Consider the following 56,913-nt stretch of genomic DNA (forward strand, 5'->3'; position numbering starts at 1 on the left):
GAGTAAGAAAGAGGAGGGAGACCGCAACGGTTATCCCTCCTCTTTTTTTTGCCTGCTTAACGCCAGAGAGGGTTGAATATTAATCCGGAGAGAATTTTCGGATAAAAGTAGGTGGTCTTGTGAGGCATCTTGGTTCCGTCGAGAACCACTTTGAATATGTCCTCCGATTTTAACTTGGGAAGAAGAAATCCGGCCTCAAATTCCCCGTTGTGCACGCTCTCGAATACTTCTTCTGGGAACTTGGAGTATCGTACACCCGCCTTGTCTTCTTCTATCAGTGCTCCGAACAATTGGCTGTGAAGAATTATCACGGCGAGGTTCTCATAGTCTTTTTCGCGCGCCGTCTTGGGAGTAAGCCTGAAGGTTCTCTCGGGATTCTTGGTTACAACGGATATCTGATCCGGGCCAAGATCAAGCGAGCGCTCAAGCGCAATTCTCTCGACTTCGAAATCTTCCCGCAGATTGTCAATCAGGTTGTCTTCGACTTTTCTTGCTATCCTGTGAGTGGGGTTAATTATAAGTCCCTGGCCTTCTCCGCGCGAGAGATAGGTCATTACGTAGTCCCAGGGCATCTGTCCTGAATCCCCCCCCGTTTCTCTTCTCTTCAGGTCTCTGAAGTTTATCGACGTTTCGTAACGGTGGTGACCGTCTGCGATCAGGATGGATTTGTCCGCGAGGCGGCTTTTTACGCGTTCTATGATTTTCGGGTCGGATATCTTCCAGAGAGTATTTCTTATTCCTTCTTCAAAGATGACGTCCACAAGCGGTTCTCCGATATTTTTATCTACATCTTCCTCGACCTCTCCCGAGGCGTCGGGATAGACGCAGAATATCTGGCTCAGGTTGGAGTTGCATGCGACTGTGAGCGCCAGCCGGTCTTCCTTGTGTTTCCTGAAAGTCTGTTCATGCGGCAGAACGATTCTCTTGTCGAAATCCTCAACTTTTAGGTTCGCTATGAACCCTTTTCTTGTGTAGCGTTGCCCTTCGAACTCGAAATCCTGGTAGTAAGGGTAGATTGAAGGCTCGTCATCCCTTATGAGCACCTTGTCGCGAAGCCACTTCGAATAGATTTCATTCGCATTTTGATAACGCTGCTTGCCTTCTCCTTCGGGCAGTTCAATCCTGACGGCGTTAAAAGGACTTTTGGCGAAGAGTTCCTCGCGTTGCTGCGGGCTTATTACGTCATAGGGAGGAGCAATGACTTTCGAGAAGTCCTCGACCGCTTCCTTGCTGTATCTTATACCTCTGAAAGGTTCTATTTCAGCCATGAAGAATCTTCTCTATTTCAGCTACGGAAAGATCGCCCTCTCTGATAATCTCGGGTGACGCGGTCGTCAGGTTCACTATCGCTGAACCCATTGAGGGTGGAAGGTTACCAGAATCAACGATAACATCAATCCCGCTCGGAAAATCCCTGCGGATATCAGCAAGCCGGTTTGAGTTGCCCCTGCCGCTTATGTTCGCGCTCGTAGAGGTTATGGGTTCTCCCACGCGACGAAGGATCTCTTTTGCGAAAGGGGAAGTGGAGATTCTTGCCGCGACCGAGTCTCTTCCTCCCGACACCTCTTGCGGGAAAACGGATTTCGGATGCAGTATGAGCGTTAGGGGTTTTTGGCTCCGGGAGTATCTTTCGAGCAGGTCGCCGGGAACATGGAAGTGACGATCAAGCATCTCCTCGTCACTTACGAGGACTATAAGGCCCTTGCCTCCGGATCTTTGTTTTATCCTTACTATTCTCCGGCAGGCCTCCCGATCAAACGCAAGACAGCCGATCCCGTAGAGAGTTTCGGTCGGGTATACGATCACCCCTCCCCCCGTAAGGCATTCGGACAGCTTGTCAAATACGAGCGGATCGTTTTCTTTGATGGTTTCAGTCAATTTTTCGCGTTCCCCGGGTTCCGATATACTATAAGTTTAACGATGGACTCGCAAGCTGTAAAAAGAAACGACAGATGGAAATCCCGTATCGCCTCGGAACTTGCGGGAATCTTGGGCGCCGGGGCGGTTATATCAGCCGAGGATGAGCTGATCGCTTATGAAAGCGACGGGCTTACGGGATACAGGGTAAAGCCTCTTTTCGTGGTTTTGCCTTCGAGCACAGAGGAAGTCTCCCGTGTGGTGAAGCTCTGTCATCGCGAGAGGATCCCTTTTGTTCCGAGAGGGGCGGGAACCGGCCTCTCGGGCGGCGCTCTTCCCAGTCGCGAGGGAATAGTGATATCGCTTTCGCGAATGAACAGGATTCTTCATGTGGATATCCCGAACCGCGTTGTTGTGGTCGAGCCCGGAGTGGTAAATATTTCCGTAACCGATGCCGTGAGTGCCGAGGGATTTTACTACGCCCCCGATCCTTCGAGCCAGATCGTGTGCACAATAGGGGGCAATGTCGCGGAGAATTCTGGTGGAGTTCATTGTCTTAAGTATGGGGTCACGACCAACCATGTGCTCGGAGTGGAGATGGTTCTGCCCGACGGAGCGGTGGTCACGCTCGGAGGTCCTACCCCGGAGAGTCTCGGATATGATCTTCTTTCGCTTGTGGTCGGAAGCGAGGGGCTTTTGGGCATAGTGACCAAGGTCTTTTTGAGAATAATAAAAAAACCTCAGATGGTTAAAACTCTTTTTGCTTCGTTTGAGAGAATCGAGGATGCCGGGGCGTCGGTCTCCGCGATCATTTCTTCCGGGGTTATTCCCGCGGGAATGGAAATCATGGACAATCTCAGCATAAACGCCGTGGAAACCACGGTAGGCGCCGGATACCCCAGGGACGCGGGAGCCATTCTTCTCGTGGAGCTTGACGGACCTGGGGCAGAGGTTAGCGCACAGGTTCCTGCCGTGACCGGGATACTTCGGGAAAACGGTGCGATTGAAATAAAGCTGGCGGCGGATGAAAGCGAGAGACAGCTTTTCTGGAAGGGGCGTAAAAGCGCCTTTGCCGCCATGGGGAAAATAAGTCCCGGATACTATGTCCAGGACGGCGTAATTCCCAGGAGCAGCTTGGCTAGGGTGCTTGGAGAGATAGGGGAGCTCGGCAGACGGTACGGCCTTCGGGTTGCCAATGTCTTTCACGCGGGAGACGGAAATCTTCATCCGCTGGTGCTTTATGATCCCGAAGTTGAGGGGGAATCCGAGAAAGCCGAGGAACTTTCCGGCGAAATTCTCAGGGTATGCGTTGATGTCGGCGGCAGCATTACGGGAGAACACGGTGTGGGTTTTGATAAGAAGAGGTTTCTTCCGCTTATGTTCAGTGAACAGGAAATAGATACGATGAATCTTGTGCGATGCGCTTTTGACGATGAAGGGCTCTGCAATCCCGGCAAGGTGTTCCCGACTCCTAGAACGTGCGTTGAGCCCGGGATGCAAAAACGGGGTTCCGAAACTGCTCCCGCGAAGGAAATGGGGGAACTTTTCTAGTAGAGCGGGGCCCGTGTTCAAGGTTTAACGGTCCGTTGGTTTGAAAAAAGGATGTCTCACGTAACAGAACTCTCCAAGATGGTTTCAGCTTCCCGTGTTCCCGTTTCCGGGGATACGGGTTCAGACGTTCCCGAATTCGGCTTCTCTCCCGAAGTAATTCTCTATCCCGAAAACATCGAGGAGATATCCCGGGTCCTCGGGTTTGCTTCGCAGAAGGGCATTCGTGTTTTTCCTTTTGCGGGGGGCACCAAGCTTTTTCTCGGCAACCCGGTTGGCGCGGTCGGCGCGGCGCTTTCACTCAAGCGTCTTGGCAGGGTTCTGTTTCATGAGCCTTCTGACATGGTTTCCACGGTCGAATGCGGGATGGAGGTGAGGGAGTTTCAGAATGCCGTCGGGAGCGAAAACCAGCTTTTTCCCGTGGATCCGCCCGGTCTTGACTCCGGAGCCACTGTGGGGGGGCTTTTGTCGACGAATCTTTGCGGTCCAATGAGCACCAGATACGGCACGTGCAGAGAGCTTATCCTAGGAGTCAGGGCCGTGAGGGCTGACGGTGAGATCATAAACTTGGGAGGGAAGGTAGTTAAAAACGTAGCGGGTTATGATATTCCCAAGCTTATGGCAGGTTCGCTTGGCACCCTGTGTGTATTGGTGGAAGCGACTTTCAGGTTATACCCCGACCAGCCCTTCTCAAGAACCCTGGTTCTGGGTTTTGACAGCCATGTTTCCTGTTCCCGGGCAGCCAGAGCGATACTTGCTGCGGATGTTGTTCCCACATGCTTTGAAATACTTGACGAGAGACTCTCTTTGGAATTTGCGGCGGCACCGGGGGCCAAAAGAAGTGTTCTGCTTAAATTCGACAGCTTCGAAGAGGCAGTGATCGAGCAGATAAAACAGGTGAGAGAGATAACCTCTGGTGATTTTGCCTCCTTAATCGAGATGGACGATCAGGATTCACGGGAGTTATGGGATTCGGCAAGGGAATTTCCGTTTTCATCCGGGGCAAGTTTTTCCTCGAAGCTCACCCTCCCCGTAACTGCCTCAATCGAGATTCTCTCCGATATCGAGAGCAATCCGGCACTCTCGGGGGTCACAGTGCGCTGCCTTTCGAGACCCGCCAGAGGGGTTGCGCTTGTTTCGGTAAGCGGTGGGGGTGAAGAGGCGGTCAGAGCGGCACATTCTCTTGAGAATCTTGCCGATTCGCTTGGGGGCCGTATCATGTTCTCGGGGGTCCGCCGCGAACTCAGGGAGAGGATAAAAGCGTGGGGAGATTTCGGAGAGGCGCTTTTTCTTATGAAGAACATAAAACGGCGTTTTGATCCGGGAAACATTCTGCCCGGCGAAAAAATATTCGATGCAGACTGAGGATAGGGATTATGATAAGAAGGGAATCCGATGAGGGGTGGACGCTCATAACGCAGCCGAGCCACGCTTTTCTTTCTTCAAGAATAATGGATTTCTGGGGCAATGAGGATTTCGAGACTATCGTTCCCAGAGACGAAGTGATGCTTGCGATAAGGGAACATGACTGCGGGTGGGAGGAAACGGATTCCGTGGCTGATCTTAACCCGAAAAACGGCTATCCGAGAAGTTTCATGGAAATGCGGCCCGAGAGTCAGCTTGAGATATGGTCTGAGTGTTTCGAAAAACATGCCGGCGAGCATCCATACGCCTGCGCGCTCATAGCGCTTCACTTCTCCGAACTTAACGAAAGGACCATATCCAGAAACCCAAACAACAAGGCGGCCGTTTCGCTTAGAGAGAAAATCAGGGAATTTCTGCGGCGAAGCCTCGAGATCAGGGTCGGGGATGAGATTCTGAACGGATACCTGCCTGCCGATATCCAGACCAATCTCAGGTTTCTTCAGGTGGGTGACATAATATCGCTTGGCCTCTGCCACGGATCAAGATCAGTCACTGTTCCGGGCGTTCCGATTAATTACCTCGGAGACACGGTGGAAATAGCGCTGTCATCAGAGGACGGGCTTAACTATATGATCTGCCCAAATCCTTTTTCCCAAGACTCTCTTCACTTTGATATATCCGGCAGAAAACTTGGGGAAAAATCGTTTGGCACCCAAGAGGAACTCAAAGAGGTTTTCCATAGCGCGGGTCTCGAGACTTTCGGTTTTTCGATTTCTTCGGGAGCGGAGGGACGCAATGTCGCTTGAGACTGCTTTTGACCATACAGATCGCCCGAGCAAGAAGATAATACAGGACTGCGTTCACTGCGGGTTCTGTCTTTCATCTTGTCCCACCTATCTTGAGACCGGAAACGAACTCGATTCTCCCAGGGGAAGAATACATCTGATAAAGGCCGCGGAGGAGGGAAGAATTCCGATGGGCGAGTCACTTGTAAAACACCTTGATCTGTGTCTGGGATGTCTTGCCTGTGAGACTGCGTGTCCGTCTGGAGTTAAGTATGGAAGTCTGATAGAGATGTCGAGGGGACAGATTGAAAGGAGGTTCAAAAGGGGCCTGAGGGAGAGAATTCTCAAGGCTTTTATCTTCAAAATCTTTCCCTATCCCCAAAGGTTGAAGGTTCTTCTGCCGTTTGTTTACCTGGTAAAAACCCTTGGCCTGAAGAGGGTTTTCCCGCCGTGGCTTCTTGACAGAATAAGTCTCTCGGCTTCCTCCATGTTTCATATGCTTCCCGAGGTCAGCTCCGCTTTCGGGGAAACTCTTTCGGCCTTTTACCCGGCAATTGGAGAGAGAAAAAAGAAAGTTGCCCTTCTGAGCGGGTGCGTTCAGGGGGTCTTCTTCCCGGAAATAAACAGGGCAACGATCGAAGTGCTTCGCGCAAGTGGCTGCGAAGTTTTTGTTCCCAAGAATCAGGGATGTTGCGGGGCCCTTTCTGTTCATTCGGGAAGGCTTGAGGAAGGAAGGGAGTTCGCAAGAAAACTGGTGGCGCTTTTCGCCACCTTAAATGTAGATGCCGTAGTCGTTAATTCCGCCGGATGCGGTTCCACTATGAAGGAATACGCCGAGATCCTGCATGGGGATCCGGTCTACTCCGAAGCCGCAGCGCAGCTCTCGGCGAAAACCGTGGATGTCATGGAATTTCTTTCAGATGTGGAAATAGGGGCGTCGCTGCGCCCTCTTGATATAAGGATTACTTATCAGGACGCATGCCATATTGTTCACGGACAAGGGATACGGTCTGCTCCAAGAGAACTTCTAAGAAGCATCCCGGGACTGGAGCTTGTCGAAATGCAACGGTCGGATCACTGTTGCGGAAGCGCCGGGATATATAATATCGTGCAACCGGAGATGTCCGCTAGGCTTCTCTCAGGGAAAATAAGAGAGATAGAAAAAACCGGTGCTGACTATCTGGCCGTCGGGAATCCCGGGTGCATGATACAGATCCGCAAGGGACTGCTCGGTCTAGATTCCAAGACCAAGATTGTGCATCCAGTAGAAATTCTCAACTGGTCGCTGAGAGGCAGCATCAGCTAGGTAAAGCGCGGAGACAGTTTTAACCTAGCACGGAATCCTTGCAGGCTTTCGCCACGCGGAACTTCAGGACCTTTCTTGCAGGTATGCTGATTACTTCACCGGTGGCGGGATTTCTCCCCATTCTGGCACTACGATTGCTGATAACCAGTTTGCCGATTCCAGGAATCGTGAATTCTCCTTTTCCCTTTACCTCTTCACATGCAATTGACGCCATAGCATCAATAACGGTTTTGGCTGTCGCCTTGGTTATTCCCGCCTTCTCTGCCAAGCTGTTTGAAAGCTGGGATTTTGTTAAAGGTTTTCCGTTCACTAACATCCTCCTTAAAATCTCTTGATAATTATCGGTGTATTTGGGCCAAAAGTCAATCTGTTTTACCGGTTATTCCTAATTTTGCCGGTTGTTGCTAAATCGCCGGATTCTCAATATTGTTATGAATGTCCTTTTTTATTGAAGCTTTTGTGGGTGGAAAAATAGATGAGATCTTGGTTCAGGGAAAGAAAAATGAAGAACTGGTTGACTCTGGTTTTAATATCTCTTGGTTTCCTCCTGGTTCTTTCTCTCCTGTACGCGAGGTTTCTTCAAGAAAGGGAATCGAGCGCGCAGGGTCATTCTGAAGATAACGTCCACAGGCCCATAAAAGTGATGACGCCTGTTGCGTCCCCGGGTTCAGTTTACACCGAAGTTCTCGGAAGAGTCCGCGGCAAGCAGACCGTTCTGGTCCGAACGACCGTCTCGGGATGGGTAAAGCGGATAGATTCCGGTCGAGGTCAGGAAATCGAGAAGGATGGAATTATCCTCGAACTCTACGATTACCGCGTGGAAACACGGCTTGACGAGGCCAAGTACAATCTTGAGTCCGCCAAGGGGAAGCTTGCCGAGGCTGAAAGGGTATACCGCAGGAACGCGGCTCTTTTTGAGAAGGGAATAGTCTCTGAGGACGAGACCGAGGCGTCACAAAACCTGCTTGAAACCGCCTCGGCCGGCGTGAAGGCCCTTGAAGCTTCTTACAAAAGGGCCAAGTGGAATTACGAAAACCTAAAGATCCGCTCCCCTATCCAAGGCCAGGTTGTCGAAATCGTTCCCGACATCGGGCAGGAGACAAGAAACGGGGATGTGGTAGCCAAGGTCGTTAATCTAAGCGGCAGGAAAGTCATAGCCGGTGTGGACGTGTCAGTTGCCAGAAGCGTCAGCAGGGGAGATGTTCTCGAGGTATCGCTTACAAGAGACGGCACGGTGGAAACCGTCGCGGGCGAGGTTGACGGCGTGAGTCCGGGTTCTGATGATTTCTCGGGCACCTACGATATCGAGATTGCCATATCCGATCCCTCGGTAAAATGGTGGCCCGGGGAAATGGTTTCCGTAAAAATACCGGTGCAGACGCTTGATAATGTCGTCAGAATTCCCAAGACGGCTGTCTTGTCCGACGACAAAGAAAATTCCTCTTTCGTGCTGGTTGAAAAAAACGGAGAAGTTCTCAAGGCTAAGGTGGCGCCCACGTGGATAGACGACAACTCGGCCTACATATCCTTTGATTCCCTTCCCCCGGATTCCAGAATCATAACCGAGGGGAACTTCGGCCTTCTTCCCGGTCAGCCGGTAAGGATTGTCGACTAATTTTCCGTTTCCCCGGGGTGCCCGGGTTCAGCAGGGCTGACTGCTGAGAAATTCGCACTTTTCCCGGATTATCTCTGCCGCTCTTTCTATCTCCTCAAAGGTGTTTTCCGGGCAGAAGCTGAATCTTATGCTTGAATACGCATGCTGTTCATCCAGCCCCATGGCAGCCAGAACGTAGGATGGCGTAATGTCGAAATTCGTGCACGCGGAACTCTGCGAACACCTTATTCCCGCCTCGTCAAGAAGGGAAACCAACCTTCTTCCGTCAGTTCCGCCGAAATGGATATTGGTGGTGTTGCATATTCTTTCCCCGCCGCCCCCGTTAACCGAGGTGTCCGGGATGGACTCGATTATTATTTTCTCGAACCGGTCGCGAAGATCTTTCATCTTTCCTATGGCCTGCTCAAGCCTTTTGTGCCTTATCTCGCAGGCGGCCCCAAAGCCTGTTATGCCCGGAAGGTTCTCAGTCCCGGGACGAAACCCTTCCTCTTGGAATCCTCCGAAAAGAAAAGGATTCACAAGCAGCCTGTCTTTTGCGTAGAGAACCGCGGCGCCCTGGGGACCGCTGATTTTATGAGCGGTGAAAGAGAGAAAATCCACGTGAAGCTTTGCAAGGTCAACCTCGAACTTGCCTACAGCCTGGGCCGCGTCGGTGTGGAGAAGCACTCCGTTTTTCCTGCAGACCTCGGAAATGCTCGCGATATCCTGTATAACTCCGGTCTCGTTGTTAACCCACTGCACGGAAACTAGATCGGTTTTCTCGGAGATCGCGTTTTCGAGTTTTCGGATGTCAAGAATCCCATGTCTGTCCACCTCGAGCATTTCGATGTGGACGTCGTTTAGTTCGAGGAAATTGCACATCTTCATTATCGAGGAGTGCTCTACTTGGGTTGTGACAATGTGCGGCTTCTCTTTTTTCCTGGTGCAGGAATAAAAAACCATGTTGTTTGATTCCGTGCCGGAACTTGTGAATATGAGGTCTTCGGGGGAGCATCCCACAAGATCGGAAGTCCGTTTTCGGGCAAGGTCCATGCGGTGCCTCGCCCGCTCTCCAGCCGAATGGGCGCTTGAGGGATTGCCGAACCCCTCGCCCATGGCTTCGTGCATGGCCTCCGTTACTTCGGGAAGTGGTCTTGTAGTTGCGTTGTTGTCAAGGTAGATTTCGCCGGAAATTTCCTCTGTACACCCCATTATAAAGCTAATAATACACGATTTTGTGGCTAAGGTGTTTCTTCCGGCAGGTCTTCGGGAAGGAGAAGGGTTATGCAGGGTTCCTCGGAGTCTTTCGTTACCGGACCCAGGTAGGAAATAACCTGAAATTCCCGGGCTTTTCCGTCTTTGGTAACCGAAGCGATGAAATTGATCACGTTGGTTTTCTTCGTTTTTCTGGTCGCCCTTATGGACGACACGAGAGGGGAAAGTATTTCCTTTAGCCTGGTGTTTTCATCCTCGCCGCGGGCCGAGGCCTCGGAATCGGGCTCCATCATTTCCTTTTTAAGCGAGGAGGTTACGAATATGCGGATCATGAGACCTGATTCCCTCGCCACGTCGGATACCTCGAACTGCTTTTCAAGTTCGAGGTCAGCCTCTCTTTCCAAATAGAATCTTTCCATTTCTCTCCCCCTTGATATCGGTAATATATACTAGATGGTTTAGTGGGTATATACAAAACGCCGCGCCGGTGCGGCATCGGGAGAATTTCCGCATGGACAAGACTGGAGAAATAAGATTTGTTCCCTTGAAGGGAATTCCGGAAGTGGGGGAGGGGGACAGCCTCGGGGAGATGATTCTGCACGCCGCCGCCCGTGAGGGATTTTCGTTTCTCGACGGGGATATAATTGTAGTTGCGCAGAAAGTGGTTTCAAAGGCCGAAGGCAGGGTCGTTAGTCTTTCCCAGGTGGAACCTTCGGGTTTCGCGGTTACGGTCTCCGAGGAAGTTTCAAAGGATCCGAGGTTGGTGGAGGTGATTCTCGGGGAAACCAGGAGAATCGTAAAAATGGACGAGAGAGAAAGCGGCAAGGGAAGACTTATAGTTGAAACGATCGGAGGGCTTGTGCTGGCAAACGCCGGCGTTGATGCGTCGAATGTTTCCGGGGGCGAGGATGTCACGCTTCTTCCGCTTGATTCCGATCGCTCCGCCGGGGTTATAAGAAAACATATAGAACAGGAAACCGGAAAGTACGTGGCCGTCATAATAAGCGATACCGTGGGACGTCCCTGGCGGGAAGGGCTCACCGACATCGCCATTGGCTGTAGCGGCATGAAGCCACTTTCTGACCGCAGGGGAGAGGCCGATACCAAAGGTCTTCTGCTTACGGCAACCGAGATGGCGACCGCGGACCAGGTGGCGTGTGCCGCGGGCTTGCTGATGGAGAAAACCGCGGCTCTGCCCGTTGTGGTAGCGCGCGGGGTCGAGTACATCCGGGGAGAGGGAAGTTCGGATGAACTGATCAGAGATCCGGCCCATGACCTGTTCAGGTAATCTCCCCAAATTCCATGAAAGGTTTTTTCGAAAAAGATTTCCTCCTTATCTCTCACCGCGGCGCGAGTCATTACGAACCGGAAAATACTCTCCGCTCTTTCCGCAGGGCCCTGGACATGGGGTCTGCGGTGATAGAGTTTGACGTGAGGAGAAGTCTTGACGGCCGCTTGGTCGTCATTCACGACCGGACGGTGGACAGGACCACGGATGGTAAGGGAGCCGTTTCGGGGAAGATGTTTTCTGAACTCAGATCTCTTGACGCCGGTTTCGGGGAGCGGGTACCGACTCTTGAGGAAGTCTTTGAGAATTTCGCGGGGCGCTGCGGACTCGTGGTCGAACTTAAGGAAAAAGGTACGGAAGAAGAAACGGTCTCGCTTATAAAAGCTCATGGTCTTATAAAAGATGCGGCGGTGGTTTCTTTCCGCGAGGACTGTCTTCGTGCCGTGAGGGAACTTGATCCTTCCATTACTACGGGGCTTATTACGGTTTTCGGCTTCGGGTGCGTGAAGAAGGCTCTTTCTCTGGGCTGCCAGGTAGTTGCTACAAATCACCGTTTTATGACGCGACGCCTCGCTTCGGAAGCCCGAAGAAGAGGCCTTTTTGTGTGCTGCTGGACGGTTAACGATCCGAAACGGGGCGAAAAGCTGGCCGGGATCGGGATTAACGGGATTATCACCGACAAGCCTGACCTGATCTGAAGTTGGCTTGCCGGTGCGCCTGATCTTGTCCCCAAGAGGTTAACCCGCTGAAATAACTTGAATCCGGAGTGCTTCCGCTCTCCTGTGTCGCAGTGATTTACGCGGTCGATCGGTTATTATTCGCTGTTATGCAAGCTGTTTAAGCGATGGTGAGAAAATGTCGCCTGATAACGGACATTCCATATATCTTGACTATAACGCGACTACGCCTCTTGACCCGCGCGTTTTGGAAGAGATGATCCCATATCTTGCCGGAAATTATGGGAATCCTTCCAGTATTCATTCTCCCGGAAGCGTCGCGCGCGCGGCGGTTGATTGCGCCCGCGAGAGGGTATCAGGTTATCTCGGGGCGAGGCCGGGAGAAATAGTTTTTACCTCCGGGGGCAGTGAAAGCAACAATTTCGCCATAAAAGGCTTGGCCTACGCTCTTTCTGACAGGGGAAACCATCTGGTTACGACCGCGGTCGAGCACGCCTCGTGTCTTGAAGCGTTCAGGTTTCTTGAACGCAGGGGTTTCGAGGTCACCTATCTTCCCGTGGATTCCTTCGGACGGGTCTTCCCCGAGCAGTTCCGGGAAGCGATTACCGAGCGCACGATTCTTGTTTCCTGCATGTACGTGAATAACGAGACCGGAGTTGTAAGTCCGATTCGTGACATAGGGGAAGTTGCCCGCGAGAGAGGGGTGGTTTTCCACACAGATGCGGTTCAGGCCCTAGGAAAGATGGAGATCGATCTTTCCGGTCTGCCGGTGGACATGGCGTCTTTTTCCGCCCACAAGATATGCGGCCCCAAGGGGGCGGGAGCCCTTTACTTGAAAAAAGGGGTTGCCCTCGAGCCTTTCATGCACGGCGGGGGGCAGGAGAGGGGAAAAAGGTCGGGAACGGAGAACGTAGCGGCCGTCTGCGGATTCGGTTATGCGTGCGAGCTTCTGCGTGGGGAGCTTGAGACGGAAAACGAAAGACTGGGGAAGCTGCGCGACCGTCTTTTCGGGGAGCTTTCCCGGAAAGTAGCGGATGTTTACCTGAACGGACATCCCGACACCAGGGTCTCCAACACCCTTAACGTCGGTTTTCCAGGAACTCTGGGTGATTCGGTGGTAATGAATCTCGATACCGCCGGAGTGGCGGTTTCAACTGGTTCTGCATGCTCCGAGGGAAACGTCGACCCTTCCCACGTGTTGATCGCCATGGGGCTCGAAGAACAGGAAGCGCTCTGCTCGGTCAGGTTCAGCTTCGGCCGTTTTACCCGTTCGGAGGAAGTCGACAGGGTGATCGAGCTTCTTCCCGCGATAGTGGAGAGAATAAGGACGCTTCAGGATTTCTGACGGGATATCATGTCGGCGGGCAGCATGTATTTACCGCGCAAATTAGGGATAAAGCGGGACGGACTCAAGTCCCAGGCTCTCGGGAAGGTCGAGCATGATGTTCATGCTCTGTATCGCTTGGCCGGAGGCTCCCTTTACCAGGTTATCTATGGCGCAGACAATTACCGCGGTTTTTTTCTCTGGGTTTGTCCTTACTCCTATGTCGCAGAAGTTTGAACCCCTGACGCAGGAGGTGTTCGGAAAAGTCCCCTCGGGAAGAATCCTCACGAAGGGCGAGTTCTCGTAGAATTGCCCCAGGGCGTCCAGCAGTTCCCGGGTCTTATGGATTCCAGAGAGGTTTACGTATATTGTCGAGAGTATCCCCCTGTTTATCGGTACGAGATGCGGGGTGAAGGCGACTTCCACCTTGCTGCCTAGAAAATCCGAGAGTCCCTGTTCTATTTCGGGAGTATGGCGGTGCTCGCCTACCTTGTAGGCTTTCATTGCTTCGGAGACCTCGCAGAAATGAAGATCAAGCGAAGGGTTCCTTCCCGCTCCCGAAGCTGCGGATTTGGAATCAATTATGATTCCCTCAGTTTCCACCATGCCGTTTTCAAGAAGCGGCGCGAGTGGAAGGATCGAAGAGGTGGGATAGCATCCGGGGTTTGCCACCAGTTTTGTCTCCGATATCCGTTCCGCATGCAGTTCGGGGATTCCGTAGACGGCGTTTTCGAGAAGATGGGCGCACGGATGATCCCCGTACCAGTCCCTGTAGGTCCCTTCCCTGAGGCGGAAATCCGCCCCGAGATCAATTATCCTTACGTCCCTTCCGTAAATTTCTTCTACGAGCTCGGCCGATGCTCCGTGCGGAAGCGCGGCGAATACCACGTCGGTATCGTCCGGAATGAGCGAGGGGTCCGAACTGCTGAGCTCGAGATTGGCTATTTCTCCAAGGTGCGGAAAGACCTCGGCCAGGGCACGACCTGCGTGCCTTGACGCTGTTAAATGCGAAATGCTGGCCCGGGGATGTCCCCCAAGGAGCCTTATGAGCTCCGCTCCCGTGTAGCCGCTTGCTCCCAGAATACATACGTTAAGATTTTGGGAATTATATACTTGACTAACCATCTGGCTGCCTCGCATCAATTTCACGGGTCGTCGGAGTCCTTTTAAAGACGGAACGCTCCTCGCCGTGCAGTCGCGCCATTCCCAGACGCCTTATGTTAATCGCAGCGTTCGTGTCCGCGTTGGACGCAAAACCGCAACTCACACACTGGAACCGTGCTTGAGATTTACGGTTCTCTTTTTCCGCGTGTCCGCAACGCGAACACGTCTGAGATGTATACGCGGGATTCACTTCTATCAGTCTCCCGCACTTGTAATCAAGATTTCTTCTTGTCTCCCCCATGGCGGTATCAAGCATTGCCCTGTTAAGCCCTGCCTTCTGCTTCACGTTCTTCCCCGGATTCTCTACAGTGCCCCTTGCGGAAGCAGTCATGTTTTTTACCCTGAGGCCTTCTGTGACTGCTGTACCGCTCTTGTCCGCAATCTTCTTTGTGGTCTGATGAACCCAGTCCTTGCGGATATTGGCTATTTTCCTGCTTGTTTTCGCAAGTTTCTTCTTTGTGTCCTTCCGTCTGTTAGACCCCTTTATCTGCCTTGCCATCCTCCGCTGATACCGCTTCCGCCTTGCTTCTTTCTTCCTTAAATCGGGCAGGAAGTAGAAATGTCCGTCAGAAGTGGCGACCTGGCGTGCGTTCATGTCAACTCCCAGAACCTCACCGTCATCCGGCCTTTTCTCCACTTCAACCTCGTAGGAAACAAAGGCACGCCACCTGTGCCCGTCATGGCGAAGCACCACCTGCCTGGGTACGCCATCCTTCCATGGATTTCCTCCCCTGCGGGTCATCTTTACCCAACCGACCCTGGGGATAAGAAGCAGAGAGTATTTTTTATCGATATTCTTTATTCTGAAGTTCTCTTTGCTTGGAAGCGTGAAGCTGGGTGCGTGCCTGTTTCTGCTTCTCGGCTTCGGAAAACCCTTCTTGCCGGCCATCGCCTCTTTCAGTGCATCCGCAAAATACTTGAGAGTATGTTTTATGGGATTTGCAGGAAGCTCCAGAAGCCAGTCCGTCTCGTGTCTTAGCCTAGTGAACTCAACGCCGAGACTGAAATACGATGTAGATGGTCTTTCCCCTTTGCCATTCTTGAATGCCTGGTAGTCAGCAAGGTTCTTCTCCCTGAAATGGTTCCAGACGTACCGACAGGCTCCGGCCATCTGGAACATCTTCCTTGCCTTCGCCCTCGTGGCAGGCAGAACGACAAACTCTACTGTACGTATTTCTTTAGCAGTCATGATAATGCGGGTTAGTCAAGTATATAGTTCCCAAGTTTTTCATCACCCTCAAACGATACTACGGGAATCAGGAAAATCAATCCGTACTCCTCAACGAAGACATGCTCCCGGGAAGCGGCAGGGGAGACTTTTCGTTTTCGGAAATTCCCTGGGTTCTGGTACAATTACAAGAGGTGTTTTGAGGTTGCGGTTTACCGCAGACCGGTTGGAAACTCCGTTTAGCAAGGCAAGATAAGATTTCAAATCCGCAGGAGAAAAGCCTGCCGATACCGAAAAGATATGCCGCTTGATCAAATTCCCGTACACTCGGGATCATAGTTGGGCACACATCAGGAATTGTCGACCGATTCTCTATGCACATCGCCGATTTTTCAGTAAGAAACTCCTTTTTCGTGAACCTGCTGATGGGAGCCATATTACTTATAGGGCTTCTGTTTTCATTTTCCCTTCCCCTTGAACTGTTCCCGTCGGTAAAACTCGAAATGGTTACGGTAACCACGTCTTTTCCGGGTTCTTCCGCCGAAGACGTTGAGAATCTTGTAAGCGTTCCCATTGAGCAGCAGATAAAGAACGTCTCCGGTGTCAAGATCGTAAAATCCGTTTCTTCCGAAGGGTTCTCGCGGGTTACGGCTGAGGTTTACCCGGGTGAAGACACCAGAAGGATCGCCTGGGAGATTGATTCCAAGATCAACCTGATAGCAGACGATCTTCCCGAGGACACAGAAGAACCCGTAACAGAAGAGCAAAAGGCGAGTTTTCCGCTGGTGAGCGTTTCGGTCTCAGGGGACATGCCAAGAGATATTCTCTATAGCAGCGCCAGAAGACTGCGGGATGAGCTTGGGCTTTTAGACGGTATTGACAACATGACTTCCGTCGGACTGCCTGACCCGGCAATATGGGTGTATCTGGATTATCCGAAGATGGTGCAGTTTGGACTGGGGATTAAGGAGATTTCAGATGCCATCAACGCGAGGAATCTGGATATCCCCGGGGCGAATTTTACTGGGAACAGTACTGATTTTCTGCTTAGAACCGAGGGAAAGATAAGATCTGTGGAAGATCTTCTCAATATTCCGGTTGCCCGCAGCGTTGAGGGTAAACATATTCTGCTCCGCGATGTGGCGACGGTCGCTCTCGGAGAACAGCGAGAGGACCTGAGATCGAGGATAAATGGCCGTCCTGCGATTACTTTCTGGGTGGAGAAGCAGAAAGACGTTGATATCCTCGATACCGTCGACCGCATAAGGGAGCTTACCGAAAAGTATGAAAACCAGTTTCCCGAAGATGTGGAGATAAACCTGGCGTTTGACAGGTCACACTGGGTGAAAAGTCGTCTTCGGACCATGCTTAAAAGCGGGGGTCTGGGGTTTGTTCTGGTAGTAATCCTTCTCACTCTTTTTCTCGATCGCAAGGCGGCCTTTATAGCCGCTCTGGGGATTCCCGTTTCTTTTCTGGGGGCCGCGATATTAATGAAGATGACCGGCACAACGCTCAATGTCCTTTCCATGTTCGGTCTTATAATGATGCTGGGTATGGTGGTGGATGACGCCATAATCGTTGTTGAGAATGTCCAGAGATATGTATCAAGGGGAATGGAGCCGCTGAGGGCGGCGGTGGTGGGGACAAAAGAGGTTGCCTGGCCAGTGGTCGCGACTGTGCTTACCAATATTGCAGCGTTTACCCCCCTTCTTCTTGCCACGGGGTTAATCGGACAGTTCCTTTCCGTAATTCCCAAAGTTGCTATCTTCGCTCTTTGTTTCTCCCTTTTCGAAGCCTTGCTGATCATGCCATCCCACTGTGCCGACTGGCTTCCGGCAAACGGCACAACGAGATCTCCTCGCGGAAACGCGCCGCTTCTGCGCGTAAGAGGTCTGTATCTGCGGGGACTTCTGTTTGCGCTTAGAAACCGCTATGCGGTAATAGGATGTTTCACGGTTATCTTCGCCGTTTCGGTCTTTATGTTTGTCCGGATTCCCAACGTGATGTTCTACCTTCATGATACTGAGGAAATAATGGTAAGAGTTGAGAATCCTCCCTCGTCCAGTCTGGAGCATACAGCCGCTTCCGTAGCCCAGGTGGAGGAAGCCGTGCGCCACAGCGTTCCCACTCATGTTCTGAGAAACACTTTATCCATGGTTGGACTCGATATGTCGGACCCTGACAATATGTTTTCTACGGGGGACCACGTGGCCACGGTTCTGGTTGAATACGAGGATTACTCCGCCAGAAAAGAAAACGCGCTCGAACTCTCTGAGATTGCGGAGAGCAGGGTAGGGGAAACGGTGACGGGAGCCAAACAGGTTGATTTCGTAACGACGACGGGTCCCCCTACCGGGAAACCGGTGGACGTTAAAATAAGCGGGGATGACATACCGGTGCTGATGGAAATAGCTTCCCGGGTCCGGGAGTATCTGAGCAATCAGCCGGGGGTGAGTGCCGCGACCAGCAATCTTATTTACGGAAAGCCCGAGGCGAGAGTTGAGATAGACGAGAGAAAAGCCGGGGTGTTCGGTATTGACAAGTGGAACGTGTCGCGGGAAATCAAGGCTCTCGGAGACGGCCTCACAGTTGCGAAGACCAGAGTGGGTGAGGAAGAGGTTGAGATAAATCTGCGATACGGAAGAGGAGAGTCCAGTGTTTTCTCGGTGAAATCGCACCAGGTCCCGACTCCTCTCGGAAGGCGGGTTCCTATCGGCACCGTGGCGGAGATAACGGAGTCCAAAACGCCGCTTGAGATAAGAAGGGAGAAGCTTCGAAGAACGGTTACCGTAACAGCCGAAGTGGACAACCAGACGACTACTTCAAGGGAGGTAACCGCAAATCTTTCGCGTCACCTCGACGGTCTTCTGGAGAACTACCCGGGCTACTCGTTTCGGTTCGCAGGGGAGGAGGAGCAGTATACTCAGGCTATAAGCGACATAAAAAAGGCGTCGCTTTTGGCTTTACTTCTCATTTATCTCATTCTCGCAAGCATACTGCGTTCCACCTTTCAGCCCCTTATAATAATGAGTGTGCTGCCTTTTTGCATTACGGGAGTGATAATAGCGATTCTGCTGCGCGGCGAACCCATGACGCTCCCCGCCATAATAGGAATGGTTGCACTTCTGGGAATAGTGGTGAACGACAGCTTGCTGCTGATGAATTTTATCAACCGAAGGGCGAAAAAGATGCCGAGCAAGGCGGTGGCGATAGTATTTTCCGCTAGGTATCGTTTCCGCCCTATAGTTCTCACCACGCTTACGACCTTCTCGGGACTTTTCTCCCTGATGTTCGCTTACAAGGGCCAGGCGGGCATTCTCGCTCCGATGGCGGCTTCCCTGGGATTCGGACTTGTTTTTTCGACTTTCGTCATACTTTACCTTGTGCCCTGTCTTTATCTGGTTCTTGACGATATTGGCAAGCGGTTGCGGTATTTCACCCGTCTGAGGACATTGGGGACGGGTGGAAGAGATTTCCTGCAAATTAGTTAATGACTAGGTACCCTGTACAATTACAAAAGTGCTTTTTGAGGGCTCAGCGACTGAAGATCGGGCGGAAAATATCGATTAAGAACCGTTATGCTCGGTGTTCTTGTATCCGTTAGGGTGATTCGGCCACGCGGCGAAATGCGGTATTTCTTTTCAAATTGATTTCTCTATTTGACTAACAGCAGGCAAGTGTATAGTTTTTGCGAAGTTCAAAGTCAAGTTTCGGAGGTTTTGTGATGTCCATCAGGGTTGGAATAAACGGGTTTGGAAGAATAGGAAGGCATGTGCTCAGAATCGGTCTAGGCAGAGAAGACCTTGAGTTCGTGGGCATAAACGATATTACGGACACCGAAACCCTGGCCCATCTTTTCAAGTACGATTCGGTGTTCGGCCGCTACCCGGGAGAGGTCGAGTGCAACGGCGAGGGAATAACCGTAGATGGAAAGTTCATAAAGGTGTTTTCGGAGAGAAACCCTGCGAATATTCCCTGGGCCGAAACGGGAGCACAGGTCATAGCGGAGGCAAGCGGCATTTTCAGAACCCGTGAGGCCGCTGCGGCGCACATGGGCGAGACCGTGAAAAAGGTGATAATTACCGCCCCGGCAAGCGGCAAGGTGGATTTCACCACGGTAATGGGCATAAACGATGACGACTACGAGCCCGAAGGTCACGATGTGATTTCAAATGCATCCTGCACGACCAACTGCTTCGGCCTGCTGGTCAAGGTTCTCCACGAAAATTTCTCGATCAGGCGTGGGGAGATGACCACGATACATTCCTATACGAACGATCAGAGGATACTCGACACTCCGCATAAGGATAAAAGAAGGGCAAGAGCGGCTGCGCTCTCCATTATTCCTACCAGCACGGGGGCCGCAAACGCCATACAGCTTGTCTTTCCGGAGCTTAAGGGGAAACTCTCTGCGGTAGCCGTAAGGGTGCCCACGCCCAATGTGTCGCTTGTGGATTTTACCTGCGAAGTGGAAAAAGGAACTTCCGCAGAAGAGGTGAACGCAAAGTTCAAGGAATCAGCCGAAGGAACGCTTAGCGGCTACCTTGCTTACGTCGAGGACGAAATCGTTTCTTCCGATCTTGTGGGAGATACCCATTCCTGCTCTTTTGACTCAATGCTGACTTCAGTGGTGGAGGACAATCTGGTCAAGGTTGTCGCCTGGTACGACAACGAGTACGGATACACTTCCAGAGTAGTTGATCTTATAGAACTCGTGGGGGAAACCCTTTGAAGAAAAAGCTTCTTGTGACCGACCTTCCCTGCTCTGAGTACGAGGGGAAAAGAGTTTTTGTAAGGGTTGATTTCAACGTTCCCGTAAACGGCGGAAAGATAACTGAAGATTACAGGATAAGACGCACTATCCCCACGATCGATTACCTTACAAGATGCGGGGCCAGGGTAATACTTGCTTCCCACATGGGAAGACCGAAAGGACGCAGGATAGAAAATCTTTCAATGGCTCCGGTGGCGGAAAGGCTTAACGAGTTTCTGGGTATCAAGGTCCGTTTTCCGGGCGCGGTTGTCGGCAGGAAGGTTGAGAACGCCTCAAAGAAACTCAAAAACGGCGAGGTGATGCTCCTTGAGAATCTCAGGTATCACAATGAAGAAGCGGAAAACGATGAGGATTTCTCGCGGAAACTTGCCTCTTTGGCTGATATTTACGTGAACGAAGCTTTCGGCACCTCGCACAGGGCCCACGCCTCCACCTACGGAATGACCGCTCATTTTGAGAAAAAGCTCGCGGGTCTTATGGTGGGAAACGAAATAAAGTTTCTGAGCCGTCTGATAAAGAGACCAAAAAACCCCTACTTAGTCATTGTCGGGGGCATGAAGATAAAGGACAAGATAGGGGCACTCAAGAACATAATAAAGAAAGCGGACAGGGTTCTTGTGGGCGGCGGGGTGGCTTATACCTTTCTTGCGGCGCGCGGGGTTAGCGTCGGGAAATGTTCCGTGGAGAAAGAGATGATTTGCTGGGCCCGGGAAGCCCTTGAAACCTACAAGGAAAAAATCATTCTGCCCGTTGATCACGTGATGGCCGAGGCCGACGGCGGCAGAAAGATGCGTGTGGTGGTTACAGGCGCGGAGATTCCCGACGACATGACGGCTTTTGACATAGGGCCGAAGACGGTGGAGAAATTCACCTCATATATAAAGGGGAAAGGCACGGTTTTCTGGAACGGTCCCATGGGATTTTTCGAGTTGGATGATTTTTCAAACGGCACGAGCGCCATCGCTAGGTCGTTTGCGCTTGCCACATGGAGGGGGGCCACCACGGTTCTCGGAGGAGGGGACAGCGTGGCGTCACTTAAGAAGTCCGGGGTCAAGTTCTCCGAAGCGACCCACGTGTCGACCGGGGGCGGGGCCTGTTTTGAATTCCTAGGCGGGGTAGACCTTCCGGGAATATCGATTCTCAGTGACAGCTAGGGCTCGATCAGGTATTTATTTCAGTAGGATCTTAAGATTTTTTCAAGGGAGAACCCATGGCCATAAAGGAACTCAAGAAAATCAATGATATAGAGGCGGCGCTGGGAGCGGACTCGGAATACCTGCTCGGTCACAAGTGCACTACGATAAGCAAAAAAGACCTTTATCTCCCCGGTCCGGGCTACGTGGATGAGGTGTTTGTGCAGAACGACCGGTCGCCCGCCGTGATAAGGAACCTGCAGAACATTCTTGACCACGGTCGCCTAGGGGGAACGGGATACGTATCAATCCTGCCGGTGGACCAGGGAGTTGAGCACTCCGCGGGAGCATCTTTTGCGGTGAATCCCATCTATTTCGATCCGGAGAACATAGTGAAGCTTGCCATGGAGGGGGGATGTAACGGCGTTGCCTCGACCGTGGGAGCACTGGCTTCGGTCTCAAGAAAATACGCGCACAAGATTCCTTTTATAGCCAAGATCAACCACAATGAGCTTCTGAGCTATCCTAATACTTTTGACCAGATTCTTTTCGGAAACGTGGATCAGGCCTTTCAGATGGGGGCAGTGGCAGTTGGTGCGACTGTATATTTCGGTTCCGAGGAAAGTTCCCGTCAGATCCAGGAAATATCGGAAGTTTTCAGCCACGCCCATTCCCTGGGACTTGCGACCATACTCTGGGCCTACCTGAGAAACCCGGCTTTCAAGCAGGACGAGGCCGATTACCATGTTTCAGCTGATCTTACGGGGCAGGCGAATCACCTCTCGGTGACCATAGGGGCAGATATAGTCAAGCAGAAGCTCCCGGAGAACAACGGAGGCTTTACGGCTCTTTCCTTCGGAAAAACCCACGATAGGGTTTATTCGGATCTTACCTCTGACCACCCCATAGACCTTACCCGCTACCAGGTCGCAAACTGCTACATGGGGAGGCTGGGCCTGATAAATTCGGGAGGCGCCTCAGGTTCGGACGATCTTGCGGACGCGGTGAGAACCGCCATTGTAAATAAAAGGGCCGGAGGTATGGGGCTGATAAGCGGAAGAAAGTCTTTCCAGAAACCCTTTAAGGAAGGGGTAGCGCTTCTAAGGAGTGTTCAGAATGTCTACCTGGAGCGGGAAATCACGATCGCCTGAGCAGCCTCGGGTTCCTACCTGAAGTGACCTATTACTTCTCCCGCAAGCGCATTGAAGGAGTATTCCAGGTCAGGGCTGAAATCCCTGATTATGAAGTGGGTGACTCCGGCTTCTATATATTCTTCGAACCTTTTTATCGCGTCGCCGGCCGTTCCGTATATAACGAAGTCGGACAGTATATCCCTCGTATAGTATTTTTCTCCCATCTGCCTGAATCTTGCTAGCATGTCCTGATCGTTGGGCATTATGCTCGTATAGGAAAGTCCCTTGTACTGCGGTTCTATTTTGAGGTCGTACCCGGCTTCCTCTATCACGTCGGGCCAGATTATAGCGTGCTTTATTCTGTCAAGGGTTTCGTAGGCGGTGTCCTTATCCTTGGCGATGGACACGAAAATATATATGCACTTCTCAAAGTTCTCTGCGGCGGCGTTCTCTCCCATGGCTTTTTCCACTTCGGCGAGTTTGCTCGAAAAAACCCATGTGGGCATCGCGTTTGTTACCCATCCGTTTCCGAGTGCGCCTGCGACCCCGAGAGCCTTCGAACCGGTCGCGGCTATGTATACGGGAATGTCCTTTCCGTTAACGGGGCTTACCCTTACTTCGGCTTCGCTAAGAGAGAAGAATTCCCCCTCGAAGGTCACCGTCTCCCCGGCCCAAAGCCGCCTCATAAGCGGCACGGATTCCCTGAGACGCGCAAGAGGCCTGTTCCAGCTTATGCCGTAGTAGTCAAGATTCATTTTTTCCCCGTACCCAAGGCAGCTGAACGCTCTTCCCCCGGAGAGGTTGTCTATGGTCGCAAGTCTGTGGGCGAACATCGCGGGATGGGACCTGTGAGGATCCCCTATGGCTCCAAGGCGGATTCTGTCGGTCTTTACCGCCGCGGCCGTGATTACCGACCATACTTCGGGAGTCAGTTTTTTCGCCATAAACAGTATGTGGTCTGGATACCACACGGCGTCGAAACCGGCCTCCTCGCAGCGGACGGCGAAGTCCACAAGTTCCGTAACCGGTTTTCCCGGAAGGGGGGCGGTAAGCCCGAAGCTTATTTTTTCACCCATTCTTACTCCTCCTCAGATTCTTTGGTGTCCTTCAAGAAGTTGAGGAACTTACTTACCATGTTGTAGGAACCTATATATATGGGGGTTCTCTGGTGAAGTTCCGTCGGCTGAATGTCAAGAGTCCTTTCCGTTCCGCTTGACGACGCTCCTCCAGCCTGTTCCACGATGAAGGCCATCGGGTTGCACTCGTAGAGAAGCCTGAGTTTTCCGTTGGGAGAATCCGAGGTTTTCGGATAAAGAAATATTCCTCCCTTGAGCAGGTTCCTGTGTATATCTGCTACCATGGACCCGACGTACCGAAGCGATAGCCTGGAATTGCCGTCTCCGTCTCTGCAGTGATCGAGATACTTCTTTACCCTGTCGGGGAATTTCGAATAGTTATAGTAGTTGACTGAGAAGATGTTGCCGTGGCTCGGGATCTTTATGTTCGGATGGGAGAGGCAGAACTCTCCTATCGAGGGGTCAAGGGTAAACCCGTTTACTCCGTGGCCGGTAGTGTACACCAGCATGGTCGAAGAACCGTATATTATGTATCCGGCAGCCGTCTGGGTCTTGCCCGGCTGCAGAAAATCTTCCTTGAGACACGGGGAAAACATCTTTGACGTTCTTCTATATACGGAGAATATGGTTCCAACCGATACGTTCACGTCTATGTTGGAGGATCCGTCGAGAGGGTCGATGGCTATTACGTATTTTGAGTTTCTCGAGTTCTCGTCGGAAAATGCTATGAAATCCTCGTTCTCCTCAGACGCTACCCCCGCGCATTCTCCGCCATGTTCAAGTGCGGTCAGAAACTTTTCGTTCGCGTAGGAATCAAGCTTTCTTACCTCTTCTCCCTGAATGTTTACCTGGCCCGTTTTGCCCAGAATATCCGCGACCAGACCGGCTTTGTTTACTTCCCTGTGGACTATTTTCGCTGCGAATCCTATATCCCGAAGCAGCCTGGAGAGCTCCCCGGTGGAATAGGGAAATTCATACTGATTTCTTATGATGAATTCGTCAAGAGTAGTTATCGAAACCATGTCGCGAGTTGTTCTAGAGAAAGGCCATGGAGAAAAGGCTCTTCAAATAAGAGTTTAACTGAATCAGCACGGTTAATTAAGAGCGGGATAACAACTTGGGCAGTTTATTACGAATTGGAATTAATAATTCTCGCTTTACAACTATTTTGGTAGCATATAACATTTGCTCCGTGAGGATTCAAAAGCCTTTCGAGGTTCCTAGTCTGAGAAAAGGCAGAATGTCATGAGGAGTATTACGCTTAAAAATTTCCGATGTTTCCGCGCAGAGCAGACAGCTAAGTTGGCTCCACTGACTCTGCTAGTAGGTGAGAATAGTACCGGTAAGACATCTTTTATGGCAATGATTCGGGCTCTTTGGGATGTTGCCTATCGGTATCAGATACCGGATTTCAAGGAACCTCCATATGATCTTGGCAGTTTTGACGAGATTGCGTATAACAGAGGTGCTAGGGGCGGTCAGGTAGATACGTTTGAGGCGGGGTTTGATCCTAACAATCTTATTGTGTTTAAAAATGATGCGACTGATAAGGTTCGTCCCTATCATTTAAATATTACTTTTGCAAAAGATGGAACAGTTCCAGTTCCAGTGCGGAGACGGATGACTTGTGAGGATTTGTGGATCGAAGAATTCTTGGAACCGAAAAACCGCGATTTCCGATTTCGCGTCGGTACCGAAAAGGGGTCGTGGGAGTTTAAGGCCAGTTTGGACTTGGGTAGTCCTTCGGATTTTGCCCATTACGCAATAGCCCCTTTCTTTTATACACTTCCAGAGGAAGTAGAAGGGCTTAGTCCACTGGAAGGTTCCGAAAAGATTACTAAGAAAGATCTGGAAAGACTCCGTGAATTTTGGGGTTTTTGCTTCACGGGCTTGTTCAGAAAGGCTGATCGTCCATACGCAAGTGCACCGGTTCGTTCCGAACCAAAGCGCACTTACGATCCGGCTCGTCTCTCGTCAGACCCCGAGGGCGATTATGTTCCAATGTATTTGGCCAACGCATATGCCCGCCAGAGGAGGGTGTGGAACTATCTTAAAAACGAGCTTGAGAGATTTGGACAAGCTTCGGGACTTTTTGACGAAATCACTGTTAAGCATCTTGGAAAAACTTTAGGTTCACCTTTTCAGTTACAGGTGAGAAAATTTGCGGGCAGGAGGAAAGGGCCGTGGAAAAACTTGGTTGATGTGGGTTATGGTATAAGTCAGGTTTTACCTGTGGTGACAGAATTGTTTCGCCAAGATGCAGCGCCGTTGGTACTGTTACAGCAGCCGGAAGTGCACCTTCACCCCAGTGCTCAGGCTGCTCTGGGAACCTTATTCTGCCAAATTGCCGTACGAAGTTCTCAGCTAGTTGTTGAGACGCACAGTGACTACATAGTTGACCGCGTACGCATGGAGGTTCGCGACAACAATATTCCGTTGAAGCCGGAGGATGTTTCAATTCTGTTTTTTGAGCGTAAGGAGTTAGATGTTCATATTCACTCTCTTCGGCTAGATGAAGAGGGAAATATCTTAGACGTTCCACCGAACTACAGAAATTTTTTCATGGAAGAGAGCCGGAGACTTTGGGGTCTATAAGAAATGGGTGCGATTTTGGATGCAAACGTTGCCCATGAGGTGTTCGGTGGTTGCAATCGTCCCGAGGCAGGCAGACGATTCTTTAATCAGATCAACAGGGGGGAAGGTATTCTGGTGGCTGGAGGCAAGTTGCTTAAGGAACTCTTAAGTACATCAGTCAGGAGAAATATAGATGAAGCATTTCGTTCGGGGAAAATTAAGAAGATAAATGATCGGAAAATTGATGCATTGACGAAGAAGCTTCAAGATCAAGGAGGATTCAAATCGAATGACCCCCATGTTCTTGTTTTGGCTCAAGTCAGCGGAGCCCGACTTCTCTATTCAAACGATAGTGATCTGCAGAAAGATTTCGGGAATAAGGAGTTGGTTGATCGACCTCGGGGTAAAGTATATTCCACAAAGCACGGTGGCGGGAAATTCCAAAGAAGTCATAAGATACTTCTCCTAGAACTTAAGAACGGGGATCTGTGCGGATCTCCTCAGTAATTGTACCTTTCGTGCTGTCTGGCTACTTGATCGGATAGTCTGAATTTCTTAAGAATATATTCAGAGTTGCCGTGAAGGTTTCTCAATCTCTAATTGGTGGAATAAAGTCGCTATTCATCCTCGCTCACTCGAAGTCTGACCCCTGTTTTCCTTCCCGCAGTTCCCGGAGTTTTTCCAGGCTCTCGTCAAGATCATCCGGCGCCTGCTCCCTGATAATTTGATATCCGCTGATGACTTTGGGAGCCAGAACGGAATTCTTGATGAAAGGAGCATCCTCATCCACAAACTGCTTTACCCCGGTTACCAGAAGGTAGCAGAGCAGTAGACCGACTATAAAGCCCATCGCCCCGCCGAGGAGATGGTTAATCCATCCCATCTTGACTTTTTCCAGCAGGTCCGTCAGGAAATGGGAAAGATAATGTATGAGCATGTACGCAAGGGAGGCTACGATCAGAAATCCCAGAATGTCGGCGATTCTCGGTTCGGCGATAATGTTTTTTTCAAGCAGAATAGCCCCCAGCGGTCCATAGAAGAAGAAGCCCAGCGCCACTCCCCCTATTATGGCGGTCAGTGAGAAAAACTGCTTTATAAGGCCTGACCTGAGCCCACCCCCGAAACAGGCCAAGATCATGAATAAGAGTAAGATATCAAACAGGTTCAAATCGGTTTACCGTTACGCTCTTGCGGATTGTTTTACGAAAAATTCCCTTTAAAAAAGGAAACTTACATCAGGTTAACGGTGGTGTCCAGTCTTTGACTTGTCGGGTTCGTTCGTATAGTCTAAGCGTCCGATGGAGTTCTCAGACATAATTGAGATAATTCACCCGAGCCTCGCGGAAACAGAGAGGAAAATCGATGAATTCATAAAATCCGACGTTCCTCTGGTCTACGAAATAGCCAAGTATCTGCTTGGCGGAGGAGGAAAGAGAATCAGGCCTTCCCTCGTTCTTCTCTCAAGCGCCGCCTGCGGGCTTACCGATGGGGAAAATCGGATTGCGGCAGCTGCCGGGATTGAACTTTTCCACGCCGGCACCCTTTTTCACGACGATGTAGTCGATCAGGCGGAATTCAGAAGGGGGAACGCTTCTTCAAATATAGTTTGGGGGAACAAGCCCACCGTGCTGGTGGGGGATTTTATGCTGGCCCGGGGCCTTGAGCTTATATACAGCTGCGGCAGTCTTGAACTCCTGAGAGTGGTCTCCAGAGCCTCGTCTCGTCTTGCCGAGGGCCATGTGCTCGAGATTATGAGCGAAAGAAAGATGGTTGAAATCTCGGAGGACTTCTGTTTTTCCGTGATTGACCACAAAACGGCCGCGCTCATTGAATGCTCGACCGAGACCGGAGCGCTTCTGGCGAATACTTCAAACGGAGCGGTCAGGGCTCTTTCACACTACGGGCACAACATAGGAATAGCGTTTCAGCTTATAGACGATGCGCTTGACTACTGTTCTGAAGAGAACAAGTTCGGGAAAAAAACCGGACAGGACCTGGCTGAACGGAAAATGACCCTCCCGCTTTACTACTCAATTGAAAACGCCCCGGAAGACGTGAGACGCAAAGTGATCGAAACGCTTGACAAGGAAGATGATCTCGATAGTTCCGAGATAGCGGAGATATCGCAACTAGTAGCCCACTACCGCGGGGTCGATTTGACCAGACAGCGGGCAAAGGAGTTTGTGGTTGAAGCGAAAAAATCTCTGGACGAGATACCGCAGAACGATTATAAGGAATCCCTCGGTCGCCTTGCCGATTACGTGGCTGAGAGAAACTTCTGATAGTAGCTGTCAAGCGCAAGACCCATCACGTAGGCGTCCCCTCTCCCCCTGCCATAGTAGTTCTTGCGTGTTCTAAGAATCTCAAACCCGAGCTTTTCATAAAGCATGATTGCCGGCGTGTTTGTCGTTCTTACCTCGAGAATAACCGAGAGAGCCCCCATTTTTTCATAAAAATTGAAGGTGTCTGAGAGCAGTTCAATCGCTACTCCCTTTCTCCTGTGGCAGGATGCCACGGCAATCTTGAATACGTGAATTTCGTCGTAGACAAGGGTGGATATTGAGTAGCCCGCAACGTCTTCGTCGCTTCCGTTTATGGCTATATTGCAGAAGAATCCGGATTTTTTGATGTAATCCGAGAGCACTTGTTTCGGCCACGGGGAGATGAAGGATTCGTTTTCGATCTTCACGATCTCGTTTATATATTTCGGTGAGAGGGCCTTTATGATCATTTTTCTTGTGCCGACCGAGGTGGACGAAGCTCTTCAAAATAAAGATCGAGCAGATTCGCGGCTCCCGTGTAGGGATCTGTTTTTCCTTCCATCACTTCTTTTTCCACTTCGCCGAGCGTTTCTTTGACGAGGGAGCTTTCATAAAAGCTGTCCTCAAGATTCTGGATGAGCGCTTCATGCAGGCGGTATATACCCTGTTTTCTTCTTTTTTCCGTAAAGTATCCGTTTTCTCTGCAGAGATCTTCATAGTCCATGACGCACTGCCAGATTTTCCTTATTCCGTAACCCGTAACGGAGGAGCAGGCGTAAGCCCTGGGGACCCACCCGGATTCAGGCGGTCTGTGGAATCCCAGCGACTCTTCCATTTCCTGTTTCATAAGCTCCGCTTTTTTCTTGTTTCTCCCGTCCGCCTTGGTTATCAATACGGCGTCGGCGCGCTCGATTATTCCCTTTTTTATTCCCTGAATATCGTCTCCCGCCCCGGTAATCATGAGCAGCATGAAAAAATCGACCATGGAGTGACAGGTAATTTCAGACTGCCCGACTCCCACCGTTTCTATAAAGATCGTGTCGAATCCTGCCGCCTCGCAGAGAATCACAGCGTCGCTTGTCTTTTTTGCGACTCCCCCCAGAGAACCGGCCGACGGAGAGGGCCTTATGTAGACGTTTTCATGCCGGGAAAGCTCCTCCATCCTGAGTTTGTCGCCCAAAACGCTTCCCCCGGTTTCGCTGCTCGTGGGATCGATTGCGAGCACCGCTATCTTTTTTCCGCACTCGCGGGCCAGATAGAGACCCAGAGATTCTATGAAGCTGCTCTTTCCGACTCCGGGTATACCCGTGATTCCCACCCTTATGGATTTTCCGGACCGCGGCAGACACCATGTGATTATTTCCCGCGCAAGCTTTTTATGCTCGGGCAGGGTGCTCTCCGCAAGGGTTATCGCCCTGCTAAGAGCGGGTATTTCTCCCTTGGCTATGCCTTGGCGGTAAGTTTCCGCTTCCGTTTTTTTGTGCGGGGTCATGTTCGGGTTTCTGTCAGGGGCACGAGTATGGCTTCGGCCGCTTCGGACAGCACGGTTCCCGGACCAAATATCTGCGAGACTCCGGCGTTCCTGAGGTAGTCGTAATCGCGTTTGGGTATAACCCCTCCTGCGACCACCATTATGTCGTCGCCTCCCATCTCGTCGAGCTTTTTTATAAGTTCGGGGATGAGTGTCTTGTGGCCGGCGGCCAGGCTCGATATTCCGATTATGTGGACATCGTTTTCAACTGCCTGCCTTGCCGCTTCTTCGGGGGTCTGAAAGAGCGGGCCTATGTCCACATCGAAACCGAGGTCAGCAAAACCCGTCGCTATTATCTTCGCCCCGCGGTCATGGCCGTCCTGGCCCATCTTTGCGACCAGTATTCTGGGTCTTCTCCCTTCCAGAGTGGCGAAACGGTCAGCAAGCTCCCTTGCCTTGGCAAATCCGGCGTCCTTCGAAATTTCCGATGAATATACTCCCGAGATCGTGCGCCATCCAGGCCTGTATCTCCCCCATGCCTCCTCGCACGCGTCCGATATTTCTCCGAGGGTGGCGTTTTCCCTTGCGGCCTCAACCGCCAGGGAGAGAAGGTTGCCTTGCTCCGTTTCTGCGCATTCAGTGATTTTCCGAAGCGCGCGCTCAACCGCCTCGGAATCCCTTTTTTCTTTCAGTTTCCCTAGTCTTTTAATCTGGTTCTCCCTCACCTTGCGGTTATCCACTTCCAGTATATCGAATTCTTCCTGCGCGTCCGAATTATAACTGTTGACTCCTACTATCACGTCTTTTCCCGAGTCTATCCTCGCCTGTTTTCGTGCCGCCGCTTCCTCTATCCTCATTTTCGGCAAACCGGTCTCTATGGCTTTGGACATTCCTCCCAGCTCTTCTATTTCCATTATGAGTTCCCAGGCCCTTCTCGCCAGATTATGGGTAAGGTACTCGACATAGTAGGACCCCGCCCAGGGATCGATCAACCTGCATACATCCGTTTCTTTCTGAAGATAAAGCTGGGTGTTTCTCGCTATCCTGGCGGAAAAGTCGGTGGGAAGGGCGATTGCTTCATCCAGGGCGTTTGTGTGGAGTGACTGGGTGCCGCCGAGCACCGCGCTTAGGGCTTCAACGCATGTCCTCGTCACGTTGTTAAACGGATCCTGCTCCGTGAGGCTCCATCCCGAAGTCTGGCAGTGGGTTCTGAGCATGAGCGAAGCCGGTTTTTTGGGCTCAAAGGTCTTGACGATCTTGGCCCAGAGCATCCTCGCCGCCCTCATTTTTGCGATTTCCATGAAATGGTCCATGCCTATTCCCCAGAAGAAGGAAATTCTGGGAGCGAAATCGTCAATGTTGAGTCCCGCCTCGACTCCCGCCCTTAAATACTCAAGGCCGTCGGCGAGCGTGTAGGCAAGCTCTATGTCCGACGTGGCACCTGCTTCTTCCATGTGGTAGCCGCTTACGCTTATCGAATTGAACTTCGGCATGTTTTTCGATGTATATTCGAAAATGTCCGAGACTATCTTCATCGAGAATTCAGGCGGGTAAATGTAGGTGTTCCTTACCATGAACTCCTTTAGTATGTCGTTTTGGATCGTTCCGCTGAGTTTTTCCGGTCCCACTCCCTGCCGCTCCGCAACGACTATGTAGAAAGCCATGATCGGCAGAACCGCGCCGTTCATGGTCATGGAAACCGAGATCTGATCAAGGGGTATTCGATCGAGAAGAATCTCCATGTCGAGTACCGAATCTATTGCTACGCCTGCCTTTCCAACGTCTCCCGAAACTCTGGGATGGTCTGAGTCGTATCCCCTGTGAGTGGGAAGATCAAAGGCTATTGAAAGCCCTTTCTGCCCCGCGGCCAGATTTCTTCTGTAGAAAGCGTTTGATTCCTCCGCGGTGGAGAATCCCGCGTACTGTCTGATGGTCCAGGGTCTCGTGATGTACATGGTCGGGTAGGGTCCGCGGAGGTAGGGCGGAATTCCGGAGACAAATCCCAGGTGTTCGGAATCACTGAGGTCGTTTGGGACATAAAACTCCTTTATGTCTATTTTCTCCGGTGATTCCCTTACGATATTTCCGCTTGCACGTGCGTTGCTGCCGCCGTTTGAACCGAAGCCGAGGTTTATTTTCGAAAAATCAGGTCTCATGGTCCTGCCTCGTCTGAGAAAAGCAGCTCCTGGTATCTTTCAAGCGTGTCGCGGACATCCGAATCCGCATTGATAAAATCATCCACACCTGCCTCGGCGAGCCTTTCCCATTCGCCTTGTCCGCCGCCCGGAACGACAATTTTTATTTCCGCTCCCTTGTCCCTGAGTTTCATTGCGGTCTCCTCTGCAAACTGCTCGTAATCTTTGTCGGAACCGCAAATCGCTACCGCAAGCGGATTCTCGCGCAAGGCTGCCGCAATTCCCTCGTCAATGCCCGGATTGTCCGCTCCGTCTACTATTGAGAAACCCCCGCACCCGAAGAAATTCATCGAAAAAACCGATCTTGCGACTGTCTGCGGCGAATCGCTCAGGTGAAGCAGGAAAACTTTTGGCGCCTCGCCTGTTCTCTCCGCGTATTCTTCGCTTAGAAGCCTTATTTTCTCAAAAACTTGAGCTGCCCTTGATTCCGTAAGAAGCGCTACCGTCGGAGCCGAACCGTTTTTCTCTTTTTCCGCGGGCAGGGTTTTCCGGATATCTCCCGCCATTTTTTCCAGCAGGTTGGGAAACTCGTTTGTTCCGACAAGCGTTTTTTTCCTCCGGGAGATGTCGCTCAGGGCTTTTTTTCTGCTGTCCTCGACCGCGTTCTGTATGAAGCCGCTTTTAAGGCACTCAAAGTAGCCGCCTTTTTTTTCTATTTCTTGGAACAGCTCGAGGGATTTCTGCGAAATGGACTGTGTCAGTTTCTCTATGTGGTAGGAGCCGCCTCCGGGGTCAGTCACCGCGTCGAGGTGGGATTCGTTTCTTGCCAGAAGCTGAATGTTCCTCGCCACTCTCCTTGATAACCCGTCGGGTTCTCTGTAGTGGGCATCAAACGGCTGAACGGTCAGGGAATCCGTCCCCCCGATTACAGACGCCATGGCTTCAAGCGCTGTCCGCAATATGTTTGTGTGCGGGTCGTAAATGGTTTTGTTGAAGCCCGTGGTGTGGCAATGGATCCTCATTTTCGTGGATTTGGCGGAGGCGGGGCAAAACTGCTGGGCGACGTTTGCCCAGAGCGCCCTTGCGGCGCGAAGCTTGGCGATTTCCGCAAAGTAGCTCGAGCCCGTGGAGAAGGAAAAAACAAGGTGGCGGCAGGCGCTGTCTGAATCAACGCCTTTTTGGCGGAGCATGACCAGATACTCGACGGCCGCGGCGATGGTGAAGGCGAGTTCCTGGCTTATAGTTGCGCCTGAGTCTTTAAATGTCGAGCTTTTCACCGAAAACGCCGCGTAGCCGGGCGCGGCGTCTGAGAGATATCCGATAGCTTTTGCGATTTTATCCACAGCCTCATCAAGCGGCGTTGCAGAGGATTCGTATCCAAGCAGATGCGATAGAGGGTCGAAGAACATGGCTCCGCTGAGTTCCTGCGTGTCGATTTCTTTCCTGGCGCAGGAGGAAATGAAAAGGGTGCAGATCTTTTCCGGATCCTCTCTCAAGGCGAAGTTTATGCCGATGCGCAGGGGGTCTATGTCTTTTAGGAGAGTCTCGATGGTTTTGCGTTTCATTTCCGCCTGCGGGATGAAGGTGAGAGAATCCGCTCCGCCCTCTATTGCCGCAAGCGCCGCGGCTCCAGTCTCTTTCGGCGTGGTGAGCCTTATCTCTTCTGTAAGGAGCCAGCTGTTATCTTTTTCGCTGGTTCCCCGGACAAACGGAAATTCTCCCGGAAGCGGGGTTTCCCCCAAGAAAAGGTCCCTGGCTTCTTCTTCGGTGTAGAAGGGTTCAACCTCTATGCCGTCTTCGGTATGCCATATGAGATCTTTATAGGAAACTCTTTTTTCGGTTTCTTTTTTCCAGCTTTCTTTAGAGATGCTTGGAAAATCATCGAAAAGAAGGACCTGCTCATGTTCTTTTTCTGTTTTGCTCATGAAAGCGCCTTTGCTCTCCTAGTTCTCGGGTGAATAAGTATATAATTTCGATTTATTTCTGCCAACATGCTGAAACCATTTAATTTACCGTTTTCTCTACCCGTTGTTCGGAACGGGTCCGGTCGGAGAAATTGTTATTTGTTTTTTTCGACTTTAATATTAAGGGAATGTCTGGAAAAGCGGTTGTCATGGTCTCTGGAGGCGTGGACAGTTCTACTCTCTGCTATAAGGCGGTTCGGGAAGGGTACGAAGTCTTTCCTCTTACCTTTATCTACGGACAGAAACACGAAAGAGAGGTCCGTTCCTCAGAAAATGTATGCCGGCATCTGGGGCTTTCTCCCAACATAATTGACCTTTCTTCCGTAAGGACTCTTTTCGGCGCCTCTGCGCTTACCGACCGGGACGTCGAGATTCCCAGGGTTTCCGCGACGGCGCGCAATTACGAGACCCTATCGGCAACAGTCGTTCCGAACCGAAACGCCATCTTTCTCTCCCTTTCGGTTGCCTATTCACAGGGTATCGGCTGCGACACTGTGTTCTACGGCGCGCATCATTCCGACAGGGGTGTGTATCCCGACTGCCGAGCGGAGTTCGTTTCGGCTTTCGAGAAAGCGGAGAGACTCGCGACTGACAACGAACGCCTCACCATAATTGCCCCGTTTATAGATATGGACAAGTCGGGGATAGTCAGACTCGGTGCGCGTCTCGGGGTTCCTTTCGAAGATACGTGGTCGTGCTACGTGGGTTCCCGTATGCACTGCGGCACCTGCAGTTCGTGCAGGGAGAGAAAAAGGGCCTTTATCGAAGCGGATGTGGATGATCCGACGGAATATGAGGCGTAACTGCGATGAAGGTAAGTGAAATTTTCTTTTCAATACAGGGTGAAGGAATCCATATTGGGCTGCCGACGGTCTTTCTCAGGCTTTTTGCCTGTGATCTCAGATGCAGTTGGTGCGACACCATGTACGCCGTGGAGGGGAATGACTTCCGGGAGATGGAAACAAGCGAGGTCCTGAGCAAGGTTCTTGAATACGGATGCTCCCGCGTCTGCATAACTGGCGGGGAGCCGCTTATTCAGCGGGATGCCGTGGAGGAGGTAACGGAATTTCTGCTCGAGAGGGATTTTGTGGTAGTGCTTGAAACAAGCGGACACAAGAAACCTCCTGGGATTTTCTCCCATCCCAATTCGGTCGTGAGCATGGACTGCAAGTGTCCCGGTTCGGGCATGGACTCCAGGATGGATTTCTCCCTCTACGACGCCTTGGGGGAGAAGGACCAGCTTAAGTTCGTAATAGCCGATAATGCTGACTACGAGTACGCGAGGAGTATTGTAGCCGAGCATCATATCAGCGCTTCAATCATATTCCAGCCCGTTTACGGTACAAAAGCGGACTGGATAGCCGAGAGAGTCCTGCGCGACGGCATGGAGAACGTAAGAGTGCTTCCGCAGCTTCACAAAATATTCTGGGGAGAAAAAAGGGGAGTCTGACCTCTTCCGTCGTTTTAAAACTTTCCCGGTCGGGTTTTTATTTTTTTTAATTTTCTTGTTGTTATTATGTTAGAATTCAGGGTATAAAGAGTAAGTCGTGCGGACGGGTCAAGAGCCGAGGAGAGAGATGATGGAAGAGCATATAGAAGATTACAATTACGAGCCTTTTGCCGATACCAAGGAGTACAGGAAGGTAAACGGCGATATGACCAGAAGCTGGATTCAGATAATGGTTGAAAGAGGGGTGGAGAGTCTCGACAGGTTCCTTGACATCGCTACAGGCGCGGGCACCATGGCACAGCTTTTTTTCGAAATGCTTCCCGCAAATCTGAAAGAGTCGGCGGTGTTCTGCCTTGATCAGTCGGCAGGTGCTCTTAAACTTACCAAGCGCAGGCTTGAGAAAGAGATTGACAAGCTGACTCTTATCAATTCCTCAATACAGGAACTTGATCTGCCTCCGAAAAGTCTTGATGTGGCCATATGGGGCAACGGCATACATTATCTCGACGAAGAGGAACAACTTAAGAGCCTCAAAGCGATCAAGAAAGCGCTTAAGCCCGGGGGCTGGTTTTTTTTCAATACCTCTTTTTACGAAGGGGCAAGACCCGAGGAAACCATACCTTTCTACAGAACCCAGGTGAGAAACGCCGTCCAGTTCCTGAGAAAACAAGGAGTGAAAAGAGTAGAGATCGAGGGGAAAGCCGAAGCCGCGAAGTTTCACCCCCGCTCCTACTATGAAGAACTCGTGGGCAAGGTGGGATTTGACCTTGTTGACGCTCAGGAATTCGCCGCCGATCTTACGAAAGAAGCATGGGAGTACATAAGTTCTTTCCAGCAATATGCCGCCGGCGCCCTTCACGGCTATCCGGATGAGGCCGTTTCCGATGCTATGAAAAACGCCGTTGAGCCGGCAATTCTTCTCCACGGGGAAGTGAATGAGGACGGGGACCACTTTGTTACCAGGAAGTGGCTTTCCATAAGCGCACGACGGGCGTGATTTTCCGCCGGGGGAACCTTATTCGCCCGAAACGCTGTTTTTCCTTAAAAAATCGAAGGTATAGAATCCGGTTTCACACCAGTTCTCGCCTATGAACCTTATGGCGTAATTCCCTACGTACTCTATCCTCTCCGGCATCATGCTGCTTTTTCCGAGGGGTATCCGTTTTTTAAACGGAAGTTTTCCGGTTCTGCTCTTTTTCCTGAGCCTCCTGCAGGTGGCGCAGGGACAGATCTCTCTGAGCTCGTCGTAAAAGAATATGCTTTCTTCACCGTTGTCCCAGACGATCTGAAGAGCTTTTTCGGTAAATTCGTTTATTTCCTTAGGTTTTGTACCCACGACACGATATTTTACCCGCCCGCAGAACTGCAATCGATTTAATTGTGTTGTGGAGAGGTTTTTCCGCCGGGTTTTGACGGGATGAGAAGAGCTTTTAGCATCCTGAATTCGCCCGGTATCGAGCGGGTTGCGATCAATTTGCGGACAGTTAACGCAAGCGGTTATAATCAAAACTTGAAATGAGCGAGCAGGAACAGGATGCGCTCTCGGCAACGGTCAAGTGGATCCGGGAAGCCTCTCAGGTAGTTTTTCTAACGGGAGTTGAACTTTCTCTTGAAGTCGGACTGCCTGACGTTTCGGATCTGAGCTTCAATCCTGACATAGGGAAATTCAAGAATCGCCCGGAGGTAAGGAGAGAGTACTGGGAAAAGATAAAGGATTTTTATCCCAGAATCTCGGAAGCCAGGCCCTCTCCCGCCCACGAAGCCATTTACGAGATGGAGTTTCTCTGCAACGTTGACTGCGTTCTTACCCAAGCGGCCGACGGCCTGCACAACAAAACCGGCAGCGAAAAAATAATAGAGATATACTCGACGATAAACTGGATCCACTGCCATGAATGCGGAAACGATTACCGCACTGATGGAATACTGCTTGGCCTTGAGGACAGCAAGACCGGCATTCCGAAATGCAAGGAATGCCGGAGCGATCAGATGAAACCTCCGCTGTCCTTCCCGGGACAGCCGCTTCCTCACTGGGAGATAAGGGAGTCCTGGATGAGGCTTCAGCACTGCGATCTTTTCATAGTCGTCGGGGCGAATCTGGAGATCGAGCCCGTGGCTTCTTTTCCCTTCCAGGTCATGAACAAGGGGAACAAGGTGGTTATTATCGGCGAGAGGGAAACCCCGGCCGACGACTACGTAAGTGCCGTCATATACGGAAGCCCGAGCCGAGTCATGCCTTACATAGTTGATAAACTCAAGGAAACCCATACGGTCTCCTGAACCCCGGGAGCCATAGGAGGGGAGCGGGAGAGCAGTCTTGTCCACCGAGATAAAAATAGATGATGAAGACATCGCCCGGGAGATGGAACGTTACGTTTCGAATCTCGACAGGGATATCTACACCATAAGCAACATTCCCGAGGAAGTCGTTGCCGTCATCTTCGCCTACGTAAGCAGAAGCCCCAAAAGTTTCAGGGAAAACATAGACACCGTGATAAGGGAGCAGGAGATGGGGAGGGACAGGGCGGAGAAGTTCCACGAGAAGTGGGTTCTTAACTACGGTCACGCTTCTGTTGCCGAGCACGCGACCGTGCACATAGGCGTTGAGAGGGTTTCAAGACTTTTCTCTTCCCTGCTTGAATGCGCAAACGAATTCCTCTCGTTTACCGAATACTCGCAGAGATACCAGAGACCCCGCAAAGGCGATAACTATATCCCCCAAGAGCTTGACTCGCGCCCAGCCCTTAAAAAAGAGTTCGAGGAGCTTTGCGATTTTCAGTACGAGGTTTACTCGAGACTCAACACCGAGCTCTTTGATTTTCTGAAAAAAAAGTTTCCCGTTCCCGAAGACAAGGAGGAAAGAGCCCATTTCAGGGCGCTTGAGAAAATAGCGTTTGAGGACGCAAGGTACGCCCTTAATCTCTCAACGCTTACGAATCTCGGCATGACGGCAAACGCAAGAGCCATGGAGCAGACCATCTCCGCTCTTCTTTCAAGCCGCTACCTTGAGGCAAGAAATAGGGCCGAAGAGATAAAAAGCGAGGTCAGGTTCTCGGTTCCGACGCTTGTTAAGTACGCCAATGAGAACCCCTACATGGTCAGAACGCGAGAGGCACTCGAGGAGTTCTCGCGTAGTCTCGGCGACGCTGGAAAAAGCGCACCCGGTAACGGATCCTCGGTTACTCTTTTTGACTACACGGGGCGGGGAAAGGAAAATCCCCAGGCCGAGGCTTTAAGGGAGATCGCAAGAGGGCTTCTTTTCGAATTCTCGGGGCTTTCAGTCGGAGATATAGAAAGGCACCTTTCCGAAAGCACCCCGGAGCTCAGGAAGATTTTTCTGATGGCCGTCCAGGAACTCGGAAAGCACGACAACCCAGTGGGCATATTCAAATCTATTAACTACAACGCTGAGTTCGTCCTGAGCGAGGCAGCGTGGCATCAGCTGCTCAGGCACAGGAAAGTCAGCTGGACCATAAAGGAGCCTTCCGTGGGGGAAGGCGTGACGGTTCCACCGCATGTTACGGAATCGGGGACGGAGGAGCTTCTGCTCGAAGCCGTCGGGCGAAGCGAGCGGTTCTACGGGGAACTCGTTGACGCCGGTTTTCGCGACGTGGCAAGCTACGTTGTCACAAACGCCCACAACAGGAGAGTCTGCGGCAGCTTCGACCTCTGGGAGCTGTACCACCTGACGAACCTGCGGATGTCGGAGGGGGCGCAATGGGACATAAAGAACGTCATTGAGCAGCTTGCCCAGGAAACTGACAAAGTGCACCCGGTCTTTGTTCGTTCCGCTTTGAAAAGGGTTAGCTAAGAAAGAAAAAGGGGTAGTCTGATGTCGCTTCAGCCTGTAAGAAGATGTGAAGAGTGCGGTTACGAGACCACGGCGAAAACGGATATATGCCTTTCCTGCGGAGAGAGGATGCGACGCAGGGTGAAAGGTGGGATCAGGGGACTTATTCGAAGCCTGGTACTTATAGCGGTTGCGATTTACATACTTTTGTCCGCGTTTAAGGTTTTCGGATTATCACTGGCGGTGAGATGCTGTGGCTGATTCTGAGCACGTCTCGAAGGTACAAGAGGGTACGGCCGCGTGGAACCGGTGGCGGGTGGAGGAGCCCGATGTTATCCCGGATCTTGGCTGGGCGAATCTTAACGGGATTAACCTTGACGGTGCCGTGTTTGCGAAGTCAGCTCTCAAGCTTGCTTTCTGCAAGGGGTGCAGCTTGGTAGGCGTGGATTTTTCCGAGGCGAACATGCGCGGAGTGAACCTTGAGGGTTGCGATCTTCGGGGCGCGGTATTCAGGGGCGCCAACCTTGAAGGGGCCCACATGCTGGGCGCTGACCTTACGGGTGCCGATTTCGCCGGAGCTAACCTCAAGCTTGCGAATTTCGACGGGGCGATTCTCAGGGATGCCAATCTTACCGGCGTGAGGAAATTGCGTGCATCCCAGTTGTTTCATCTCAAGGACCTTGGGAATCTCAAGGTTTCAGACGAAATCCTTGAAAAGGTGAAAACTCAGTCTCCGCATCTGTTTGAGTGACTTTTCCCTCATCTTTTAACTGTTTTCCGTTTCGTGTCTTGCCAACGTCTGCCCGACCGATTAATTTACGTTTAAGAATGGACAGGAAAATCTACAGCGTATCGGAACTCAATTCCTCGATAAAGGATGCGATTGAACTTGAGTTCGGCGGGGAGACGGTATGGGTCGCAGGGGAGATTTCCGGTTTCAAGGGGCATTACGCAAGTGGCCACTGGTATTTCTCCCTGAAGGACAAGCAGAGCCAGATCTCCGCAGTCTGCTTCAGAGGTAGTAACCAGCAGATAAAGTTTGTACCGGAGAACGGGATGGACGTCATCTGCGCCGCGCGCGTTGGAGTTTATGAGAAAGACGGCAAGTACCAGTTGTACGTAAGCGCGATGGAGCCGAAGGGAGTGGGTGCCGACGCGCTCGCGCTTGAAAAACTCAAGCAGAAGCTTTTCGAAGAAGGACTTTTTGACGACTCGAAAAAACGCCCCCTTCCTTTTCTCTCCCGCAGAATAGGGGTAGTTACCTCTCCTTCGGGAGCTGCCGTGAGGGACTTTCTCAAAGTCGTATACAGGAGGTTTCCTAATGTTGAGGTTGTTATTTCCCCCGCAAGCGTTCAGGGAGATAGCGCCCCGGCCGAGATAACAAGAGCTCTTGATAGGCTCTACGGCATGGATGACCTCGATCTTATAGTTGTAACTAGGGGAGGGGGATCGAAAGAGGATCTCAGGGCCTTTAACGACGAGGGGATTGCGAGAAAAATTGCTTCTTCCCCCTTTCCAGTGATCTCTGCCGTGGGTCACGAGGTGGACATGACTATAGCTGACCTGGTATCCGATGTGAGAGCAGCTACCCCTTCAGTAGCCGCGGAATTTGCCGTAAGGGAAAAAGGAGAAATCCTCGAAAACCTGGCACAACTTCGCCTTAGGTTAAGCCGTTCCCTCACGAACCGTGTCGATATGTTCTCCATGCAGCTTGACAGGCTCGCAGCTGGTTTCAGGCATCATATGACCTCGCGGATCGAGAACCTTGAACGACGCATCGAAAATTACTCCGGGAAACTTACCTCCCTGAACCCTTTCAGCGTTCTTGAGAGGGGGTACGCCATAGTCTCAAAAGAAGAAAGCGGAGAGATAGTGCAGGATTCCCGGACGCTTGAACTCAAGGAAAAACTGGTTTTAAGGCTGAGCAAGGGCAGGGCGTTTTGCAGCGTTGAGGGAACGGAGAACGAACCGCAGGTCTGATCTTCAGGGAACGACCGAAAGACTGTTAAGCTTGACGACGGATATGTTCTGCGCAAGCAGCAGGTCCCTTGTTCTCTCTGGCGGCAGGGCATCTGTAAGCAGAAGCCTTATTCTTCCTCCGAGATCGCTTCTGAGATTTCCTCCCGAACCGTTTTCGCCCTGGAGACTGTTAACGACATTTTCGATCTCGGCACCCGGAAGAAGAAGCATAACCGGCATTATCTCGGGAACATCGAGGAAAAAGTCTTCGGTGCCTTCCGCAATGGCTCCCCTGGCTGAGGTCTGCAGGTTAAGCAAGTTGGCGAATTTGGAAAAAGAACCGTAGCCGGGAAGGTAGGAGAATGTCTGATCTTCGACTGAGATTTCTCCCAATTCCTGTTCTGAGAGGCGCAGGAGATCGAGTATGTCTCCATGGGAAAAGGTTTTACTCTCGGCCGCCGCTGCCCCCGCGTCAAATATTACGGCTGGGGAGTCTTCTTTTACCGAGCTTCCAATCGCGCTTATTTCGTCCTTGAGCTTTTTCCTGCCGAGAAAGCCGAATTTTACAACGTTCGAGTAGCTGACTGTCTTTCCCTCCACGGGAATCTTTTCGTTTGCGCTTAGAAAAACCTTTTCTATTTTTTCTCCGAGCGCCGAGGTCTCGACGAGTTCTCGCGCCTCAGCCGCGCTTGCGCAAAGAAAAAAGCAGTTTCCGGATGAGTTCACAAGGATTTCCCTTGCTTCCTTCATGTTCCTCGCGGGAAGACAGATTCCTCCCAGCGCGAATACCGCCAGTTCGAAAAAAAGACACGCCAGTGTATTGGGCGAGAGAACAACGATTCTGCTCCCCGTTGAGAAGCCCGAATTCAGAAGAAAGCAGGCTATGCTTTCAACCTCGGTGACAAGATCGGGCCAGGTGATCTGTTTCCAGCTCCATCCGTCTTTTTTCTGAAACAGCAATCTTGAGCCGTTTTCCTTTGTCCTTCGTACGAGAAAATTGCGGAAGTTCCTTTCGTTCATTCTTGTCCGGACCGCCTTTGCGGATTGTGATTCGGGTAGAATTAAAAACTATAATTTAACCGTTTTGCAGGCCATGGTGGCGAATTTATGAAAAGGGAACTTGATTTCGAGAAGAAAAATTTCGCGGGGGCGCTTGAAATCGTAAAGACTCTCGGGGAGAGAGGATACGAGGCTTTCTTCGTGGGCGGCTGCGTGCGCGACGCCCTGCTCGGCGTTGAGTGCGACGAGATTGATATAGCGACAAGCGCGACTCCGGAGCAGGTGCAGCAGGCGTTTTCAAAGACCGTGGCGGTGGGGAAGAGCTTCGGCGTGGTGCTGGTGATAAAAGGAGACATGAAGTTCGAGGTTGCCACCTTCAGGAAGGAATCGAGTTACGGTGACGGAAGGCACCCGGAACACGTCGATTACACGAAAAGTGCGCAAGAAGACGTCCGCAGAAGGGATTTTACGATAAACGGGATGCTCTACGATCCAGTTTCTGGGGAGCTCTACGATTACGTGGGTGGTATCGGGGACCTTGAGCGGAGGCTTGTCAGGACCATAGGAGATCCCGAGGAAAGGTTCGGTGAGGACAGGCTTAGAATGATTAGAGCGGTGCGGTTCGCTTCATGTCTTGATTTTGAGCTTGACGGAGAAGCCCTTTCCGCTATACGCGACAAGGCCGCCGCGATATCCGTTGTGAGCGGGGAGAGAATACGTGAAGAACTCGTCAAGATACTCACCCGCCGGAATCCGGGGAACGGACTCAGGCTTCTTAGCTCCAGCGGTCTTCTTGAACATTTTCTCCCGGAAGTCGAATGTATGCACGGAGTTCGCCAGCCCCCTCAGTTCCATCCCGAGGGAGACGTGTTTGAGCATACCTGCCTTATAATGGACATGCTCTACGGCAACACCGACGGTCTCTACTCGGAGGAGCTTGCCGTCGCCGCGCTTCTCCATGACGTTGGCAAGCCGCCTACTTACAGCGAGTCTGACAGGATAAGGTTCAACGGACACGACAGGGTAGGGGCCAGGATGTCTGAAGGCATCTGCAGGAGGCTAAGATTCTCCAAAAAGCAGATAAAGAGAATTTCCGAGCTTATCCTTGAGCATCTTAAGTTCAAGGATGTTTTCAACATGAGAGAAAGCACTCTTAAAAGGTTTCTTTCCCTTCCGTATTTTGAGGAGCACATGCAGATGCATCTTGCTGACTGCATGGCAAGTCACGGACAAACCGACGCTTACGATTTCATCAGGGAAAAGATGGAAGAGTATGGAAGGGAGGAAATAAAACCCCCGCCGCTTCTCAGCGGACAGGATCTTATAGGTCTCGGATATTCTCCCGGTCCCGTTTTTTCGGAAATACTGGGAAAGGTGGAAGAACTCCAGCTTGAAAACAGGCTTGTCTCGAAAGAGGAAGCTCTAGATTTTGTACTGAAGAATTACCCAAAATAGCCGCGGCTGGCGGTTACGGTTCAAGTTTCGCTTACAATCCGGATAATTTTTCCTGTCTATCCTGCATGAAGCCGCATGATTCGCTTGTTAATGTTTTAACTGCTTCGGATTGCCGTGGCGTAGATATCCATATCCCTGGAGTTCATACCTAACCGACGTGCTGTGCTTTGCCAGCTTTTCAGAGCAGCCGATATTTCATCAATTATTGCCTCGGCCTGTTTTTTTTTCAGACCGAAAAACGGTGCTGCCTCTCGTGCCAGATCGAGATCGGCTTCAGGCCCTTGTTCCGAGATCCAGGTTGTAAGTTCCCGGGCTTTTTCCGCAAGTGGTACGGGATTCAGGTCGTAGGCGGGCGAGAGACGCCATCTGCTGTTGCGGTCGTAAAGGAATCCGTGGTTGCGCAGGTGATCATCGAGGTTGCCAATAAGAACATTGAAAACAACCCTTTTCCAGAGTTCGTTCAGGTCTTGCGTCGGCGAACTCGAATACATGCGTATGATCTCCGCGATGTCGGTGTAAGTTCCTTCGTCTCCGTCGTTCAGCCCTAGAAGGCTCATGGCCGAGAGAAACGGGATACGTTGGTTTCTCACTCGGTCAAAGCGTCGAATCAGTGCCACTGGCCGGCCGACAACATCCAGCAGCCTGGCGTCTGCCACGGTTAGCCCCACTTGGCGTGCCAAAGTCATCGCCAGCACCTCTCCATGCGGTATGCTCCTGTCGTCATCGGGTTTTGGAAACTTGGCGATTGCCAGAGAACCGTCTTTGTCCTCTACCGCGGATTTGGGGCGGGCGCCGCCGAGCGGGGAGCCTTCATTCAAAAGCAATTTAAGATCTTCTGCCGTTTCAGTATTGGTATGCACCGCATCAGCCGCGTTGATAAGTGCCGGCAACTGGATCAGGGGAGGTACACGAAAATTGGCGATATGATGATCAAAAGAGTCTTCTCCCTCGCGTCTGAAGCGCAGCGCGCCGATACGCGTATGATCCGTGACCCCTAGCAGGTAATCGATTTCTGAAAGGGTTCGCCTTTCCCCAGCTTTACCGAGGGCGCGTCTGATAAGTTGCCTGCCCCACCGATCGGGTGCCGCGTCACGGAGCGCTCCCGGCAGCGCAGATTTATCTGAAGAAGTGTAAAACGCTCCTTCCCGGAGCGGCAGGTTCTCAGGATCAATCGCAAAAGCGTTTGTTCCACGGAGCCATTCGTCTGCGTATTCGAACGCCGAACTTTGGCTGTGACGCCTGTTGATATAGCGAAGGCGTCCTACAATGCTGGTGCCGTCGGGCGTATCAATATGGACTTCGATCGTCTCACTCATCAGCGAATCCTTCTGCTTACTCTGCGAACAGGCATGATTTTCTTGGGCAGGTGGTCCTCGTCAAGATCGAGACCCAGAGGGTCATTGATGCGGTCGGCGACTTCAGCCAGACCTCCGGCAAGACCAAGGATAGCCAAAACCGTCGCATAGATGCCCATTGAGACCGTGGGATCACCTTTTTCAACCTTGTAAAGCGTGGAGCGGCTGATGAAGGCACGTTCCGCCATTGAGACCGTCGAAATGCGGCGTTTCTTGCGCGCAACGACTATATCTGCGCCGAGTTTCACTAAAGCTTGTCGCGCTGCCCGGGGAAGTGTTTCTGGTGCTTGCGATTTCATTGTCTTATATTATTACCAATTAATGCTTATTTGTCTATAATATAAGACAATAAATTAAAAAGAGAAGTTATAGTTGTATTGATAGACTTATGATTGGAGTTGGAAAGCTTTTTCGCAAGCTATACTATATCTTGCGGGTGGTCTGCACAGGAGGCACCGCTGGTACAAAAAAGGCAAGACCCGCAAATAACGGGTCCTTTTTGCGTAGCGGGCCGTGAAAAAACAGCAGGTAATAATAAGACGGGGAATAACCTTTTTGCTGTGGTATTCCCCGTCTTTATCTTATGTGCGTCAGATTTTTCCCTGAAGCAGAAACGCTATCAGCAGGGCGTAGATTACCAGAGACTCGATCAGGGCGAGACCGATAATCATGGGCGTCTGGATCTTCGCGGAAGCTCCGGGATTTCTGGCTATGCCGTCAACAGCAGAAGCCGTGGCGAGTCCCTGACCTACTCCCGCAACGCCTGCGGCTATACCTATGCCTACTCCGGCGCCGATTCCAAGCCCCATCTTCGCCAGTTCTCCTAAGCCCCCCTCAGTCGCGGCGAACGCGTCGGGAACGAAAGCACCGAACGAAGCCAGTGCCGCAAGACCTATAAAAGAAAACAACCTTTTCATTTCTTACCTCCTGAATTTATGTCAGTGTTCATGCGCTTCGGCAAGCGCGATATATATGGTCGAAAGTATAGTGAATATAAAAGCCTGCAAAAAAGATACGAAAATACCTAGTCCCACGAAAGCCATGGGAATCAGTATATGCGTGAGGTTGGTAAACACTCCGAGCACCATGTGGTCGCCTGTTATGTTCATGAAAAGCCTGAGGGATAGTGACAGAGGCCTTACCAGATGGCTTATAACCTCGATGATCAGCATAAGTGGCGCGAGGAAAATTACCGGGCCCAGAAAATGCTTGATGTAACCGAGCCCGTGCTCCCTTATTCCGTAGTAGTTGTACATGACGAATATGAGAAGCGAGCACGCTACGGTGGTGTTCAGATTTCCGGTCGGCGGAAGAAAACCCGGGATCATTCCCAGCAGGTTCGCAAACAGTATGAAGAAAAACGACCCGGCTAGAAGCGGGAAGTACTTCTTCGCCTTTTCACGGGATCCGAAAACGTTTTCGATCGTGTTGAAAAGAAACTCAAGCCCCACGAGTTCGAAGAAAATGTTCATCGACGGCTTCTCTTCGGGGATTACGGACTCTTCCCTAGAATAATGCTTTGTTACCCTCAGGCCGACAAACAGTATGAACAGGAGTACCAGCACTCCGCCCAGAATATGGTCGTATTCTATGAGACCGGCGAGGGAAAACCAGCTGAAATGTTCCATGTCTAACCCTTCAAACCTTTACCTATTATTACTATCACCACGGAAGTTAAGCCTATCATTAAACCATAAATATTCAGTTTTGCAAATACGAGTAAAACCGTTATTATCGCAAGCAGCGCGAGCATTTTCATGACTAGTATGAACATGGAAAACGCAAGTGAATATCTTTTTTCCGCAAGCGCCTTTACGACGAATCTTATGGCTACGTAATCGAGCAGAAAAAGGACCCCCGCAACCGCTATGGCCACCGCCATTTCCCTTTCTCCGATGGCGATATTCACGACGAAAAGAAGCGCCGTTACGGCCAGGGACAGTTTCTCAACGCCGAAATCAAGGTTTTTCATCGTTTCCGTCTTTTCTTTCCTGCCTCAGTTTGAGTGTCCGTAAAAGCAGGGTCAGTCCCGCTATCACTCCGCACACAAGACCTAGCAGGGTAAAGAAAGGGAAAGCGGTGTCAAGTTTTCCGTCGATGTAGTCGCCGAGGAAGAGCCCCGCTATGACGGAAAAAGCGAACTCAATTCCGATTACAACGAAAAAAAGCCAGTTAGGATTTCTGATTTCACTCTCCCTGGGGAATCTCCCGAAGTGACGAGTAGACTGCCTGAAGGGTCTGGTCTACCTGCTTTTTCGTGTGCGCGGTCGAAAGGAATACGCTTTCGAACTGAGAGGGCGGGAACATGACTCCGTTTTCAAGAAGATTTCTGAAGAATCTCGCGTATTTCGCGGTATCGCATCCGAGTGCTCCGGCGTAGTCCGTTACTCTCTGGTCGGTGAAAAACACGGTGAACATGGAGCCGACAGAGTTTACGGTGGCGTCAATGCCAAGCTCTGCTATTATTTCCCTTATTCCAGATACCAGGGAGGCGGTCAGGCTCTCAAGGCGCCTGTAGGTTCTTGGGTTAAGTTCTTTTACTGTCGCAATTCCCGCCGCCATGGCGAGCGGATTTCCCGAGAGGGTGCCCGCATGGTACATGGGACCTTCAGGGGAAACCATTTGCATTATTTCTGCGCTGGCCCCGTACGCTCCTACCGGAAGCCCTCCTCCTATTATTTTCCCGAGACAGGTTATGTCCGGGACTACGCCGAACAGTTCCTGTGCGCCTCCTCTTGCGAGACGAAACCCCGTTATGACCTCGTCGAAGATGAGAACCGCTCCGTGTTTTTTGCATGTAGAGCGCAATTTCCTGAGGAAGCTTTTCTCGGGAGTTACCACTCCCATGTTTCCCGCCACGGGTTCGATTATCACTCCGGCAATCTTTTTGGGGTACTTCTCGAAAAGCCTTTTGACGGAATCTATGTTGTTATACCGAGCAAGCAGCGTTCTGTTCACAAACGATTTCGGGACCCCGGCACTGCTCGGATTCCCGAAAGTCGTGGCTCCCGAACCGGATTTCACGAGCAGAAAATCCGAGTGTCCGTGGTAGCATCCCTCGAACTTGATTATGTATTCCCTTCCGGTGACCGCTCTTGCAAGCCTTATGGCGCTCATGGTGGCCTCGGTTCCGGAATTGGTAAGGCGAACTTTCTCAATCGAGGGGAAGTGTCTTGTTATCAGCGTGGCAAGATCTGTTTCCAGTTCGCAAGGGGCACCGAAGCTCGTTCCTAGGGGAAGCCTTTCCCCGACGGCCTTTACCACCGAGGGATGCGAGTGTCCCAGGATCAGCGGACCCCATGAGGCCACGTAGTCGATGAACCTGTTCCCGTCGGCGTCATATACGTAGGAACCTTCGGCCCTTGATACAAAGAGCGGCGAACCTCCCACGGCCGCAAAAGATCTCACGGGACTGTTTACCCCGCCCACAAGCACGTTTCTTGCCCTGCGAAAAAGCTTCTCTGAGTTGATGGTTTTCATAAAAACGGTTCGGTGTCGACCACGGCCGGAGCTTTTATTCTCCCGGCGTAGACAAGGTCTTAAGGTGTTCTTTCGCCGTTGCGGCTTCGGGTGAGTCCGGGTATGCCTCGATCAGGGATTCGAAAAAGAGACTCGCCTCGTTCGGTTTCCCTATTTTCAAGAGTGCGATTCCCTGATTGAGTTGGCAAAGCGGGATTTTGGGGCTGGCGGGCCAGGTTTCGATTATGTTCTGGTATTCGAGGATGGCCTCCTCGTAGAATTTTTCCTTGAAGTAGGAATCCGCGATGAGGAACATCGCATCTGCAGCCTCATCGCTTCTGGGGGCGGCGGCAAGGTACTCTCGAAGCAACGCCCTTGCGGCCTCATAGTTACCGTCGGCAAACTTTTTTAGGCCCAGTTCGTAGTTCTCCTTGGGGTCTTTTTCCGCGGGGGATAGCTCAGTTGCGGGTTCCACGCCCGGACTTTCAGAAGCTTGCTCAGAAGGCGCGGCGGAAGGTGACTGCGGTTGCGGAACCGGGGCCTGAGATTTGGCCTCTGCCTCTGCCGACAGCCCGGTTTCTATTTTTTTGAACCGTTCTTCGCTCTGAGCATGCATTTTGCCTATTATCTGCTCGAGTTCCAGAAGCTTGTTTTCGAATTCGAAAATCTTTTCGTTAAGATTAAGGATATTGTCTTCTTTTTTAACTTCTGCCTTCAGCCAGTCGATATCCTTCTGCATCTTCTTGATGTTCGTTTCAGCTTCCCTTTGCCTCGAGTAAAGAAAATCCAGGTCTCCTTCCGATGCTACGCAACCGTACATGAACACGGAAGAAAACAATACTGCGGCGACGGCCAGATATTTTTTTCTCATTAGTTTTCTGGGGAATTATTGTCAGAGAGGGCCATGAAGTGTCCTCGCCTGTTACGGCTGTACGCCTCATCCGATGTTCCCTCTTGCCATATTTCCGTTTCTCCCTTGCTGATGGAGTGCAGCATGTCGGGAGACACACCCTTTCCGATCATGTATTTTTTGATCTCATCTGCTCTTTTCTTTCCAAGGGAGAGGTTGTATTCCTCGGTCCCGCGGATGTCGCAGAAACCGAAGAGGAGAATGAATTTGATTTTGTCTTTGTTTCTTTCGAAGATGCTTATGTTGCCGTCAATTGCCTCCATTGCCTCTTTCGATATCTCCGCGCTGTCGAATTCGAAGAACACGTCCGAGGTGGGAAGGTTTATCAGGTTTTCCTTGGAGAAGGCGTCGCTGAGCAGGGATTTCCGTATTTCTTGGGCCTCTTCGTCAAAGCCCTCCATGAAGGCGCCTTCCCTGGCGGCGCCGATTGCCTGCGTGGCCTTCAGTTCCGCTTGAGAGAGGATCTTCTCGGCTTCCTCAAGCTCCCCTTCGCTTATAAGCTCTTGGGCCATCTCGAAAAGCTTTTGTGCCTCTTCATACTCCCAGGTGTCTTCGGCACCCTCCGCTCGGGCTTCCTCAAGCATCTCCGATACCGCCATGACCCTGTCCTGAGTACCCGTCTCTTCAGCCGAGGGAGGAGTGGTGGGAACTCTCTTCGAGCACCCCGAGATGTGCAGGACACCAACGACCAGAAAAAGAAAAGCGACCGCCGGAATTATTTTTCTCATAGTTAGGATTTCAGTCCGTTTAAAAGGCGTTGCCGCGTTGTAGCGGGTAAACTTAGAAGACAGGGTTACTATAGCACACGGGGGATGTTTTTTCAATTTTCCCGCGGCATTTTCTGCCGGGGATAAAAAAAGGAGTTTTTCAGTGAATGACGGGCCTTCAGTTTGCGGGGTTTTCTGGCATAACTGCCCTGTGGTGATCATAACCAGCAGGCGGGAGGATGAGATAAACGGCCAGGTAGCGACGACGCTTGTCACCTCCTCCATAGTTCACACCGTGCCCAGGCTTCTTATGGGGATATGGAAGAGAAATCACACCCACGGGTTCATAATGGAAAGTAAAAATCTCGTGGTTCATCTTCTCAAAAGGGATCAGATCGCTCTTGTCCGGAACTTCGGCTTTTATTCGGGCAGGGACAAAAAAAAGTTTATCGGCCTAGACCATTTCGAGGGCAGAAACGGCTGTCCCGTCTTAAAGGGAATACATTCCTATGTGGAGTGCTCGGTGCTCAACGCCATGGACGGCGGAGACATGACCGCTTTTCTGGTAAGCGTGGACTACGGGGAGATAATGAGGGGAGGGGAGTGGATGACGCTTGCGGACTTCTACTCTCTGGCTCCCGAGCAGTGGGTGATTGAGTACGGCCAGAAGCTCATGGAGTCGGTGAGTTTCTCCATGCCGATAATACACAAGATAAGCCATGAGCCGTTTCAGCCGTGAGCCGGCGCCGTTTCGGACCTTCAGCGTATTATTATGGTTGCGGAAGCCGAGTTTCTATCCGCGTATTTCTTAAGCCTGCTTCGAAGTTTTTTCTTGAACCAGTCCCTGGTAAAGGGAATAAGAAGGGAGAAGCCAAGAAGATCGGTAAGCAGCCCGGGTGTGAGAAGCACAACCCCTCCCACGAGCACGAGAAGACCGTTTATGAGGCTTTCGGTGGGCGGCCTGCCCTCGGTGACCTCCGCTCTTATCGCGCTTATAACCTGTGTTCCCTGGCTTCTGGCAAGCGCCGCTCCCAGCACCCCCGTCGCTATGACTGTGAATATGGTCGGCCAGAGTCCTATTATGTTCCCGAGCTTTATGAGCAGGGCGAGCTCAATGAGCGGAACCATGGTGAACAGAATTAGGAGTCTTGCGAACATCTGAAGTTGTTTAGAGATAAATCCCGGTTGTCTGTACGGTATAATAATATATCTGGAGGAAAATGCCGAATTGCCGATGGGAAAGCCGCCTTCGCAAAGAAAAGTTTTCATATCTTTTCTGGTTGTTTTGTGTCTGGGAGTGGGGGGATGCCGGCTCTTCAGGTTCCTCGATGTAAAAGGCCAGCTCGGGGATTTCAGCGAGAATTTCAACGTGAGTGACCACGACGGTCTAAGCCTTACCTTCAAAAACCCCGTACTGCTCGCAGGAGACATCGAGTGGCTCATGGTCTACTCGCCGCCCGTAGAAACCCGCATTGCCGCAGACACCGAGCTTTGGACCTATCACTTGGTGAAGAAGTACCCGGGCAGGAAGAGCGAAAGCGGGAATTTCGATCTGGCCATGGGAATGAAGCTTTGTCAGGGAAAGCTCTGCGAGATTATCTTTCCCGAGCGCTTCACCAAGTATATAACCAAGGAAGTTCTCGGGAAGGTGATGGGCTCGGTGGGCGCCGCCGAGGTGAAAAAGCTTGATAAGACAAGCACCGCGGCCGTGAGGTCCCTTGAATCCAAGGAAATCCCTAATTCCTCAGAAGTGATAGAGATTCTCGGCCGCCCGTACGCGAATCTAAACGAGGAAGGCGGCAGGGTTATCGTCTACAAGTACAGGCTTCGGGAGAGGACCCCTGAGGGGAAATACATCGTGTTCAGGCTTATTCTCAGCTTCGATGAAAAAACTGACAAGCTAAAAAAACTGGTGCTTCCGCTCAGAAGCGTGAGGCTTACGATGAATTTCGAGCCGGACGTGGCGCGAAAATGAGTTCTGTCAAGCTTCTTTCCCCCGCCAAGGTGAACCTGTTTCTCAGAGTTCTTGGAAAACGCCCCGACGGCTACCATGAACTTCAGTCCATAGCGCAGCCCGTAAGTCTCTTTGACGAGATAAGCCTTTCGGTGGAGCCGGGCGAGGGGTCAAGTCTTTCGTGCTCGGGAAGAGAAATGCCATCCGGAAACGACAATCTTGCCGTGGCCGCCTGTCATCTTTATCTCGGGGAAGCCGGAGTTCGGAAAAAGGTTTCCATAGGAATAAAAAAGAATATCCCCATCGGCGCCGGCCTCGGCGGAGGAAGCTCAAACGCCGCTGCGGTCCTTGTGGGTCTCAACAGGGTTCTCGGGAAATTCACCGACCGGGACCTGCTCCGGATGGCCGCGTCCCTCGGGGCCGATGTACCGTTCTTTGTAAGATCCACCTCTTCGTTTATCGAGGGAGTGGGGGAGAGGGTGGAAATGCTTTCTGATTTCCCCCTTTTTCACTATGTTATCCTTTTTCCCGGAAAAAGCCTCTCGACCCGGGAAGTCTACGAAAACTGGGAGCGCCCGGAGCCCCCGCCCGAGAAAGTCGACCCCGTTTCTCTTGCAGAGCGGTTCCGCGGAGTGGATTTTCCCCTAGAGAACGGCCTTGAGGCCGCGGTGTTTGCGGTATTCCCCGAGATTCTCTCCCTAAAGGAGATTTTTCGATCGCTTGGGGCGCGCTTCGTGCTTGTCTCGGGAAGCGGGTCATCGGTTTTTTCCGTTTTCCCCCGCCGGCAGGAAGCGGAGGAAATCCACGAGTACCTGGGAACATCTTCTGAGTTTGACGTTTTTCTGGCGAGCGGGATAAGCGGCTGGCATTTTCTTGCGGACTGAACCGGACAAGCCCGCCCGCGGGGATGAGCGGACTGGCCTCTGTTTCCAGTTCTCCGCGAGGCGTTCTGTTTCGCTTGACAGAGACATCGGATTGACGCAAACGCGTTTTCCTATCAGTGGATAAGGACTGATTTTTTCTGGTTTTACGATACGGAGATTCCGGGCGCGACCGCGCCAACCTATACCTTGCAGGAAGCTGATGATGAAAAATGGATCAAGGTCAGAATCAGCTTCACCGATAACGCCGGCAACTCAGAAGTGGTTGAGAGCTTTGAAGTGGGGCCGGTCTATACAAACAAGTCTGACGGAGGCCTTCGGCTAGTTTCTCTCACCGACACCAGCGCCGGCGATGAGGGTTTGCTCCAGATATTTGATGATACGTCCAAGCGATGGAGGGGCGTATGCGATGACAGTTGGGACAGAAAAGACGCCGATGTCGCGTGTCGCCAACTGGGTTACGCAGGAAGCGCGGAGGCGCTTACCGGGATAATATGGTTCGGGTATCCCCCGCTTCTTTTTATGCTTGACGAGGTGAATTGCGGCGGCACTGAAAACACGCTGCTTGAGTGTGAACACGCGGGACGGGGAGTGCACGACTGTACCTCATGGGAGTACGCGGGCGTCAAATGCGCCACCAGCGGCAACTGAATCCCCGCCGTTGGGAAACCGGACAATTCCGTTTGCCAAAAAGCGGTCAGCTTATTTGCTGTCTGCGCGGGCATTGTTTTGCTTGACAGAGACGCCGGGTCGAAACTATTATATAATAACGATATCTCAGAAACAGGTGTATATACGGAGATTCAACGGAGGTTCAAGTGAAACGGTTCGGAACACTGAAAAGCAGCTTTTGGAAAAAACCGGAGGCGGTTGGCGGAAAAAGAGATGCCGGAACCATGAATCTGCAACGCGTATCGATTATGGTTGCCGGGTTCGCGCTGGGGCTTTTGCTCATGGGCGGTCCCACGGATGTAAGAACGCAGGAAACATATGCCGACGGGGATCTGAGGCTCGTGGATACGGATACGGGATCCGTGGTGGATCTCAGTACGGCTACCGCTCCTACGGGCAGGCTTGAAATATTCGATGCCGGGGCCAGGGACGGTGAAGAATGGAAGGGCATATGCGATGACGGACTCGGGACTCTGGGGTCTGGAGACAGTTACCGTGTGATCGGCAGACAGGAGGCCGAAGTCGCCTGTCGCCAGCTGGGTTTCTCCGGAGGTGAGCCTAGAGTAGGTCTTGCGTTGCCGAAAAAAGAAGGAGGAGACTTGGACCCGCAGGAGTACTATCTGCTTGACGAGCTTGAATGCTCGGGTTCTGAGGACAGGATTCTCGGTGAAGACAGGTGCAAGCATTGGCCGCGCGGGCATAACAACTGTTCCTACGGGGAGGCTTTCGGCGTTACCTGCGAGGCAGCAACCGCGAACAATGATGCCGTAGGCCAGATAGCGGTCAGGGGCACCGAGCCCAAGACCGGAGTGCTTCTGACTGCGGACCATTCAAAAATCACTGACGCGGACGGGAAGCCTACGGACGCAAGCGCGTTTTCCTATCAGTGGATAAGGTCTGACATTGTCTGGAATGAAACGGAAATTTCGGGCGCGACAGCCTCCACCTATACCTTGCAGGAAGCTGATGAGGAAAACTGGATCAAGGTCAGAATCAGCTTCACCGATAATGCAGGCAACTCAGAAGTGGTGGAAAGCTTCGAAGTGGGACCGATCTATACGAACAAGCCTGACGGAAGTCTTCGGTTGATACCTTTTTCTACCCTAAATGACGATGGTACGCTATCTCCATCCGGTGAGGGGGAGGGTCTGCTGCAGATATTTAGCGGGGTGGACAAGCGATGGAAGGGTGTATGCGATGATTCCTGGGACAAAACAGACGCCGATGTCGCGTGCCGCCAGCTGGGTTACGCAGGGAGCGATGAGGCGATTGACCAAATGATATGGCTTGGGTATCCCCCGCTTCTTTTCCTGCTTGACGAGGTGGATTGCGCGGGCACTGAAAGCACGCTGCTTGAGTGTGGTCACGCGGGGCGGGGACGGCACGACTGCTCATCCTGGGAGTACGCGGGCGTCAAGTGCACCGTAAGCGGCGGCACCAACTGATCCCCAAAAGTTTCTTTTTTGCCGCGTCTGAAACTTCGCGGCCTTTTAGAGGAGTTGCGATGAAGAACATAGGATTTCTGATTTTTTTGTGCTGCGTTCTGGGGTTTCTGGGCGCCCTCCGCACGCTTCCGGCCGCCGCCCATGAAGGCGTACCGCACGTATTGAACGGTAAACAAACCGAACTGACTAATACGGTTTCCGATGTGGATAGAGAGAGGAAGGTGACCCTTGAGGAGTTCGTGATGCACGCGGTCGCTCACCTGCAGGAGGCCGAAACCTTTTCCGAGACTCTTGAGATACTGAATGAATTCAGGAATAAGGAGGGAGACTGGAATGACGGCAGCATGTACCTGATCCTTCTTACGGGCAAGGGAGTTGACGGCAGCGGAGTTACAAGCGGAAGAGATGGGGGAAGCGGAACAGCCGCAAGCGGAGGAGGCGTCTACGTTCACGCTAAAAACAGAGAACTTGAGGATCAGGACTGGTCACAGCTCAAAGATCGTAAGGGGATTAATGTAGGACAGATATTTCTCAGCGTCGGGAAAGATGGGGCAAGTATAGATTATGTTGGAGATAATGCAGATGATCCCCCCCCCCAAGCCTTTGCCTTTCCTTTTACCGCTCCCGCTATTCCGTTCAGCAATTCCCTCTCACCCGAGCAACAGGGTTTTGTTCTTGTCGGAGGTTTCGCTTACGAACCTGATGTCGTCGATCAGAAAAAATCCTACGAGGAGCTGGCCGGCTCCCTTCCCAACAGCGTTCACCCCACTAAAGAGGCTAGGGAGATAGGGGGCGAAGAGAGTGATGAGGAGAACGAGCGGGAGCTCAGGGAGTTTGTTGAAGAGGCCATCGTCTTTTTTACCGCGGCTCTTGCCAGCCCTGAAATTGACGCCGTGAGGCTTCGCACGCTTTTCAGGCTTGACGGCGGACCCTGGAGGCACGTTTCCACCTACATCTACATAATGGATGAAAACGGCAACGTGATCTTCAACGGGGCGAACAGAAACATTGAGCAGACAAACCTCTGGGATGATCCAGATGTCGGAGAGAATATCCGCGAACTCATTGCCGCGGCCAAGACGCCTGAAGTTGACTTCGTCCGGTACAACTGGGAGAATCCCGCCGTTGTGGGCGACGGAGAGCAAAGCGGCGGCCCTGGAGGCAGTTCCCCTAAGCTCGGCTACACAAAAGTTGTTTCGCCCGACAAGGATGACCCTTCCGCCCCGGTCTATATTTTCGGTTCGGGACTTTATCTTGGGGAATCCGAAGAAGACGACGGCGGCTGCGCTCTTTCCGATACCGCGAATACGGTTCAAGGCGCTCTGTTGGGGCTGCTTCTGGCAAGCACCGCCGTTTTTTTCCTTGTCTTTCTCCGGCACGGATGCCGGGCAGCCGAGTGAACTGACCGGTCCGCGGTCCGATTGCGCCCGCCCCGTAAACTGCGCCCCCGCGCCTGACCCGCGTTGCGTTTGTCTGGCCGATATTGTGCGTTTCCCGTTTCTCCAGTGGTTATTCTTTAACAGTCCTTCGGATATGGTAATATAAAAGTCTTTTTCAACTGGGGCGTCGTCTAACGGCAGGACACCGGGTTTTGGTCCCGGTAGTGGGGGTTCAAGTCCTCCCGCCCCAGCCAGAAATTTCGATTCACGTTACCATGTCAGGCAATTCCCTCAAAGGACTTAACCCTTCCCAGCTTGAGGCCGTAACCCACGGAGAGGGTCCGCTGCTTGTGCTTGCGGGCCCGGGATCGGGAAAAACCAGGGTAATAGCCCACCGGATCGCCTACCTGATAAACGACCTTTCCGTTCCTCCGGGAAACATTCTGGCCGTGACCTTCACCAACAAGGCGGCGGCGGAGATGAAAAAAAGAGCGAGGGATTTGGCGGGCGAGCTGGCAAGCGGCATATGGATCGGTACCTTCCACTCGATCTGCCTTCGGATTCTTAAAATAGAGGCGGATTTTCTTGAGGGCCACACGAAGGATTTCGTTGTCTACGACCAGGACGATCAGCTTGGCCTCTTAAAGAGCTGCCTGAAAGAGCTTGACTACGGGGAGAGCCTTTTT

Annotated in this window: 56 protein-coding genes and 1 tRNA gene (1 of these 57 only partly in view); 32 read left to right on the forward strand and 25 right to left on the reverse strand. The window is 51.7% G+C overall.

Features of this window, described 5'->3' with window-relative positions; all coding sequences use genetic code 11:
• Positions 1 to 56 precede the first annotated feature (56 nt).
• Entirely contained in the window at positions 57 to 1,268 is a 1,212-nt protein-coding gene (locus OXG75_00005; GenBank protein ID MCY3624375.1) for a DUF1015 domain-containing protein, read from the reverse strand.
• Entirely contained in the window at positions 1,261 to 1,878 is a 618-nt protein-coding gene (locus tag OXG75_00010) for an L-threonylcarbamoyladenylate synthase (protein ID MCY3624376.1), read from the reverse strand. Before OXG75_00010 ends, OXG75_00005 begins: the two co-directional genes overlap by 8 nt.
• A gap of 42 nt (positions 1,879 to 1,920) precedes the next feature.
• Here OXG75_00010 and OXG75_00015 point away from each other — a divergent pair, with 42 nt between their 5' ends.
• From OXG75_00015 to OXG75_00030, 4 genes are read left to right on the forward strand one after another with little or no spacing between them, the layout of a single operon-like run.
• Entirely contained in the window at positions 1,921 to 3,408 is a 1,488-nt protein-coding gene (locus tag OXG75_00015; GenBank protein MCY3624377.1) for an FAD-binding protein, read from the forward strand.
• 51 nt (positions 3,409 to 3,459) lie between these two features.
• Positions 3,460 to 4,770, forward strand: coding sequence for an FAD-binding oxidoreductase (locus tag OXG75_00020; GenBank protein MCY3624378.1), 1,311 nt, complete (start codon positions 3,460 to 3,462; stop codon positions 4,768 to 4,770).
• Between the two features lie 11 nt (positions 4,771 to 4,781).
• A complete protein-coding gene (locus tag OXG75_00025) occupies positions 4,782 to 5,576 on the forward strand; it encodes a DUF3891 family protein (protein ID MCY3624379.1) in 795 nt (264 codons plus the stop codon).
• Entirely contained in the window at positions 5,566 to 6,861 is a 1,296-nt protein-coding gene (locus tag OXG75_00030; protein ID MCY3624380.1) for a heterodisulfide reductase-related iron-sulfur binding cluster, read from the forward strand. The genes OXG75_00025 and OXG75_00030 overlap by 11 nt, the downstream gene beginning before the upstream one ends.
• A 19-nt stretch (positions 6,862 to 6,880) precedes the next feature.
• On the opposite strand, the gene OXG75_00035 is transcribed toward OXG75_00030, so the two are convergent.
• Positions 6,881 to 7,177, reverse strand: a complete 297-nt coding sequence (locus OXG75_00035) for an HU family DNA-binding protein (protein ID MCY3624381.1) — start codon at positions 7,175 to 7,177, stop codon at positions 6,881 to 6,883.
• Positions 7,178 to 7,363: 186 nt separating this feature from the next.
• Here OXG75_00035 and OXG75_00040 point away from each other — a divergent pair, with 186 nt between their 5' ends.
• Positions 7,364 to 8,476, forward strand: coding sequence for an efflux RND transporter periplasmic adaptor subunit (locus OXG75_00040; protein MCY3624382.1), 1,113 nt, complete (start codon positions 7,364 to 7,366; stop codon positions 8,474 to 8,476).
• Positions 8,477 to 8,503: 27 nt separating this feature from the next.
• Here OXG75_00040 and OXG75_00045 read toward each other — a convergent pair whose 3' ends face one another.
• Both OXG75_00045 and OXG75_00050 read right to left on the reverse strand, forming a co-directional pair.
• Complete coding sequence (locus OXG75_00045; protein ID MCY3624383.1) at positions 8,504 to 9,667, reverse strand: cysteine desulfurase family protein; 1,164 nt, start codon at positions 9,665 to 9,667, stop codon at positions 8,504 to 8,506.
• Positions 9,668 to 9,696: 29 nt separating this feature from the next.
• On the reverse strand, positions 9,697 to 10,089 hold the full coding sequence (locus tag OXG75_00050) for a hypothetical protein (GenBank protein ID MCY3624384.1): 393 nt from the start codon (positions 10,087 to 10,089) through the stop codon (positions 9,697 to 9,699).
• 92 nt (positions 10,090 to 10,181) lie between these two features.
• On the opposite strand from OXG75_00050, the gene cofE reads away from it, so the two are divergent.
• The 3 genes from cofE to OXG75_00065 all read left to right on the forward strand — a co-directional run bounded on the left by cofE (position 10,182) and on the right by OXG75_00065 (position 12,980).
• Positions 10,182 to 10,958, forward strand: coding sequence for a coenzyme F420-0:L-glutamate ligase (gene cofE, locus OXG75_00055; GenBank protein ID MCY3624385.1), 777 nt, complete (start codon positions 10,182 to 10,184; stop codon positions 10,956 to 10,958).
• 14 nt (positions 10,959 to 10,972) lie between these two features.
• A complete protein-coding gene (locus tag OXG75_00060; protein ID MCY3624386.1) occupies positions 10,973 to 11,656 on the forward strand; it encodes a glycerophosphodiester phosphodiesterase family protein in 684 nt (227 codons plus the stop codon).
• Positions 11,657 to 11,813: 157 nt separating this feature from the next.
• Complete coding sequence (locus OXG75_00065) at positions 11,814 to 12,980, forward strand: cysteine desulfurase family protein (GenBank protein MCY3624387.1); 1,167 nt, start codon at positions 11,814 to 11,816, stop codon at positions 12,978 to 12,980.
• Positions 12,981 to 13,022: 42 nt separating this feature from the next.
• On the opposite strand, the gene argC is transcribed toward OXG75_00065, so the two are convergent.
• Together argC and OXG75_00075 are read right to left on the reverse strand one after the other, a co-directional pair.
• Entirely contained in the window at positions 13,023 to 14,084 is a 1,062-nt protein-coding gene (gene argC / locus OXG75_00070; protein MCY3624388.1) for an N-acetyl-gamma-glutamyl-phosphate reductase, read from the reverse strand.
• A complete protein-coding gene (locus OXG75_00075; GenBank protein ID MCY3624389.1) occupies positions 14,077 to 15,312 on the reverse strand; it encodes a transposase in 1,236 nt (411 codons plus the stop codon). The genes argC and OXG75_00075 overlap by 8 nt, the downstream gene beginning before the upstream one ends.
• A 353-nt stretch (positions 15,313 to 15,665) precedes the next feature.
• Here OXG75_00075 and OXG75_00080 point away from each other — a divergent pair, with 353 nt between their 5' ends.
• The 4 genes from OXG75_00080 (at position 15,666) to OXG75_00095 (ending at position 22,349) form a co-directional block, all read left to right on the forward strand.
• Positions 15,666 to 18,782 (forward strand): efflux RND transporter permease subunit, encoded by a 3,117-nt coding sequence (locus OXG75_00080; GenBank protein ID MCY3624390.1) that lies wholly within the window; start codon positions 15,666 to 15,668, stop codon positions 18,780 to 18,782.
• A 233-nt stretch (positions 18,783 to 19,015) separates the two neighbouring features.
• Entirely contained in the window at positions 19,016 to 20,023 is a 1,008-nt protein-coding gene (gene gap / locus OXG75_00085; protein ID MCY3624391.1) for a type I glyceraldehyde-3-phosphate dehydrogenase, read from the forward strand.
• Positions 20,020 to 21,219 carry a phosphoglycerate kinase gene (locus OXG75_00090; protein ID MCY3624392.1) on the forward strand — a complete coding sequence of 400 codons (1,200 nt, stop codon included), beginning with the start codon at positions 20,020 to 20,022 and terminating at the stop codon, positions 21,217 to 21,219. The genes gap and OXG75_00090 overlap by 4 nt, the downstream gene beginning before the upstream one ends.
• A 56-nt stretch (positions 21,220 to 21,275) precedes the next feature.
• Entirely contained in the window at positions 21,276 to 22,349 is a 1,074-nt protein-coding gene (locus OXG75_00095) for a class I fructose-bisphosphate aldolase (protein ID MCY3624393.1), read from the forward strand.
• A 14-nt stretch (positions 22,350 to 22,363) separates the two neighbouring features.
• Here the strand turns inward: OXG75_00095 and OXG75_00100 are convergent, their stop codons facing one another.
• Positions 22,364 to 23,407, reverse strand: coding sequence for an LLM class flavin-dependent oxidoreductase (locus OXG75_00100; protein ID MCY3624394.1), 1,044 nt, complete (start codon positions 23,405 to 23,407; stop codon positions 22,364 to 22,366).
• Positions 23,408 to 23,409: 2 nt separating this feature from the next.
• A complete protein-coding gene (fbp, locus tag OXG75_00105) occupies positions 23,410 to 24,429 on the reverse strand; it encodes a class 1 fructose-bisphosphatase (protein MCY3624395.1) in 1,020 nt (339 codons plus the stop codon).
• Between the two features lie 223 nt (positions 24,430 to 24,652).
• Between fbp and OXG75_00110 the strand changes: the two genes are divergently transcribed.
• Complete coding sequence (locus OXG75_00110) at positions 24,653 to 26,002, forward strand: AAA family ATPase (protein ID MCY3624396.1); 1,350 nt, start codon at positions 24,653 to 24,655, stop codon at positions 26,000 to 26,002.
• Positions 26,003 to 26,005: 3 nt separating this feature from the next.
• Positions 26,006 to 26,488 (forward strand): hypothetical protein, encoded by a 483-nt coding sequence (locus OXG75_00115; GenBank protein MCY3624397.1) that lies wholly within the window; start codon positions 26,006 to 26,008, stop codon positions 26,486 to 26,488.
• Between the two features lie 124 nt (positions 26,489 to 26,612).
• On the opposite strand, the gene OXG75_00120 is transcribed toward OXG75_00115, so the two are convergent.
• Positions 26,613 to 27,149 (reverse strand): CvpA family protein, encoded by a 537-nt coding sequence (locus OXG75_00120; GenBank protein MCY3624398.1) that lies wholly within the window; start codon positions 27,147 to 27,149, stop codon positions 26,613 to 26,615.
• Between the two features lie 130 nt (positions 27,150 to 27,279).
• Between OXG75_00120 and OXG75_00125 the strand changes: the two genes are divergently transcribed.
• Entirely contained in the window at positions 27,280 to 28,263 is a 984-nt protein-coding gene (locus OXG75_00125) for a polyprenyl synthetase family protein (GenBank protein ID MCY3624399.1), read from the forward strand.
• Here the strand turns inward: OXG75_00125 and rimI are convergent.
• Genes rimI through OXG75_00145 form a run of 4 tightly spaced genes read right to left on the reverse strand, consistent with a single transcriptional unit; the run spans position 28,239 to position 33,773 of the window.
• Positions 28,239 to 28,712: a ribosomal protein S18-alanine N-acetyltransferase gene (rimI, locus tag OXG75_00130; protein ID MCY3624400.1), complete on the reverse strand. Its 474-nt coding sequence runs from the start codon at positions 28,710 to 28,712 to the stop codon at positions 28,239 to 28,241. The genes OXG75_00125 and rimI overlap by 25 nt on opposite strands.
• Positions 28,709 to 29,734 (reverse strand): methylmalonyl Co-A mutase-associated GTPase MeaB, encoded by a 1,026-nt coding sequence (gene meaB, locus OXG75_00135; GenBank protein MCY3624401.1) that lies wholly within the window; start codon positions 29,732 to 29,734, stop codon positions 28,709 to 28,711. The genes rimI and meaB overlap by 4 nt, the downstream gene beginning before the upstream one ends.
• Complete coding sequence (scpA, locus tag OXG75_00140; GenBank protein MCY3624402.1) at positions 29,731 to 31,869, reverse strand: methylmalonyl-CoA mutase; 2,139 nt, start codon at positions 31,867 to 31,869, stop codon at positions 29,731 to 29,733. Before scpA ends, meaB begins: the two co-directional genes overlap by 4 nt.
• The gene (locus OXG75_00145) at positions 31,866 to 33,773 is read right to left on the reverse strand and encodes a methylmalonyl-CoA mutase family protein (GenBank protein MCY3624403.1); all 1,908 of its coding nucleotides are present in this window, start codon (positions 33,771 to 33,773) and stop codon (positions 31,866 to 31,868) included. Before OXG75_00145 ends, scpA begins: the two co-directional genes overlap by 4 nt.
• 167 nt (positions 33,774 to 33,940) lie before the next feature.
• Here OXG75_00145 and queC point away from each other — a divergent pair, with 167 nt between their 5' ends.
• From queC to OXG75_00160, 3 genes are all read left to right on the forward strand, one after another.
• Entirely contained in the window at positions 33,941 to 34,615 is a 675-nt protein-coding gene (gene queC, locus OXG75_00150; protein ID MCY3624404.1) for a 7-cyano-7-deazaguanine synthase QueC, read from the forward strand.
• Positions 34,616 to 34,620: 5 nt separating this feature from the next.
• The gene (locus OXG75_00155) at positions 34,621 to 35,262 is read left to right on the forward strand and encodes a radical SAM protein (protein MCY3624405.1); all 642 of its coding nucleotides are present in this window, start codon (positions 34,621 to 34,623) and stop codon (positions 35,260 to 35,262) included.
• Positions 35,263 to 35,389: 127 nt separating this feature from the next.
• Entirely contained in the window at positions 35,390 to 36,259 is an 870-nt protein-coding gene (locus tag OXG75_00160; protein ID MCY3624406.1) for a class I SAM-dependent methyltransferase, read from the forward strand.
• 18 nt (positions 36,260 to 36,277) lie between these two features.
• Here the strand turns inward: OXG75_00160 and OXG75_00165 are convergent, their stop codons facing one another.
• Entirely contained in the window at positions 36,278 to 36,598 is a 321-nt protein-coding gene (locus tag OXG75_00165; GenBank protein MCY3624407.1) for a DUF971 domain-containing protein, read from the reverse strand.
• A 179-nt stretch (positions 36,599 to 36,777) separates the two neighbouring features.
• On the opposite strand from OXG75_00165, the gene OXG75_00170 reads away from it, so the two are divergent.
• The 5 genes from OXG75_00170 (at position 36,778) to xseA (ending at position 41,032) form a co-directional block, all read left to right on the forward strand.
• On the forward strand, positions 36,778 to 37,542 hold the full coding sequence (locus OXG75_00170; protein ID MCY3624408.1) for a hypothetical protein: 765 nt from the start codon (positions 36,778 to 36,780) through the stop codon (positions 37,540 to 37,542).
• Between the two features lie 37 nt (positions 37,543 to 37,579).
• Positions 37,580 to 39,073 carry an FAD-dependent thymidylate synthase gene (locus tag OXG75_00175; GenBank protein MCY3624409.1) on the forward strand — a complete coding sequence of 498 codons (1,494 nt, stop codon included), beginning with the start codon at positions 37,580 to 37,582 and terminating at the stop codon, positions 39,071 to 39,073.
• A 21-nt stretch (positions 39,074 to 39,094) separates the two neighbouring features.
• Complete coding sequence (locus OXG75_00180; protein ID MCY3624410.1) at positions 39,095 to 39,313, forward strand: hypothetical protein; 219 nt, start codon at positions 39,095 to 39,097, stop codon at positions 39,311 to 39,313.
• On the forward strand, positions 39,306 to 39,803 hold the full coding sequence (locus OXG75_00185; GenBank protein ID MCY3624411.1) for a pentapeptide repeat-containing protein: 498 nt from the start codon (positions 39,306 to 39,308) through the stop codon (positions 39,801 to 39,803). The genes OXG75_00180 and OXG75_00185 overlap by 8 nt, the downstream gene beginning before the upstream one ends.
• A 77-nt stretch (positions 39,804 to 39,880) precedes the next feature.
• Positions 39,881 to 41,032: an exodeoxyribonuclease VII large subunit gene (xseA, locus tag OXG75_00190; GenBank protein ID MCY3624412.1), complete on the forward strand. Its 1,152-nt coding sequence runs from the start codon at positions 39,881 to 39,883 to the stop codon at positions 41,030 to 41,032.
• A 3-nt stretch (positions 41,033 to 41,035) separates the two neighbouring features.
• Here xseA and OXG75_00195 read toward each other — a convergent pair whose 3' ends face one another.
• On the reverse strand, positions 41,036 to 42,031 hold the full coding sequence (locus OXG75_00195; protein ID MCY3624413.1) for an AMP-binding protein: 996 nt from the start codon (positions 42,029 to 42,031) through the stop codon (positions 41,036 to 41,038).
• Positions 42,032 to 42,118: 87 nt separating this feature from the next.
• On the opposite strand from OXG75_00195, the gene OXG75_00200 reads away from it, so the two are divergent.
• Positions 42,119 to 43,465: a CCA tRNA nucleotidyltransferase gene (locus tag OXG75_00200; protein ID MCY3624414.1), complete on the forward strand. Its 1,347-nt coding sequence runs from the start codon at positions 42,119 to 42,121 to the stop codon at positions 43,463 to 43,465.
• Positions 43,466 to 43,560: 95 nt separating this feature from the next.
• On the opposite strand, the gene OXG75_00205 is transcribed toward OXG75_00200, so the two are convergent.
• From OXG75_00205 to OXG75_00240, 8 genes are all read right to left on the reverse strand, one after another.
• Complete coding sequence (locus OXG75_00205) at positions 43,561 to 44,781, reverse strand: type II toxin-antitoxin system HipA family toxin (GenBank protein MCY3624415.1); 1,221 nt, start codon at positions 44,779 to 44,781, stop codon at positions 43,561 to 43,563.
• The gene (locus OXG75_00210) at positions 44,781 to 45,119 is read right to left on the reverse strand and encodes a hypothetical protein (protein MCY3624416.1); all 339 of its coding nucleotides are present in this window, start codon (positions 45,117 to 45,119) and stop codon (positions 44,781 to 44,783) included. Before OXG75_00210 ends, OXG75_00205 begins: the two co-directional genes overlap by 1 nt.
• 291 nt (positions 45,120 to 45,410) lie before the next feature.
• On the reverse strand, positions 45,411 to 45,737 hold the full coding sequence (locus OXG75_00215) for an ATP synthase F0 subunit C (GenBank protein ID MCY3624417.1): 327 nt from the start codon (positions 45,735 to 45,737) through the stop codon (positions 45,411 to 45,413).
• A gap of 21 nt (positions 45,738 to 45,758) precedes the next feature.
• Complete coding sequence (atpB, locus tag OXG75_00220; GenBank protein ID MCY3624418.1) at positions 45,759 to 46,448, reverse strand: F0F1 ATP synthase subunit A; 690 nt, start codon at positions 46,446 to 46,448, stop codon at positions 45,759 to 45,761.
• Positions 46,449 to 46,450: 2 nt separating this feature from the next.
• Entirely contained in the window at positions 46,451 to 46,792 is a 342-nt protein-coding gene (locus OXG75_00225) for a hypothetical protein (GenBank protein MCY3624419.1), read from the reverse strand.
• A gap of 215 nt (positions 46,793 to 47,007) precedes the next feature.
• Positions 47,008 to 48,300, reverse strand: a complete 1,293-nt coding sequence (gene hemL, locus OXG75_00230) for a glutamate-1-semialdehyde 2,1-aminomutase (GenBank protein MCY3624420.1) — start codon at positions 48,298 to 48,300, stop codon at positions 47,008 to 47,010.
• 34 nt (positions 48,301 to 48,334) lie between these two features.
• Positions 48,335 to 49,150, reverse strand: coding sequence for a tetratricopeptide repeat protein (locus OXG75_00235; protein MCY3624421.1), 816 nt, complete (start codon positions 49,148 to 49,150; stop codon positions 48,335 to 48,337).
• Entirely contained in the window at positions 49,150 to 49,917 is a 768-nt protein-coding gene (locus OXG75_00240; GenBank protein MCY3624422.1) for an OmpA family protein, read from the reverse strand. Before OXG75_00240 ends, OXG75_00235 begins: the two co-directional genes overlap by 1 nt.
• 142 nt (positions 49,918 to 50,059) lie before the next feature.
• Here OXG75_00240 and OXG75_00245 point away from each other — a divergent pair, with 142 nt between their 5' ends.
• Positions 50,060 to 50,635: a flavin reductase family protein gene (locus OXG75_00245; GenBank protein MCY3624423.1), complete on the forward strand. Its 576-nt coding sequence runs from the start codon at positions 50,060 to 50,062 to the stop codon at positions 50,633 to 50,635.
• 20 nt (positions 50,636 to 50,655) lie between these two features.
• Here the strand turns inward: OXG75_00245 and OXG75_00250 are convergent, their stop codons facing one another.
• Positions 50,656 to 51,024, reverse strand: coding sequence for an FxsA family protein (locus OXG75_00250; GenBank protein MCY3624424.1), 369 nt, complete (start codon positions 51,022 to 51,024; stop codon positions 50,656 to 50,658).
• 106 nt (positions 51,025 to 51,130) lie between these two features.
• Between OXG75_00250 and OXG75_00255 the strand changes: the two genes are divergently transcribed.
• The 7 genes from OXG75_00255 to OXG75_00285 all read left to right on the forward strand — a co-directional run.
• Positions 51,131 to 51,871, forward strand: coding sequence for a hypothetical protein (locus tag OXG75_00255; GenBank protein MCY3624425.1), 741 nt, complete (start codon positions 51,131 to 51,133; stop codon positions 51,869 to 51,871).
• A complete protein-coding gene (ispE, locus tag OXG75_00260) occupies positions 51,868 to 52,734 on the forward strand; it encodes a 4-(cytidine 5'-diphospho)-2-C-methyl-D-erythritol kinase (protein ID MCY3624426.1) in 867 nt (288 codons plus the stop codon). Before OXG75_00255 ends, ispE begins: the two co-directional genes overlap by 4 nt.
• A 186-nt stretch (positions 52,735 to 52,920) precedes the next feature.
• Complete coding sequence (locus OXG75_00265; GenBank protein ID MCY3624427.1) at positions 52,921 to 53,382, forward strand: scavenger receptor cysteine-rich domain-containing protein; 462 nt, start codon at positions 52,921 to 52,923, stop codon at positions 53,380 to 53,382.
• A gap of 167 nt (positions 53,383 to 53,549) precedes the next feature.
• Positions 53,550 to 54,848 (forward strand): scavenger receptor cysteine-rich domain-containing protein, encoded by a 1,299-nt coding sequence (locus tag OXG75_00270; protein MCY3624428.1) that lies wholly within the window; start codon positions 53,550 to 53,552, stop codon positions 54,846 to 54,848.
• 59 nt (positions 54,849 to 54,907) lie between these two features.
• Entirely contained in the window at positions 54,908 to 56,248 is a 1,341-nt protein-coding gene (locus OXG75_00275) for a cache domain-containing protein (protein MCY3624429.1), read from the forward strand.
• A 159-nt stretch (positions 56,249 to 56,407) separates the two neighbouring features.
• A tRNA-Gln gene (locus OXG75_00280) sits at positions 56,408 to 56,481 on the forward strand.
• Positions 56,482 to 56,502: 21 nt separating this feature from the next.
• Positions 56,503 to 56,913, forward strand: partial view of a UvrD-helicase domain-containing protein gene (locus OXG75_00285; GenBank protein MCY3624430.1) — the beginning only. 1,707 nt of this gene lie beyond the right edge of the window; the window shows 411 of its 2,118 coding nt (coding positions 1-411); it begins with the start codon at positions 56,503 to 56,505; its stop codon lies beyond the right edge, outside the window.

This window comes from Candidatus Dadabacteria bacterium, from assembly GCA_026705445.1.
GTDB lineage: Bacteria > Desulfobacterota_D > UBA1144 > Nemesobacterales > Nemesobacteraceae > Nemesobacter.

Coding starts and splice junctions, on each gene's coding strand:
- OXG75_00005 (MCY3624375.1), bottom strand. CDS start 1,268: ATGGCTGAAATAGAACCTTTCAGAGGTATAAGATACAGCAAGGAAGCG.
- OXG75_00015 (MCY3624377.1), top strand. CDS start 1,921: ATGGACTCGCAAGCTGTAAAAAGAAACGACAGATGGAAATCCCGTATC.
- OXG75_00020 (MCY3624378.1), top strand. CDS start 3,460: ATGTCTCACGTAACAGAACTCTCCAAGATGGTTTCAGCTTCCCGTGTT.
- OXG75_00025 (MCY3624379.1), top strand. CDS start 4,782: ATGATAAGAAGGGAATCCGATGAGGGGTGGACGCTCATAACGCAGCCG.
- OXG75_00030 (MCY3624380.1), top strand. CDS start 5,566: ATGTCGCTTGAGACTGCTTTTGACCATACAGATCGCCCGAGCAAGAAG.
- OXG75_00035 (MCY3624381.1), bottom strand. CDS start 7,177: ATGTTAGTGAACGGAAAACCTTTAACAAAATCCCAGCTTTCAAACAGC.
- OXG75_00040 (MCY3624382.1), top strand. CDS start 7,364: ATGAAGAACTGGTTGACTCTGGTTTTAATATCTCTTGGTTTCCTCCTG.
- OXG75_00045 (MCY3624383.1), bottom strand. CDS start 9,667: ATGGGGTGTACAGAGGAAATTTCCGGCGAAATCTACCTTGACAACAAC.
- OXG75_00050 (MCY3624384.1), bottom strand. CDS start 10,089: ATGGAAAGATTCTATTTGGAAAGAGAGGCTGACCTCGAACTTGAAAAG.
- cofE (MCY3624385.1), top strand. CDS start 10,182: ATGGACAAGACTGGAGAAATAAGATTTGTTCCCTTGAAGGGAATTCCG.
- OXG75_00060 (MCY3624386.1), top strand. CDS start 10,973: ATGAAAGGTTTTTTCGAAAAAGATTTCCTCCTTATCTCTCACCGCGGC.
- OXG75_00065 (MCY3624387.1), top strand. CDS start 11,814: ATGTCGCCTGATAACGGACATTCCATATATCTTGACTATAACGCGACT.
- argC (MCY3624388.1), bottom strand. CDS start 14,084: ATGGTTAGTCAAGTATATAATTCCCAAAATCTTAACGTATGTATTCTG.
- OXG75_00075 (MCY3624389.1), bottom strand. CDS start 15,312: ATGACTGCTAAAGAAATACGTACAGTAGAGTTTGTCGTTCTGCCTGCC.
- OXG75_00080 (MCY3624390.1), top strand. CDS start 15,666: ATGCACATCGCCGATTTTTCAGTAAGAAACTCCTTTTTCGTGAACCTG.
- gap (MCY3624391.1), top strand. CDS start 19,016: ATGTCCATCAGGGTTGGAATAAACGGGTTTGGAAGAATAGGAAGGCAT.
- OXG75_00095 (MCY3624393.1), top strand. CDS start 21,276: ATGGCCATAAAGGAACTCAAGAAAATCAATGATATAGAGGCGGCGCTG.
- OXG75_00100 (MCY3624394.1), bottom strand. CDS start 23,407: ATGGGTGAAAAAATAAGCTTCGGGCTTACCGCCCCCCTTCCGGGAAAA.
- fbp (MCY3624395.1), bottom strand. CDS start 24,429: ATGGTTTCGATAACTACTCTTGACGAATTCATCATAAGAAATCAGTAT.
- OXG75_00110 (MCY3624396.1), top strand. CDS start 24,653: ATGAGGAGTATTACGCTTAAAAATTTCCGATGTTTCCGCGCAGAGCAG.
- OXG75_00115 (MCY3624397.1), top strand. CDS start 26,006: ATGGGTGCGATTTTGGATGCAAACGTTGCCCATGAGGTGTTCGGTGGT.
- OXG75_00125 (MCY3624399.1), top strand. CDS start 27,280: ATGGAGTTCTCAGACATAATTGAGATAATTCACCCGAGCCTCGCGGAA.
- rimI (MCY3624400.1), bottom strand. CDS start 28,712: ATGATCATAAAGGCCCTCTCACCGAAATATATAAACGAGATCGTGAAG.
- meaB (MCY3624401.1), bottom strand. CDS start 29,734: ATGACCCCGCACAAAAAAACGGAAGCGGAAACTTACCGCCAAGGCATA.
- scpA (MCY3624402.1), bottom strand. CDS start 31,869: ATGAGACCTGATTTTTCGAAAATAAACCTCGGCTTCGGTTCAAACGGC.
- OXG75_00145 (MCY3624403.1), bottom strand. CDS start 33,773: ATGAGCAAAACAGAAAAAGAACATGAGCAGGTCCTTCTTTTCGATGAT.
- queC (MCY3624404.1), top strand. CDS start 33,941: ATGTCTGGAAAAGCGGTTGTCATGGTCTCTGGAGGCGTGGACAGTTCT.
- OXG75_00155 (MCY3624405.1), top strand. CDS start 34,621: ATGAAGGTAAGTGAAATTTTCTTTTCAATACAGGGTGAAGGAATCCAT.
- OXG75_00160 (MCY3624406.1), top strand. CDS start 35,390: ATGATGGAAGAGCATATAGAAGATTACAATTACGAGCCTTTTGCCGAT.
- OXG75_00170 (MCY3624408.1), top strand. CDS start 36,778: ATGAGCGAGCAGGAACAGGATGCGCTCTCGGCAACGGTCAAGTGGATC.
- OXG75_00180 (MCY3624410.1), top strand. CDS start 39,095: ATGTCGCTTCAGCCTGTAAGAAGATGTGAAGAGTGCGGTTACGAGACC.
- xseA (MCY3624412.1), top strand. CDS start 39,881: ATGGACAGGAAAATCTACAGCGTATCGGAACTCAATTCCTCGATAAAG.
- OXG75_00195 (MCY3624413.1), bottom strand. CDS start 42,031: ATGAACGAAAGGAACTTCCGCAATTTTCTCGTACGAAGGACAAAGGAA.
- OXG75_00200 (MCY3624414.1), top strand. CDS start 42,119: ATGAAAAGGGAACTTGATTTCGAGAAGAAAAATTTCGCGGGGGCGCTT.
- OXG75_00205 (MCY3624415.1), bottom strand. CDS start 44,781: ATGAGTGAGACGATCGAAGTCCATATTGATACGCCCGACGGCACCAGC.
- OXG75_00210 (MCY3624416.1), bottom strand. CDS start 45,119: ATGAAATCGCAAGCACCAGAAACACTTCCCCGGGCAGCGCGACAAGCT.
- OXG75_00215 (MCY3624417.1), bottom strand. CDS start 45,737: ATGAAAAGGTTGTTTTCTTTTATAGGTCTTGCGGCACTGGCTTCGTTC.
- atpB (MCY3624418.1), bottom strand. CDS start 46,448: ATGGAACATTTCAGCTGGTTTTCCCTCGCCGGTCTCATAGAATACGAC.
- OXG75_00225 (MCY3624419.1), bottom strand. CDS start 46,792: ATGAAAAACCTTGATTTCGGCGTTGAGAAACTGTCCCTGGCCGTAACG.
- hemL (MCY3624420.1), bottom strand. CDS start 48,300: ATGAAAACCATCAACTCAGAGAAGCTTTTTCGCAGGGCAAGAAACGTG.
- OXG75_00235 (MCY3624421.1), bottom strand. CDS start 49,150: ATGAGAAAAAAATATCTGGCCGTCGCCGCAGTATTGTTTTCTTCCGTG.
- OXG75_00240 (MCY3624422.1), bottom strand. CDS start 49,917: ATGAGAAAAATAATTCCGGCGGTCGCTTTTCTTTTTCTGGTCGTTGGT.
- OXG75_00250 (MCY3624424.1), bottom strand. CDS start 51,024: ATGGTTCCGCTCATTGAGCTCGCCCTGCTCATAAAGCTCGGGAACATA.
- OXG75_00255 (MCY3624425.1), top strand. CDS start 51,131: ATGGGAAAGCCGCCTTCGCAAAGAAAAGTTTTCATATCTTTTCTGGTT.
- ispE (MCY3624426.1), top strand. CDS start 51,868: ATGAGTTCTGTCAAGCTTCTTTCCCCCGCCAAGGTGAACCTGTTTCTC.
- OXG75_00275 (MCY3624429.1), top strand. CDS start 54,908: ATGAAGAACATAGGATTTCTGATTTTTTTGTGCTGCGTTCTGGGGTTT.